Origin of the sequence: Segetibacter sp. (assembly GCF_025963695.1) — a bacterium.
In the GTDB taxonomy this organism is placed as follows: Bacteria; Bacteroidota; Bacteroidia; order Chitinophagales; family Chitinophagaceae; genus Segetibacter.
Window position 1 is genome coordinate 1 of the sequence record NZ_JAOQAH010000090.1, and the last position, 57,671, is coordinate 57,671.

54 protein-coding genes (1 of these 54 running past the window's edge) are annotated in these 57,671 nt (G+C 38.9%); 22 read left to right on the plus strand and 32 right to left on the minus strand.

All coding sequences use genetic code 11. From position 1 onward, the window contains the following. Window positions 1-420 precede the first annotated feature (420 nt). Window positions 421-936 carry a hypothetical protein gene (locus JWR87_RS15800; RefSeq protein WP_297821868.1) on the minus strand — a complete coding sequence of 172 codons (516 nt, stop codon included), beginning with the start codon at window positions 934-936 and terminating at the stop codon, window positions 421-423. Window positions 937-1,525: 589 nt separating this feature from the next. On the opposite strand from JWR87_RS15800, the gene JWR87_RS15805 reads away from it, so the two are divergent. Beyond that, the gene (locus JWR87_RS15805; protein ID WP_297821870.1) at window positions 1,526-1,816 is read left to right on the plus strand and encodes a hypothetical protein; all 291 of its coding nucleotides are present in this window, start codon (window positions 1,526-1,528) and stop codon (window positions 1,814-1,816) included. Between the two features lie 12 nt (window positions 1,817-1,828). Continuing rightward, on the plus strand, window positions 1,829-2,242 hold the full coding sequence (locus JWR87_RS15810) for an EamA family transporter (RefSeq protein ID WP_297821872.1): 414 nt from the start codon (window positions 1,829-1,831) through the stop codon (window positions 2,240-2,242). Window positions 2,243-3,249: 1,007 nt separating this feature from the next. Here the strand turns inward: JWR87_RS15810 and JWR87_RS15815 are convergent. The 4 genes from JWR87_RS15815 to JWR87_RS15830 form a co-directional block, all read right to left on the minus strand. Next, a complete protein-coding gene (locus tag JWR87_RS15815) occupies window positions 3,250-3,861 on the minus strand; it encodes a superoxide dismutase family protein (protein ID WP_297821874.1) in 612 nt (203 codons plus the stop codon). 220 nt (window positions 3,862-4,081) lie between these two features. Then, window positions 4,082-4,930, minus strand: coding sequence for a universal stress protein (locus JWR87_RS15820; RefSeq protein ID WP_297821876.1), 849 nt, complete (start codon window positions 4,928-4,930; stop codon window positions 4,082-4,084). 92 nt (window positions 4,931-5,022) lie between these two features. Beyond that, complete coding sequence (locus JWR87_RS15825) at window positions 5,023-5,859, minus strand: universal stress protein (RefSeq protein ID WP_297821878.1); 837 nt, start codon at window positions 5,857-5,859, stop codon at window positions 5,023-5,025. Between the two features lie 99 nt (window positions 5,860-5,958). Then, a complete protein-coding gene (locus tag JWR87_RS15830; RefSeq protein WP_297821880.1) occupies window positions 5,959-6,852 on the minus strand; it encodes a universal stress protein in 894 nt (297 codons plus the stop codon). Between the two features lie 401 nt (window positions 6,853-7,253). Between JWR87_RS15830 and JWR87_RS15835 the strand changes: the two genes are divergently transcribed. Both JWR87_RS15835 and JWR87_RS15840 read left to right on the plus strand, forming a co-directional pair. Then, window positions 7,254-7,589 (plus strand): hypothetical protein, encoded by a 336-nt coding sequence (locus JWR87_RS15835; protein ID WP_297821882.1) that lies wholly within the window; start codon window positions 7,254-7,256, stop codon window positions 7,587-7,589. A gap of 323 nt (window positions 7,590-7,912) precedes the next feature. Further along, window positions 7,913-9,031, plus strand: coding sequence for a zinc-dependent alcohol dehydrogenase family protein (locus JWR87_RS15840; protein WP_297821884.1), 1,119 nt, complete (start codon window positions 7,913-7,915; stop codon window positions 9,029-9,031). 334 nt (window positions 9,032-9,365) lie between these two features. Here JWR87_RS15840 and JWR87_RS15845 read toward each other — a convergent pair whose 3' ends face one another. Together JWR87_RS15845 and JWR87_RS15850 are read right to left on the minus strand one after the other, a co-directional pair. Beyond that, complete coding sequence (locus tag JWR87_RS15845; protein ID WP_297821886.1) at window positions 9,366-9,668, minus strand: EthD family reductase; 303 nt, start codon at window positions 9,666-9,668, stop codon at window positions 9,366-9,368. A gap of 248 nt (window positions 9,669-9,916) precedes the next feature. Next, window positions 9,917-10,402, minus strand: coding sequence for a hypothetical protein (locus JWR87_RS15850; protein WP_297821888.1), 486 nt, complete (start codon window positions 10,400-10,402; stop codon window positions 9,917-9,919). Window positions 10,403-10,918: 516 nt separating this feature from the next. Here JWR87_RS15850 and JWR87_RS15855 point away from each other — a divergent pair. Genes JWR87_RS15855 through JWR87_RS15865 form a run of 3 tightly spaced genes read left to right on the plus strand, consistent with a single transcriptional unit; the run spans window position 10,919 to window position 13,914 of the window. Next, the gene (locus JWR87_RS15855) at window positions 10,919-11,290 is read left to right on the plus strand and encodes a response regulator (RefSeq protein ID WP_297821891.1); all 372 of its coding nucleotides are present in this window, start codon (window positions 10,919-10,921) and stop codon (window positions 11,288-11,290) included. 42 nt (window positions 11,291-11,332) lie between these two features. Continuing rightward, on the plus strand, window positions 11,333-12,433 hold the full coding sequence (locus JWR87_RS15860) for a HEAT repeat domain-containing protein (protein WP_297821893.1): 1,101 nt from the start codon (window positions 11,333-11,335) through the stop codon (window positions 12,431-12,433). Next, window positions 12,430-13,914, plus strand: a complete 1,485-nt coding sequence (locus JWR87_RS15865; protein ID WP_297821895.1) for a glycosyltransferase — start codon at window positions 12,430-12,432, stop codon at window positions 13,912-13,914. The genes JWR87_RS15860 and JWR87_RS15865 overlap by 4 nt, the downstream gene beginning before the upstream one ends. Before the next feature lie 53 nt (window positions 13,915-13,967). Here the strand turns inward: JWR87_RS15865 and JWR87_RS15870 are convergent, their stop codons facing one another. Next, complete coding sequence (locus JWR87_RS15870) at window positions 13,968-14,390, minus strand: response regulator (protein ID WP_297821897.1); 423 nt, start codon at window positions 14,388-14,390, stop codon at window positions 13,968-13,970. A gap of 208 nt (window positions 14,391-14,598) precedes the next feature. Between JWR87_RS15870 and JWR87_RS15875 the strand changes: the two genes are divergently transcribed. Then, window positions 14,599-14,844 carry a hypothetical protein gene (locus JWR87_RS15875; protein WP_297821899.1) on the plus strand — a complete coding sequence of 82 codons (246 nt, stop codon included), beginning with the start codon at window positions 14,599-14,601 and terminating at the stop codon, window positions 14,842-14,844. 65 nt (window positions 14,845-14,909) lie between these two features. After that, the gene (locus tag JWR87_RS15880; protein ID WP_297821901.1) at window positions 14,910-15,662 is read left to right on the plus strand and encodes an alpha/beta hydrolase-fold protein; all 753 of its coding nucleotides are present in this window, start codon (window positions 14,910-14,912) and stop codon (window positions 15,660-15,662) included. Between the two features lie 71 nt (window positions 15,663-15,733). Here JWR87_RS15880 and JWR87_RS15885 read toward each other — a convergent pair whose 3' ends face one another. Continuing rightward, window positions 15,734-16,756 carry a Gfo/Idh/MocA family oxidoreductase gene (locus JWR87_RS15885; RefSeq protein ID WP_297821903.1) on the minus strand — a complete coding sequence of 341 codons (1,023 nt, stop codon included), beginning with the start codon at window positions 16,754-16,756 and terminating at the stop codon, window positions 15,734-15,736. A gap of 561 nt (window positions 16,757-17,317) precedes the next feature. Then, entirely contained in the window at window positions 17,318-18,751 is a 1,434-nt protein-coding gene (locus JWR87_RS15890; protein ID WP_297821905.1) for a Gfo/Idh/MocA family oxidoreductase, read from the minus strand. Between the two features lie 353 nt (window positions 18,752-19,104). Here JWR87_RS15890 and JWR87_RS15895 point away from each other — a divergent pair, with 353 nt between their 5' ends. Continuing rightward, entirely contained in the window at window positions 19,105-19,533 is a 429-nt protein-coding gene (locus tag JWR87_RS15895; RefSeq protein WP_297821909.1) for a hypothetical protein, read from the plus strand. Window positions 19,534-19,599: 66 nt separating this feature from the next. Here JWR87_RS15895 and JWR87_RS15900 read toward each other — a convergent pair whose 3' ends face one another. Then, entirely contained in the window at window positions 19,600-20,841 is a 1,242-nt protein-coding gene (locus tag JWR87_RS15900) for a multidrug effflux MFS transporter (protein ID WP_297821911.1), read from the minus strand. A gap of 600 nt (window positions 20,842-21,441) precedes the next feature. On the opposite strand from JWR87_RS15900, the gene JWR87_RS15905 reads away from it, so the two are divergent. Beyond that, entirely contained in the window at window positions 21,442-22,479 is a 1,038-nt protein-coding gene (locus JWR87_RS15905; RefSeq protein ID WP_297821913.1) for a histidine kinase, read from the plus strand. After that, the gene (locus JWR87_RS15910; protein ID WP_297821915.1) at window positions 22,479-23,198 is read left to right on the plus strand and encodes a LytTR family DNA-binding domain-containing protein; all 720 of its coding nucleotides are present in this window, start codon (window positions 22,479-22,481) and stop codon (window positions 23,196-23,198) included. The genes JWR87_RS15905 and JWR87_RS15910 overlap by 1 nt, the downstream gene beginning before the upstream one ends. A 77-nt stretch (window positions 23,199-23,275) precedes the next feature. Here JWR87_RS15910 and JWR87_RS15915 read toward each other — a convergent pair whose 3' ends face one another. Beyond that, a complete protein-coding gene (locus JWR87_RS15915; protein ID WP_297821917.1) occupies window positions 23,276-23,866 on the minus strand; it encodes a DUF6580 family putative transport protein in 591 nt (196 codons plus the stop codon). A gap of 70 nt (window positions 23,867-23,936) precedes the next feature. After that, a complete protein-coding gene (gene manA, locus JWR87_RS15920) occupies window positions 23,937-25,130 on the minus strand; it encodes a mannose-6-phosphate isomerase, class I (RefSeq protein ID WP_297821919.1) in 1,194 nt (397 codons plus the stop codon). Between the two features lie 40 nt (window positions 25,131-25,170). Between manA and JWR87_RS15925 the strand changes: the two genes are divergently transcribed. Then, window positions 25,171-25,524, plus strand: a complete 354-nt coding sequence (locus JWR87_RS15925; RefSeq protein ID WP_297821921.1) for a YraN family protein — start codon at window positions 25,171-25,173, stop codon at window positions 25,522-25,524. A gap of 194 nt (window positions 25,525-25,718) precedes the next feature. Continuing rightward, on the plus strand, window positions 25,719-26,144 hold the full coding sequence (locus JWR87_RS15930) for a hypothetical protein (protein WP_297821925.1): 426 nt from the start codon (window positions 25,719-25,721) through the stop codon (window positions 26,142-26,144). Between the two features lie 641 nt (window positions 26,145-26,785). On the opposite strand, the gene JWR87_RS15935 is transcribed toward JWR87_RS15930, so the two are convergent. After that, on the minus strand, window positions 26,786-28,834 hold the full coding sequence (locus JWR87_RS15935) for a hypothetical protein (protein WP_297821927.1): 2,049 nt from the start codon (window positions 28,832-28,834) through the stop codon (window positions 26,786-26,788). A gap of 102 nt (window positions 28,835-28,936) precedes the next feature. On the opposite strand from JWR87_RS15935, the gene JWR87_RS15940 reads away from it, so the two are divergent. Then, window positions 28,937-29,227, plus strand: coding sequence for an ATP-dependent Clp protease adaptor ClpS (locus JWR87_RS15940; protein ID WP_297821929.1), 291 nt, complete (start codon window positions 28,937-28,939; stop codon window positions 29,225-29,227). Window positions 29,228-29,257: 30 nt separating this feature from the next. On the opposite strand, the gene JWR87_RS20295 is transcribed toward JWR87_RS15940, so the two are convergent. From JWR87_RS20295 to JWR87_RS15980, 9 genes are all read right to left on the minus strand, one after another. Beyond that, window positions 29,258-29,434, minus strand: coding sequence for a DUF6728 family protein (locus JWR87_RS20295; protein ID WP_366090819.1), 177 nt, complete (start codon window positions 29,432-29,434; stop codon window positions 29,258-29,260). A 308-nt stretch (window positions 29,435-29,742) separates the two neighbouring features. Then, complete coding sequence (locus tag JWR87_RS15945) at window positions 29,743-31,602, minus strand: M1 family metallopeptidase (protein ID WP_297821932.1); 1,860 nt, start codon at window positions 31,600-31,602, stop codon at window positions 29,743-29,745. Between the two features lie 38 nt (window positions 31,603-31,640). Further along, a complete protein-coding gene (locus tag JWR87_RS15950) occupies window positions 31,641-32,087 on the minus strand; it encodes a PepSY-like domain-containing protein (RefSeq protein WP_297821934.1) in 447 nt (148 codons plus the stop codon). A gap of 26 nt (window positions 32,088-32,113) precedes the next feature. After that, entirely contained in the window at window positions 32,114-32,779 is a 666-nt protein-coding gene (gene rsmI / locus JWR87_RS15955) for a 16S rRNA (cytidine(1402)-2'-O)-methyltransferase (protein ID WP_297821936.1), read from the minus strand. 196 nt (window positions 32,780-32,975) lie between these two features. Then, window positions 32,976-33,224, minus strand: coding sequence for a phosphoribosylformylglycinamidine synthase subunit PurS (gene purS / locus JWR87_RS15960; protein WP_297821939.1), 249 nt, complete (start codon window positions 33,222-33,224; stop codon window positions 32,976-32,978). Between the two features lie 73 nt (window positions 33,225-33,297). After that, a complete protein-coding gene (locus tag JWR87_RS15965; RefSeq protein WP_297821941.1) occupies window positions 33,298-34,128 on the minus strand; it encodes a phosphatidylcholine/phosphatidylserine synthase in 831 nt (276 codons plus the stop codon). 63 nt (window positions 34,129-34,191) lie between these two features. Beyond that, a complete protein-coding gene (locus tag JWR87_RS15970; RefSeq protein WP_297821943.1) occupies window positions 34,192-35,496 on the minus strand; it encodes an aminopeptidase P N-terminal domain-containing protein in 1,305 nt (434 codons plus the stop codon). A 93-nt stretch (window positions 35,497-35,589) separates the two neighbouring features. After that, window positions 35,590-36,219 (minus strand): outer membrane lipoprotein carrier protein LolA, encoded by a 630-nt coding sequence (locus JWR87_RS15975; RefSeq protein ID WP_297821945.1) that lies wholly within the window; start codon window positions 36,217-36,219, stop codon window positions 35,590-35,592. Window positions 36,220-36,492: 273 nt separating this feature from the next. After that, on the minus strand, window positions 36,493-39,162 hold the full coding sequence (locus JWR87_RS15980) for a DNA translocase FtsK (RefSeq protein ID WP_297821947.1): 2,670 nt from the start codon (window positions 39,160-39,162) through the stop codon (window positions 36,493-36,495). A 242-nt stretch (window positions 39,163-39,404) separates the two neighbouring features. On the opposite strand from JWR87_RS15980, the gene JWR87_RS15985 reads away from it, so the two are divergent. Beyond that, window positions 39,405-39,920, plus strand: a complete 516-nt coding sequence (locus JWR87_RS15985) for a DUF4251 domain-containing protein (RefSeq protein WP_297821949.1) — start codon at window positions 39,405-39,407, stop codon at window positions 39,918-39,920. 203 nt (window positions 39,921-40,123) lie between these two features. Here the strand turns inward: JWR87_RS15985 and JWR87_RS15990 are convergent, their stop codons facing one another. From JWR87_RS15990 to JWR87_RS16010, 5 genes are all read right to left on the minus strand, one after another. Further along, window positions 40,124-42,634 carry a DNA gyrase/topoisomerase IV subunit A gene (locus JWR87_RS15990; RefSeq protein ID WP_297821952.1) on the minus strand — a complete coding sequence of 837 codons (2,511 nt, stop codon included), beginning with the start codon at window positions 42,632-42,634 and terminating at the stop codon, window positions 40,124-40,126. A gap of 506 nt (window positions 42,635-43,140) precedes the next feature. After that, window positions 43,141-43,536, minus strand: a complete 396-nt coding sequence (locus tag JWR87_RS15995) for a VOC family protein (protein WP_297821954.1) — start codon at window positions 43,534-43,536, stop codon at window positions 43,141-43,143. Next, window positions 43,536-44,873 carry a serine hydrolase gene (locus JWR87_RS16000; protein ID WP_297821956.1) on the minus strand — a complete coding sequence of 446 codons (1,338 nt, stop codon included), beginning with the start codon at window positions 44,871-44,873 and terminating at the stop codon, window positions 43,536-43,538. The genes JWR87_RS15995 and JWR87_RS16000 overlap by 1 nt, the downstream gene beginning before the upstream one ends. Window positions 44,874-44,900: 27 nt before the next feature. Next, window positions 44,901-45,755: a DUF1835 domain-containing protein gene (locus JWR87_RS16005; RefSeq protein WP_297821958.1), complete on the minus strand. Its 855-nt coding sequence runs from the start codon at window positions 45,753-45,755 to the stop codon at window positions 44,901-44,903. A gap of 351 nt (window positions 45,756-46,106) precedes the next feature. Then, window positions 46,107-48,059, minus strand: coding sequence for a DNA topoisomerase IV subunit B (locus JWR87_RS16010; RefSeq protein ID WP_297821959.1), 1,953 nt, complete (start codon window positions 48,057-48,059; stop codon window positions 46,107-46,109). A gap of 487 nt (window positions 48,060-48,546) precedes the next feature. On the opposite strand from JWR87_RS16010, the gene JWR87_RS16015 reads away from it, so the two are divergent. From JWR87_RS16015 to JWR87_RS16030, 4 genes are all read left to right on the plus strand, one after another. After that, window positions 48,547-49,359 carry a hypothetical protein gene (locus tag JWR87_RS16015; protein WP_297821961.1) on the plus strand — a complete coding sequence of 271 codons (813 nt, stop codon included), beginning with the start codon at window positions 48,547-48,549 and terminating at the stop codon, window positions 49,357-49,359. A gap of 297 nt (window positions 49,360-49,656) precedes the next feature. Continuing rightward, a complete protein-coding gene (locus JWR87_RS16020; RefSeq protein ID WP_297821963.1) occupies window positions 49,657-50,709 on the plus strand; it encodes an oxidoreductase in 1,053 nt (350 codons plus the stop codon). Between the two features lie 255 nt (window positions 50,710-50,964). Continuing rightward, entirely contained in the window at window positions 50,965-52,494 is a 1,530-nt protein-coding gene (locus JWR87_RS16025) for a serine hydrolase (protein ID WP_297821965.1), read from the plus strand. Between the two features lie 51 nt (window positions 52,495-52,545). Beyond that, complete coding sequence (locus JWR87_RS16030; protein WP_297821966.1) at window positions 52,546-52,746, plus strand: hypothetical protein; 201 nt, start codon at window positions 52,546-52,548, stop codon at window positions 52,744-52,746. Here the strand turns inward: JWR87_RS16030 and JWR87_RS16035 are convergent, their stop codons facing one another. The 4 genes from JWR87_RS16035 to JWR87_RS16050 form a co-directional block, all read right to left on the minus strand. Beyond that, window positions 52,747-53,427, minus strand: coding sequence for a YggS family pyridoxal phosphate-dependent enzyme (locus JWR87_RS16035; protein WP_297821968.1), 681 nt, complete (start codon window positions 53,425-53,427; stop codon window positions 52,747-52,749). A gap of 201 nt (window positions 53,428-53,628) precedes the next feature. Next, window positions 53,629-55,314 (minus strand): tetratricopeptide repeat protein, encoded by a 1,686-nt coding sequence (locus tag JWR87_RS16040; protein WP_297821970.1) that lies wholly within the window; start codon window positions 55,312-55,314, stop codon window positions 53,629-53,631. 39 nt (window positions 55,315-55,353) lie between these two features. Next, complete coding sequence (locus tag JWR87_RS16045; RefSeq protein ID WP_297821972.1) at window positions 55,354-56,253, minus strand: substrate-binding domain-containing protein; 900 nt, start codon at window positions 56,251-56,253, stop codon at window positions 55,354-55,356. Between the two features lies 1 nt (window position 56,254). Then, window positions 56,255-56,488 (minus strand): hypothetical protein, encoded by a 234-nt coding sequence (locus JWR87_RS16050; RefSeq protein ID WP_297821974.1) that lies wholly within the window; start codon window positions 56,486-56,488, stop codon window positions 56,255-56,257. Window positions 56,489-56,879: 391 nt separating this feature from the next. Here JWR87_RS16050 and JWR87_RS16055 point away from each other — a divergent pair, with 391 nt between their 5' ends. Further along, the gene (locus JWR87_RS16055) at window positions 56,880-57,332 is read left to right on the plus strand and encodes a (2Fe-2S)-binding protein (RefSeq protein WP_366090838.1); all 453 of its coding nucleotides are present in this window, start codon (window positions 56,880-56,882) and stop codon (window positions 57,330-57,332) included. A gap of 2 nt (window positions 57,333-57,334) precedes the next feature. Further along, window positions 57,335-57,671, plus strand: the start of a protein-coding gene (locus JWR87_RS16060) for a xanthine dehydrogenase family protein molybdopterin-binding subunit (RefSeq protein ID WP_297821978.1). It continues 1,880 nt past the right edge of the window; 337 of the gene's 2,217 nt are visible here — the first part of the coding sequence; its start codon is at window positions 57,335-57,337; its stop codon lies off the right edge, out of view.

The following is a 57,671-nucleotide window of genomic DNA, read 5'->3' on the forward strand; positions in this document are numbered from 1 at the left end:
AATTTTAGCTGTAGTCTTAATTGAAAATTGTATTAAGTTCTTTAAAAATCGATTCATTTTTAAAATTTATTGGTAAAGCAATTCCAACACGTTGTTGGATAAACAAAAAGAGTTAATAGAAAAAAAAATTAGGCAGGATGCAGGTGCTTTATGTGAAGCAGTAAGTATTTCATATGTGAGACATATCAGAAACAAAAAAATCCTGCCAGTCTTAATCTGGCAATCGTGTGGAAGCTGTACTTACATGACAGTTAAAAATATAAGATTGCTGCCTTGCAGAAGCTATTATAATTGTAGTAGCTGTGGTAGAAATTACCCTTTAAAATGTTGTTCCTTTAGTAGTTCTGCCGCCCATAATAATACCATGGTGCAAAATAAACCGGCGAAAAGCGACAATTCAAATTGTATGATCCAGAAACATTATTCCAGTTTCTTATCCTCCTGTTTTGTTCTCTCCATTGCTTCCGGCTCCAGTTCTTCGGCGCTTTTATTTAATTTAATAAACACACCCCATGCTGCAAGCAACACCCCCGCTGCTATTCCTATGCAGGCGGCCTGCGGCAGTTTCGATGGGTCTTCATGCGCAATTTCAAAAACTGCCACTAAACATTCAATAGAAAGTGCCACTATAATTACAACCATAAATCGCGATAAAAATCTTCTTACGCGCGTGGGCGCACTCACTTGCGCCTCACGCTGTACCTCTTCCTCAAGTATGGTTTGACCAAGTTCAAAAGCCACAATAGCAATGGTTAATAAGCCTATACTTTCAAGTATAGAATTGAAACGATCGTTAAGCTCGAGGGTAACTGTAGGATTAATGCCGTGCCACAACTCCCACACGGCAAAGAAAATCAATGAGACTGCACAACAGATAAGTAGAAAAATGATACTGATGTAACCCAGCGCAAAAACTTTCTTGATGGCTTTGAACATATATTTTTTGTTTAGCTAACAGCTTTTTAAAAAAGTGTCGACAAGATATAATCTTACCCTCAAGTAATTATATAAACGCTGGCACTAAATGCGATCTAAGGGTACCCTGTCCACCAACGGGAACTGCAGCTAAATGAACGCTGCTACCATAATTGATAGTTGGCGTGGGTATGCACTTAGCCCTGTCAACAACATTCAACATTGTTGTGTCACTCACTTCTACTTTCCGCTCTTTATGCAGCTTTTATCGGGTTATTCTTCCTGTTACCGTCAGTAGTTCGACTGTCTCCCATAAAAATATTTTTGAAAGACAATTGTGAACAAGCCATTTTTGCTCATACACTTTTCTCAAAGTTTTGTAAAAAATGATGCCGAAACAACTTCCGCAAGTATGGTGTAAATTCTGAACATTTCTCACTTCCGCTAACTCTATACCTTATAAATTTTTCCACTACAAATTCCAATCAAAATTGGTGCGTTTGCTTTTTACGGGCAGGAATATGAATCCCAAAGTTGGTGAACTATACGATGAGCTATTAAATAACATACTGCTTAAAGAAACCCTTTTCAAAAAATGTAACGTGGATGTTTGCTGTACCACAACTTAGCCTACACAAAATTTGCAGTAGAAAGAACCCGCAAAATAACAGCTAACTACCCTTTGGGCGAACTTCATTTCTTTATCGTTTCAGCAGGTGCATGTTTTCACGATCCTGGTCAACTGAATGGTAGTGTAAAGTATCATGAGGATATAAGTGTGATGATGAAAAGAAGACCTTTTACAAAGAGAAATATGGTAATCATGTGGCAACCATTATTACATTTGCGCTGCTCAACTTTACCTGCCCGTTTGGGAAACAAACAGTTTAGTCATCTTTAAAAACAATAACCGATGTGGTGGATTTATGCCTTGTTTTCTGCATTTTTTGCAGCCCTCACAGCCATCTTTGCTAAAGTAGGCATCAAAGGGGTAGACACCGACTTAGCAACAGCCATTAGAACTGTAGTTATATTAATACTTGCATGGGGGATTGCCTTTTTTAGGGGTGGAGCTTACACTATTCAAACTCTATCTAAACAAAATTTTGTTTTTTTAACGCTGTCAGGTATCGCTACCGGTCTCTCATGGATTTTTTATTTCAAAGCCCTACAGATGGGGAAAGTATCCCAGGTAGCCGCGGTAGATAAATTAAGCGTAGCGCTTGCTATTATTTTATCAATAGTTTTCTTAGGGGAACAATTAAGTTTTAAAACTGCTCTGGGCGCATCACTAATAATAATTGGAACTATTGTGTTGATACGATAATTTGTAAACCTGAAAACTTTATTTCATTTAATGCTAAAACAATATTTGCTTAGCTACGTTTTTGTTACATCGTTTCTGGTGAATACGATAGATAATAAACCTTGCAATTACTGTAATTGAAATCCAAATTAAACCGATGTCAGGATGCTTCCCAGTCTTCGCCGAGCCAAGCCAATAAAATGGCTATTGAAAGTATACCAATAAAGGTGGCTGCAATAAATTTAATGGCATCGTGCTTGAAACGGGGGTATAGCTTCCTTCTTATTCCAGCAGAATATCGTCCTTAGCCACCTTCGCCTAACCCAATCTTTTCCTACCCTTTCCAAACCTCCAATAAATTAATGGCAAAAAAACAGGTTTAAAATGGTAAATGTTATCAGTCCTCCTACGATTACAATTGCCATTCTAATCACTTTTGCTGTCTTCTTTTGATTTGCTTATCTCTATTTTTTAATTTCTATGCTTATACAGTTTGTACTGACTTCTTCGCAGCTGATAACTGAACCTTAAAAAGCCAAACGAAACTTTGCTCTGCTTCTCGGTTCTGCAATAATCCCTGCAAAACAATATCTGCGTTTTCTTTATATCCTTATGTGTTCAGCATTTTCTTTTCAACCTCCTATTATTAAGTTTCGGGGCTTATAAACACCATCTAATTCAGGCATGGAGTCACTACTTTGTTCCTGGCGGTTTAAATCCTGATGAGTAAGTGTAACTATTTCAGAACAACAGGTAACGAGCTGTACAAGTGAGTGACACAACGATGTTGAAGGAAGTTACCGGGCTGGATAAAAAAAAACTTTTCAATAATTCTTAATAAAAAAAGGCTGCCTCACGATAATGAGGACAGCCTCTTAAACTTAAACAATTTTTTATTTACCGCTTTGCCTCTATGGAAACAAAGAAAGTGCTGCCATCAGCAGACAAAGCGCCGGGACCAATAACTACGACTACAACGATAAATGCCTGATTTGTTAGCCCAAAAGGTTAAAAACTGTATGTAACATTTATCCTTTCTTTAGTACACCGCAACCAATTCTTGAGCCTGCATTGCCTGTTGGCTGCGTTGTAAAATCATCTACCCCTCCATGTACAATAATTGCCTTGTTTAAAATATTCTTAGTTGTATCAGAACCATTAATTGACCAAAGGTCAGTTTCTAATTCAAGGGTTCCTTTTCCTTCTCCATTAAGTTTTACGTTACCGATATCCCCGCGATGAAAACTTGCAGAACCCCATTTGCCATGATTGACTTTTGTTGGGTTCCAATGTCCGTGAGCGCCCTTACCCATGTCGCCACAGTCGCCATGCTCATGTATATGAACAGCCACGCTTTGGTTTGCCTTTTTGGGTATTGTGAGATCAAGGGTCATTTTAACTTTTCCGTTGCCTTCTGTAAACCGTGCCGTTCCGGAAACAGCAGTATCAGGCTGCGTACCGCTTAATACAGCTTCTGCGTTACCGACACTCTCGCTACCGGATTGATTGCTGGTGGCAGTTGTGTCACTACTCTCCTCGGATGTTTTGGTTTCATTATTTCCGCAGGAAACAATTGCGAAAGCAGACATAGCGATCATTGCAGTAAATGCATTTTTAAAACAAGCTTTTAAACACAGCATAAAATAGTTTTGAGTTTTTTAGTTAAAAGAAAAAGTGGATGCAATAATCTTACCCCTGCATCAAATTCCAATAGCACAATTACGTGCTTTTGACAATTTTATAATTAATATCCCCGTAACGTCACCATCAGCATGCAATAATTTTGATCACTTACTGCCTTCCGCTTTTTTTATCTTACGTTTTACGGTATCAGCAACCGGACCTGTTTTAGATTGTAAACTACACTTCTGCTGGTATTACCAGTAACGGCGCCGTGGTTACGTATGCCATGTTTTGTGTAAAGCTTTCAATAAAAAAACTTTCAATAAAGCCCCTTTTCCTGCGTACCATTACCAGCATATCATAGCGAAATTTTTCATCCAGATTCTCCATTGTTTCGGTTGCAGAAGTGGTATTAAGAAAGTGAAACTGCAGTTTTGGTTCGTTAAATTCCCTTTGCAAAGTTTGCGTATAGCCGTCAAATGTGTTTTGCTCTCTGGCAGTCTGGCCGGAATGAGTTTCAAGGAGGTGTAGAACCGAAACACTGGAACTATAAAGTTTAGCCAATGCTAAAATTAAGGTGAGGGCTTTTTTGTCTGTCTCATGGTAATTGGTCGCAAACAAAATCTGTTCGGGATCTTTCCATTCAAATTTTTCAGGAACAAGCAACACCGGTATCTCAGACTTGCCAATAACATGTGCAGCAACCGATCCTACGACTACTCTATTTAAACCGCTGGCACCCTGCGTACCCATTACAATCAGGTCAATATGGTTGTCTTTAGCAAAACTGAGAATATTATTTATCACCGGGCTATGCCCTACTGAAGTTATCACCGACACACCCGCCTGGCCAGACATTACTTTCTTTTTAAGTCGTTGCAATCTTTTCAAAATGTTGGTCTCCGTGGGCGAGTTATACCGTCTTATCTCTTTCTCGCTATCCGAATAAACAAAATTGCTTTTAACAGGGGCGTAAATATGATACAGATGAACGGTGCCTTTATTTTTAGAAGCTATGTCTAAAGCCATGCGGAATGCTCTTTCAGCAGTGGGTGAAAAGTCGGTTGGTACTAAAATTCGCTTCATAAATCTTATATTTTGTTACCCTGAATTAATCTATTATAATTTTAATCCAACTAAAATCGGCTGCCTGAATAATGTACATGTCAGGGTATGTATTAATGTGCAATGAATAAGGGCATATCTAGTTCCCGGATTAAAATATCGGCCATGCTTGTTTTAAAATAACGGGATAGCTCGCTTCGCTGGCAGGCACCCAATACGACCAGTTCATTTTCTTTATGGTTTCGTAAATGACCCTTTATCTGTTCCTCCGCATTACCTTTAGACACTGTATAAGTCGCTTTTGGAAAATGCCTTTTAATAAACTCCCTCATTAATTTATTATCCGGCAGGTGAAGGTTCGCTTTCGCTTCCTCTTTTACCGTATAAACTTCCACAGGCAAACCTTGAAGGTTGCCAAAGAGATAGCTGAATATTTTAATTGCATAGGCAGAAGATGGCGCACCATCGTATAGCAATACTATTTTGTCAACCAGTTTAAAAGTGTTGGGCACTACCAGTACCGGGCATTGCACATCGCTTAAAAGTTCTTTTATAAAACGGGTAGGAGGCTTTTCTTTGTGTTTTGTAAACGTTTCATATTTATCGATTAAAATGAGGTCTGCAAACATGCTTTCATGTTTCAACTCGTGCAGTGCTATACTCTTGTTTCGATGAATAGAGAAACTAATACCACTCTTTACGCAGGCTTTTTGAAAAATCAGTACTGCCTCGTCTCTTTTCTTTTTATCTTTTTCATCCAGGTCTTTCATACCTGCATCGTAATTTTTATTAGTAGTCACCACCTCATCGGCATAGTAACTGCGATAAATAAACTCATCGAGGAACACCCCAACCAGGTGTGCTTTTGAAGTTTTCGTTATCTGAATAGCATAATCGATGGTACTTTCAGAAAGTTTGTATCCATCAAAAACAGCCAGAAAATTTAACATATAAGAAATTTTAAAATGGTGAGCGATAGAAACAGGCGTAACCAGGTGGCTTTTTTAAAACCTGCACCTCCCAGAAAGAATACATGAAAGGCTTTATGCCTATTTAGCAGTTATAGCCATTACCGGAATTTTAGAATGAAGAGCCATTTCTTTCGTCATTTTTTTCTTCAGCATTCTATCTAAAAAATTTTTGGGGTAAGTTATCATGGCCATAATATCAACACCGTTTTTATCATTATACTTTTCGATTGTGCTCTCAAAATCATCACCCTCCAGTAATTCACCTTTGAATGAAACACCAGGATAGGTTTTCTTTAAAAATCCTATATAGTGACTTAATTCTCCAAGATTGTACACGTAGTCGTATGCTTCGGCTATATCTGTATCTACAAACACAACAACATGTATTGTCGAAGAAAAAAGCTTAGCCACGTCTACAATTGGGTCCAGCAATGCTTTGTTCTCTTCAAAATGGCTGGTGGCAAGCAAAATGGCGGCCGGTGCAAACTTTCCACCTTCAGGGTCAGTTTCCGGAAGTGGTTTCGAGGTAACATCCCATTCGCTTAAAGGTGAAACTACAATGAGGGGTACAACTGTTTTACCTAATAAACCCGATGTTGTACTACCAAATATCCTTTCTGTTAGTTCTGTATTACCCCGGGTCCCTATTACAATAAAGTCGGCATTGTTCTCTTCTGAAGCCTGTAGAATATTATCAGTTACGTTGCCGTTATAGATTTTTACATTAACGGTAACCTTTTCAGTGTCTTCTATACTCTTTTTCAACAATGCAAGATGTTCATTCGCCTTATCCAGTACTTCTTTGTTGTGTTCTTTTTTAATGCTCAAGTGGTCTTTAAAAGTAGTACCAACCAAATCACAGGCATGTACTAAAACGATTTCTGCCTTTGCCTGTTTTGCAAACTGTACAGCAAAATCAAGGGCTTTATTCGCATTAGAAGAAAAGTCGGTAGGTACTAATATCTTTTTCATAAACAGGCTTTAATAAAGTGTAAGCTAGTTTCAATAATTAATTCACTTTATGTGCCTAGTCATAGGGGCAGGTGATTGCAGACAGGTTTTTAAATAATTGGATAGGAAATAAAACTTGTATACAGGCAAGTGCTTTATATGCAAGGGCGATACAGTACAGCTACTAATGCAGGCTGCCGTTTTTTATAAAACCGGCGTCTTGTGTCGATAGGTATTTGTGATAAGGCCCTTGCCAAACTATTATTAGGCACCCGTGCCTTCACAGGCGTTCTTAGCCCTTTTTAATAACCATTTCACTTTCATGATAAAAATCAGGTTTTGTAGAAACGAACATCAGGAAATGCGGAAGTAATCGAACCTACTTTTGAAGTATGTCAGGCATTATAATAGTTACAGCTCGTATGAATAAGATTGCAAGTGTCGATATCAAGATGAAGTATCGCCAACCAGGGAATGTAGTAGCTTACATTTTTATAAGTTTCGAAGTTTATAAAAAAAGAAGTAAGTTTTTCGTTATTCCAAATACCAATGATGCAAATAAAATACTTGTAAATCTTCCAAACGAGTTTTCTTTTAGATTAGAAAATGACTCTATTTACATTTCAGCGCCCCGTTTGGAAGAGGTGGTCGAAGAAATAGTTGACAAGCTTAATAATTTAGGTTTCATAGCAGTTTCGGAGGATAATTGTTCGGTAAAAAAGAGGGTTTATTTAGCAGAAGCATTAGAATTTTTTTAAACGAATACCCAAAGAATAAAAGGTACTACTATCTTTCTGCCACCCTATATAATCATTACAATCCCTTATTCAAAAGTAGCTTGCTTAGGTTCGCTACAAAGCACTTCACCTGTTTTCCCCGAATACAAAACCAATAAAGCAACATATACTATTCCTTATAACTATTTTCTTTGATGCCTGTCAAAACCAATGCGATAATACCAAAGAAACAATTAGGGAGACTACCATTACTCTATCGCTAGCTGCTACCATCCGTACAACTGCTCTTAAATTTTTTTAAAGACATTTTTATCCACACTTAATAGTTATTAAAAATAAATCTCATGAATACAACATCCGATTTCCCTTCTCAACCTACAGCAGTCGATGCAGAGGAAATATTAAAATCAGCGCTCACAAGTCAGACAATGAAGGCACTCGTGTATGGTGGTGCGGGTATTTTAGAATTGAAAAATATACCGGTCCCGAAAATTTTAAAACCAACAGATGTAGTTGTTAAAATTTTAAAAACTACTATTTGCGGTACCGACTTAGGCATTTTACACGGTAAGACACCTTCTGTATTACCTGGTACTACTCTTGGTCATGAAGGAGTTGGTGTAGTAGATGAAGTAGGTACTGCAATCAGGAACTTCAAAAAAGGTGACCATGTAATTATTTCATGTATAACTGCTGACGGCACTTGTGAATATTGTAAAAAACAAATGTACTCACACTGCGAAGATGGTGGTTGGATACTGGGACATACTATTAACGGTACACAGGCAGAATATGTACGGATCCCTCATGCAGACAACAGTCTTTACGCAATTCCAACGGGCACAGATGAAGAAGCATTAGTGATGTTAAGTGATATATTACCAACAGGTCATGAAATAGGTGTAATTAATGGTGCCGTTAAGCCGGGAGATACCATTGCTATAGTGGGTGCAGGACCGGTAGGTATGGCCGCGTTGCTTACCGCACAATTTTATTCTCCAGCTATTATTTATATGATTGATGTTGACCAGAACAGGCTGGATTTAGCAAAGAAGCTAGGCGCAACTCACATCATTAATTCGGCTAAAGAAGATGCAGTAAAAAGAATATTGTCAGAAACAAAAGATGGAGTAGATGTATCAATTGAAGCAGTAGGCGTTCCGGATACTTTTAATATTTGTCAAAACATAGTTCGTCCCGGGGGGCATCTTGCAAACATTGGTGTACATGGCAAAAAAGTAGACCTTCAAATACAAGAACTCTGGATTAAGAACATCACAATAACTACCGGACTAGTAAATACTAACACAACACCAATGTTACTAAAAACAGTAACATCCGGAAAATTAGAACCGGCAAAATTAATAACTCATCATTTTAAATTAGATGCAATACTTGAGGCTTACAAAGTATTTGGTAATGCTTCTAAAGAAAATGCAATGAAAGTGATAATTGAGGTTTAGTTTAATACGGCCAAAAAACAACCTGTAATGGAAGAGCTAAAAAATCACAAATAAAGACATCCTTACAGCTTCATTCTAATCGATGAGGGCTTTCTACAAAAGCTCTTTATTTGGTTTCTGAATTAGTGAGACACACTTTGCCCAAACTTTTGTATCGTTTCTTTTCTTATAACGACTAAGGCAACATTGACTAACGAAAAGATTCGCTGAAAAAGAAATATTTTCAAAACCAGAGAGGTTGTCTCTTATTTTTAAGACAGCCTCTTTTTTGTTTTCTTATTTTGATCTTCGGTCTCTAACCGAAATCCATTAAGTTTTCACAGTTACACATAAGCTACTCCACATTTCCCAAAATTATCTTTACCACGGCTGATGTAAGGTTATGAAGATCATTTATGGTTGCCTGGCCTTCCGGAGAACCCATTGTCTCTTCCATAACCGATTTGCTGGTAAAAAATATTTCCGACATCCTGTAATATTCCGGGCTACCACCGTATGCCGAGCTATCAAACTTCGTTATTTCTATTCTGCTCACGCCCGCCATGCTCTGGGCTAATGGCAGATGATGCTCCTTAAAATATTTTTCAAAATAAACAGGATCGGCTGGATGTTCATATAACACAGTCACTTTGTACATAATCAAGTATTTCAAAACTGAAATTAAAGATAGAAGAAATTCGAATACCGTTTTTCAGCCAAATTTTGATTACGAAGCCTTTTTGAAGAGAAATAACGTTACGAATAAAAGAGCTCTTTCTGCTAAAAACTTGTGTGTAATAGTTACTTCAATAACAAAAGGGGAAAATATATTTTACATATTTTCCCCTTTTGAAGTCTTTTGTATAAACGCTATCCTTAACTCAATTTAAGTGCAAGGTCAGTAGCTTAAAAAGCATAACCAAAACCAACACCGCCGTAGTAGGGCCAAAAGAAACCTTTACCGAATACAGGTGTAAGCGACGCTTTAAAAAAATATCCCCCGTCCACCGGTTGCTTTCTATAACCAAGACTGAGGAAGCCAAATGAACTTTCAAAAGGGCCATCCCCATCACCCTTGTTATTACTTACAATGGTCGTTCCTGCACCAACCTCAAAATAGTCCCTATTATTTTTACTGGTTATATAATTCAAACCCAGCGGAATTAGCAGCAGTTTCGAATTTTTTAAAGCCCATCCTCCAAAACCTGCCCTAAAACCAAACCCTGCATTCGTTTTAGAAAAACGCATATCATAATTGATTGAAAGAAGGCCAGGGCCACCCGCCTCTGCAAATACAACCTTTGTCGCCTCTGAAGTACTAACTGTATTCTGCGCATTTACATTTAATCCCAAAAGCGTAAGTGCAAATAGTAATGTCTGAATTTTTCTCATAATAGAAATTCTGGATAAAAAAATTTACGCAAATATATTCGAAAACTATACCACACTTTATTTGGAAGGCAATCGCTGTTAGTTGTTGAAAAAAGATAACTAGTCACACATTACAAATGTGCCGGCCGGAGGTGCATTGTAGCATTTGCATGGTTAGTTCGGCTCAGCAAAATTACTAAAAGTGCAAGTGAGTGACACAACAGAAGCCACATTAGTATTACCAATGCAGGCAACAAAAAATGAAATGTTTATACAAGCATTGGTATACAAATAAGACATTGTTGCGACGCTCCATTCAACTTTTGAAATATATGGGCACAGAAAAAAAGCCGATACAAAGCGCGCTGTAAAACAAACCGCCTATTATCTCTTACCCGTGCAGTTGTATCTCAACTATAATTGCCGCTATTGATTAAAAAAAAATACTGCCAAACCCTCTCAAAATGTACTAACCCCGCCACTATTTCGTTATCTAACCATGTTGCCCTTCCGGCAGAACTGATAAAATGACCTGATATGAAAATTTTAATAGCCGAAGATGATTCTCTTATTCTTAAAACAATAGAATTATGCCTTAAAAGAGATGGATTTGAAATTATTTGTTGCATGGACGGTCTTGATGCAATGGAGAAAATAGAGCAACTTAATCCAGACCTCATTATAGTCGATATTATGCTACCGTATTTCTCAGGTCTCGAAATAGTCGGCAAAGTGAAGCAAAATAAAAACCCTGTACCTATAATTGTCATCTCTGCTATGGGACAGCAAACCGTTGTAGATGAAGCCATGAAACTTGGAGCCGATGAATACATTTCGAAGCCTTTTAACATAGCTGCCCTAACTGCCCACATAAAACGCCTTACCAGTATGGAAGAAGTTGTTGCATAAAGCAAATAGCAATGGTGGTTATTATATAGAACTGGCACAAAAATGATTTTACTAAAAACAGGATTTAACGATGGATTTGCCAGGCATGTAAAACCTGTTTACATGTACGGTGCTTCTGTCGTTTTTATCTTAGTTACCATTGCCCTCGTTATTGCAACTTTTTACACTCTTTATATAAAAAAGAAAAAAAACAGCTTCAAAAAAAGTATTGGTCACACCCTCGAAGAATGGATAACAGAGGTAATAATAAATGAAAGTTCCGTAGGGGTTGCTGTTCCTGAAAATTTAGAAAAGCTCTTCAAAAAACCACAGGCAAGGCAGTTGGTAATTGATGAACTGGTAAGGAATAAAAGTAGCTTTTTAGGAAGTGTTTCAGAGAACATTATAAACTTATATTATCAGCTTGGATTGAATGTAGATTCAAGAATTAAGCTTGACGATTCCAGAACGCACATTCAGTGCCAGGGCATACACGAGCTGTGTGTAATGGAGCAAAAGGATCAGTTGCAAAAAGTTTATCGCTTCACCAACAGCATAAATAAAGACGTTCGTATAGAAGCTCAGACTGCCGTAATTCAATGGTATGGTTTCAAGGGCTTGCGTTTTTTGGATGTAGTCTCTTTTCCAATTACCGAATTCCAGCAATTAAAACTACTTGAACTACTAAGACAACTACCCTTTACAAACTTCTCTAATTTTAATAAATGGCTTACCTCTACAAATGATACGGTCGTAAGCTTTGCCTTGAAACTTGCCGAACACTACAACCAGGTGCAGGTGCATAAAGAAGCTGAGCAATGCCTGCAGCATAAAAATGAGGCCGTACGGGTGCAAGCCGTAAAAACGCTTGCAAAAATCGGAGATTCGAAAACGGCACACCTGCTTACACTTGCATACGAAAAGGAGAAATTTACCAACAAACTGAATATTTTAAAGGAACTACCCAAAATAGCAGGAGACAACCAAAGAGACTTCTTAATCGTTCAACTACATGAAGGGCACGAATATCTGAAGCTGGCAGCAGCAAAAGTGTTGGCAAAGTGCACCTCTGAAGGAATGGAAATTTTGGAAGCTAAGAGTTATGATACACCCGTTCCTTATAAAGACATTTTTCTGCATCTAAAATCTGAAGCAGAAAGATGAGGTGGGATAGTATGATATATGACCTCATTACCTATGTTATCTTTATTTATTCAGGTACTCAATTACTGTTTTATGTACTTATAGGTTTATACTCCATCGGCGCAACTAACAAATACGCTAACAAGAACAGCCTTACCGATTATAAACTTCTTGCAGTCTCTCCTTACGCTCCTTCCATTAGCATACTTGCTCCCGCTTATAATGAAGAAGCAAATATTATAGAAAACGTTCGTTCGTTATTATCTATTTATTACAACAACCTCGAACTAATTGTCATCAACGATGGCAGTAAAGACGATAGTCTCCATCAGCTAATTGCTGCTTATGACCTTGTAAAAATTGACTATTTCGTTAGCTACCAGATTGCAACAAAACCGGTGAGAGGCGTTTATAAAAGCAAGAACCCTATTTATAAAAAGTTGGTGGTGGTAGATAAAGCAAATGGTGGCAAGGCAGATGCTTTAAACGTTGGCATAAACATGGCTTCAAACGATTACATCGTTTGCATAGATGTGGATTGTGTGCTGGAACAGGACGCATTGCTTAAGCTGATGAAACCCTTTTTAGAGACAACCGGTGAAAAAGTGATAGCGACCGGCGGTGTGGTACGCATCGCAAATTCGTGCGAAATACAACGCGGGCGATTGTTGAAAGTCCATTTGCCAAAGCAGTACCTGCCCCGAATGCAGGCGCTGGAATACATACGAGCATTTCTTTTAGGCCGGATGGCCTGGAGCAGGATAAATGGGTTACTGCTTATTTCGGGTGCTTTTGGTGCGTTCGATAAAGAGATCGCTATAAAAGTGGGAGGCTACGATCATAAAACTGTAGGCGAAGACATGGAACTGGTGGTTCGTATGCGCAGGCACATGGAAGAACTGAAACTCCCTTATAAAGTTGCCTTTATCCCCGACCCGCTTTGTTGGACAGAAGCTCCCGCCAGCTATAAAATTCTGGGCCGGCAACGCAACAGGTGGACTAGAGGAACAATAGAGACACTTGGAATACATAAGAAAATGTTCTTTAACCCACGCTATGGCTTACTGGGTATGCTTAGTTATCCGTACTGGTTCTTTTTCGAAATGTGCGCACCCGGCGTAGAATTTATCGGCCTGGTGGCATTTGTTATAATGGCCTTTTTTAAATTAATATATTGGCCCACCTTTTTTGCTTTCCTCCTCTTTATTATCACATTCGGTTATCTCTACTCGGCCTTTGCAATATATATGGAGGTAAGAACTTATAACCAGTATCGAAGGAAAACAGACATTATAAAACTGCTTCTAACTGTCTTAACAGAGCCGTTTATTTTTCATCCATTTGTGGTATTGAGCGGGGTGAGGGGTTATATTGACAAGATGCAAAACAAATCGAGTTGGGGCGAAATGACGAGACAAGGCCTTAATAAAAATGCCCGGCCTGCTATTGCTGCTGCCCCCGTTACAGTAAAAAACGTTCTCTTGCAGGCACAAGAAAACTAACGAATTCACTACCTGTTTGAGCAACCCTTTTAAGGTGTTTACTTTGGCAGAGCTTAAAAATTATTTGGAGCTACACATTGTTTCCAATAGTCCATAATAACGCTAATTGTTTTTTCAAGCTCACGCATTGAATTTTGCTTTAGAAAAAATCCTTGTACAGAAAGGCTGTAAGCATCTATTACTGCTTTTTGAGTTGAAGCGGTAGAAAAAAACAAGTAAGGGATGCATTTCACCTGTAGTGCGGCATCTGTTTTAATTTTATTTCTCAATGCAAATCCATCCAATTTCGGCATGTTTATATCTGATAGTATCAGGAATGGAGCTATATCGGTTCTGTTTAAATAATTCAATGCCTCTTCCCCATCGCTGAAAAAAACTATTTCGTTTGGATAGTTTAGTTTCAGGAATACTTCTTCAAGTATTTCCTGGTCATCTGCATCGTCTTCAATAATTATTACAGGCCCGTTACTATTCATAAAAATGCTCTTTTTTAAACCAAGATAAACCAATTGATGAGAAAGGAGGCATATATCAGATTTTCTAACCAGCTCCTCCAAACGCTTTTGACGTGCGAAGTAGCAAGTAGAGAAAGACGTCAAATACGATCAACAATGCCACAAATTTTAAAATCGTTTTGTGTTATTCTGGCACAACTTTTCCTTTATTTTAAAAAAACACAAAGTAATGAATAACAATTCAAATGCGGTGTCTCCGCGGAGGCAACCGGAAGATGGAAATGACAAGGAACTTAATCTCACAAACAGCGATGCCACTCTTGCTAACCGGGATTTAAATCCGGCTGACTCACCTTCCATGAGCGATAATGCAACTACCGCGGCAAGCGACAACTTAACGCAATCTGTAATAAATGGTAGCGAAGTGAATCCTGAATATGGAGATGCAGCAGATCCAACATTTGAAACTCTGTAAAGCAGTCTTATACAACCAACCTTATGAAGTATCGATTCAACGATTGATTAGGTTTTCATATAGCATTGGAAGTAACAAGACTAATTATAGACGAGCAGTCGGGGCAAGCACAAGAAGGAGGAATTATGATAACAGCAACAGAGACTCTAAAAGGTCACTTAACGTCAAGACCTACGTTTTTAGTTCCCGTAAATGAATTTATAACAGGCGTTCAGCCGCTAAGGTTAGATAGAATAAGAGACGGTCTTTTTTATATACCAAAAGCTTACACCCATGAGACTCCCGCAGCATTTGCATTGATGTTACATGGTGCAGGCGGTGAGGCCGATCACGGACTACACTTACTGAAGGAATACGCCGACGAAAAAAATGTCATTTTATTATCACCCGCTTCGCGAGCTACTACCTGGGATATTATTGCAAAAGATGCTTTCAACGGCGATGTCCTTTTTATCGACCAGGCACTTGCACTTGTTTTTAAAAATTTTAATATTGATAGCCGTCACCTTGCTATAGGAGGCTTTTCTGATGGAGCTTCCTACGCGTTAAGTATGGGTCTTAGCAACGGCGACCTCTTTACACATATTATTGCCTTTTCCCCGGGCTTTTATCATACCGTTGAGAATAAAGGAAAACCCCGTATTTATATTTCACATGGTGTAAGAGATCATATACTTCCCATAGCTCCCTGTAGCCGCCGTATAGTCCCCCGTTTGAAGCGATTGAACTACGAGATTGACTATAACGAATTCCAGGGTGAGCATGAAATTCCCGGACACATTGCTACCGGCGCCGTAAATTGGTTTCTTAAACCTTAATCGCTTGCTGCGATTCCTGCGTTATCAATAATCTGCTATTTGCGGTAAATTAAAAGGAAAAGAAACAAAGCTTAAACCCGTACAGCTTTTCCTGTTGCAGCAGATTGGTCAGCAGCGAAAATAATTTTATGCGTCTTCATCGCATCAGCAATACTTGTCAAAGGCATTTCAACACCGGCATTAATTGAGTCGAAAAAAGTTTGAAACTGGGTTTGATAAGGATGATCAGATACATCACCGGAGTCCAACATTTTCATAGCCAGTGTACTCCATTCGTGCCTGTTGGTTCCAAGCTTCATCGAATGAAATTTGTTATCCAGCAAACTACCCTCGCTCCCACAAAGGTGTGTATGAAAATAATATGGCTGTAAGCAGTCAACAACTGCGGCACATTTTCCTATACGGCCGCTGCCGAACTTTAAAATAGTTACACTACTTGTGGCGTATTCATAAGGCTCAAAAAAGCTGCTTCTACTTTTTGTTTCGTAGCTGGTAACTTCCTCAACATCGTTACCCATACAAAGCAATAGTGCATCAAGGGCATGGCAGCCCGCAGTTAACAGCGCACTTCCGCCGGCATCTTTTTTAATGTTCCAGCGAAAAGGTGAATACCACGGACCAATACCGTGATAATAATCGATCTCTCCATAATGCAAGTCACCCAGCAAGCCCTGGTCTATAACCGATTTGGTTGTAATAAACTGACTCGAAAAGCGGCATTCAAAACAAATACATGTTTTTACCCCAGCTTCCTTCACCGCTTGCTCTATCGCCTTGCAATCTTCAGCAGAAAGCGCTAGCGGTTTTTCTATAATCAGGTGCTTGCCTGCTTTGGCTGCAGCAATTGCATGATCTTTATGTTGATATGGATAACTGCAAATAGAAACCACGTTTATGGATGGATCGTTCAACAGCTGCTCAAGCTCTGTATAAGCTTTTATCTCCGATCCCCATTTTGTACTTAATGCTGCACTATTTAGCGGCCGCGACGAAAACACTGCTGTTACCTGTGCATCTGTACTTGCATTTATCGCTCCTATATGCGCTCCTGCAACCCAGCCATAACCAATAATACCGACGTTGTATTTTTTCATTAGATATCATTAACCTTTTTAAATTTTTTTTTGTCCAGCCCGAAGCGCTTTAGTCAACATTGTTGCGTCGCACTCTTGTACTATTGTTTCTTCTTTCAACCGCTAATTTAGTAACCATGCATGCTATACTGTTTTTCTTAATTCTACAATTTAAGCAAAGACTGCCGCTAAACCACCAAAGTACTTGCTGAAAAAATTGAAAAAAAACCTGTTTTTAGAAAAGAAAAAAGCTTTCGATGTACGCCTCACTCACTGGTATCTTGTGATTGTTCTACATCACCTGCTGTCTTTCTATCTCATCTACTGTATTTACAGCAACTACACAACTACGATGTATCGTTAGAATATCTTAATATTCTATTTTAAAAAAGTACAATAAAAATTTACCGTACAAGGGTGTGACACAACCGGATTTAAAAAAAGAGATACTGTGGATACCATAAAATGTCTTCACTGCCCTAACCGCTATAACCGAAAATAAGCTAATGAATTATAGTCACCTTGAATCAAGAAAGGCTGCCTAACCTGGCAGCCTTTCTTATTATATTTAAGCGGCAACAATTAAGCTTTCAAAGCATATCCGTCGCGATATTCTCTTTTTACAAATTGATTTGCTTCATCAAAATTTGTCACTTTCATGTTTACAGCATCCCATAATAATTTCTTCCTTCCGATAAACTTTTTACCTGTTGAGTCTTTTAGGTTCCAGCTTTGTAAGGCAAGGTTTGCAAAAAGAACCGTCTCGGTAAGCGGACCTGCATAATCGAAATTAGAGCTTGTTTTACCTTTTCCGAACCCAGCTATTGCGGCATTAACCCATTGTGCATAGTGCCCTTCAATACCCCCGGTAACCCTTTCGACTGTTTGTTTTACATTCGCCACATCTTTGGTCTTTGAGGTAGGTAATAACGTCGCGTTTTCGCCATAACAACCGCACATCATTTTTCCTTTTGTTCCTTCTATAATAGCACCTCCATCAGCATTACCCATTGGTTCGTCGGCACCTAACTCTTCAGGTCTTTCCGGCCTGATGTTTCCATCCATCCAGGTAAGCTTTACATCAGGTTTACCTTTTTTCATCGGAAACTTCATCTTTATAGAAGATGCAGGCGGGGCACTTTCAGGGTGATAAGCCGGCGTCCACATTTTCTCATAAATATCAGCTACGCTACATTCTACTTCTGACGGATAACCAAGACCAACTACCTTAAACGCAGGGTCAATGATATGACAACCCATGTCGCCCAATGCGCCGGTTCCGAAATCCCAGTATCCACGCCAGTTAAACGGTACGTATGCTGTATGATATTCATGAAACTTCGTTGGGCCTAACCACAATTCCCAGTCAAGCTCCTTTGGTATTTCATCTTTCGTTGTCGGATAGCCATTACCCTGTGGCCATACAGGACGGTTTGTCCAGCAACGAATGGTATGTGCATCTCCAATAAGTCCAGCATTGTACCAGTCCTGCATCTGCCGTACGCCATCTCCTGACGATCCCTGGTTTCCCATTTGTGTTACCACTTTGTAACGACGCGCTGCCTCGGTCAATACCCTTGCTTCATAAATATCGTGCGTCATTGGCTTTTGCACGTACACGTGCTTACCCATTTGCATAGCCATTAAAGCAGGTACCGCATGTCCATGATCAGGGATAGAAACAGAAACAGCATCTATGTTTTTTCTTTCCTTATCCAACATTTCCCTGTAGTCTTTGTAATAGGTTGCCTTAGGAAAAGCAGTTCTTGTTTTAGCAGACTGGCGGTCGTCAACATCGCAAAGTGAAACGATGTTTGCATTGCCCGATTTAAAGAAGGCAGCAATGTCGCTTTGCCCTTTACCACCAGCCCCTATTGCCGCAATATTTAGTTTATCGCTTGGAGCAACAAATCCCCTTCCCAGAACGTGGCGTGGTACAATAAAAAAACCAGCAGCGGCAACTGAGCCAGTTTTTATAAAATTTCTTCTTGAATTGCCTTGTAAGTTTTTTTCCATATAACAATGTTTATAAAGACGCCCGTGAAAATTTTTGTGTAATTAAGTTCATTTTAATGACTTTTTAAATCTTTTAGATAGTGAGTTATATAAAATCGGCTAAAATTAAATTTTAATTATAAAAAATACATTGCCGCGGCGCCAAAACTTATTTTAACATCGGACTGTAACAAGCAAAAAATTTATAAAGCAGAACGATTAATCTTATCAAATACACGATTTCTAATTAGCAGGCTATCTATGTAGTTATACAATTAGTCATGAAATAATTGAAGGGTGGCACACTTTTACTAATTGAAAAATAAAGCATATTTCTTTTAACCGGTAACCGTCGGCAATTTAAAATAACTACTATGAGACCTTTACGATTTTTACTTCCTGCAATTTTTGGCTTAATAGTTTTATCTATTTTCTGGGGATGTACCAGTCAAAGTTATAATTCAAAGCCGGGTACAGATGCCTCTTCGTATCCTAGAATTATTGAGCGTGCGCAAAAGAATAAACGGTATTTCATCATGCAGTCCGGCATCAACATATACCATGTTAATTCAGTTGATTTAGACAAGGCCAAAAAACAGTTGACAGTAACACTTGACAAAGTAGATTCTCTCCGACTTGTCTATTTTAAAAACCCTGCTTTAAGAACTTCCGGGCAAAGCACAGCAAACGCGGCTACAAATCACGAAATACATATGTACATGAAAGACTCTACAAGTTACACCCTCGATGAACCTCATACCCTACCTGTTAATAACGTAGCCCGGGTAGAGTTAGTAAACTAGGCATCTAACTGTTGCTATAGATCGGCGCAAATGCATAGCTGGACGCCAGGTAGACGAAATGAAACTTTAGTACTTCTCTATTAGTTCTAAGCATTGTTCCTGTACATCTTCGTTTCTTGCTTTGTATTCTATTGTTCGTCGGCCTATAAGTAAAATGGCTAACCCAAGTAAGCTACACCCCGCCATTATAGCTGCCATTGGCACGGCTGTATCATTAAAAAATAGTCCTACCAGGGCCGAGGCAACAGCGCCACATCCCATCTGCAATGCTCCCATTAGGGCAGAAGCACTTCCGGCACCTTTCGAAAAAGGCGACATGGCCAGTGCGGCAGAATTGGGGAAAGTAAAACCCTGGCAGCTGAGAAATAAGAACATCAGGAAAGTACTGCTGTAAACGTTTACAATATCCCATGCCGTTCCTGCTACCAGGGTGATACCAATAGCAGACTGGGTAAACAGTACAACTCTGATTATCTGAGCACTATTATACTTTTTTAAAATAAGGTTATTGATCTGGCTGCTTGCGATTAGTCCGGCTGCTATTAGCGAAAAAATAAGGCCGTATTGCTTTTCATTTACACCATACAATTGCATAAAAACAAAAGGTGATCCGGCAAGGTAGGCGAACAAACCGGCCGATGCTGTTGCACCGGCAAATGCATAAGTGAAAAATTGAGGTTGTTTTAGTACGTGGGCAAAGCCCGTAAGAATAGGCCTTGGCCGAAGGGAAAATGAAGGATCGGCCTTTTTACTTTCAGGCAGCCAGAAAATTACAGCCAGCAAAATGAATGCAGTTACCACGGCAAGTACAATAAATACAACCGGCCAGCCGAACCCTGCAATAACATAGCTTCCAACTGTTGGCGCTAGTATCGGCGATACGCCCAGTATTAGTATCAGCATCGAGAATATTTTTGCGTTTTCTTCCACAGGAAACACATCTCTAACAATAGCGTTTGGCGCTACCATTCCTACGCACCCGCCAAGTGCCTGAAGAAAGCGAAACGCAATTAATGCTTCTACCGACTTTGATAAAGAACATGCTATTGATGCAACGATGTATAAAACAAGTCCTATAATTAATGGTTTTTTTCTGCCAAACCTATCCAACAGCGGCCCACACAATAACTGCCCTACACAAATGCCAATAAAAAAGCTTGATAACGAATAAGCAACGTAATCGACTGACGTATGCAGATTTGCAGCAATTGCCGGAAAACCAGGAAGGTACATATCAATGGAAAAAGGCCCAATGGCACAAAGCAACCCAAGTATTAGTATAAGTAACGACCGATTTCTTTTATCCATAGGTGCAAAGAAAAGTTATTGCAAAGAAGTAATAAAATGGTTTTGTTGTTTCATTATTTTAACTTCAAACCCAGCTTAAGAGGCAGTCGTATGAACCTATCAACTAATTACTTCTTTTAAAGAAGGCAATTCATAACGATGCCTTCAATACTGTTTCCTTTTAATCGCCATCATTCTTAAATTCCAGTTCTTTTTCCAATTAGCCGCATTGTTTTTCCGGTTTGCAGCATTCACCGAAAAACAGGGGTAACATTAAATTATTTTTATTTTCCCGAAGAGATATAGTAATACAGTGCACCTAATATTAACCTGCCAGAATAATCGGGTGGCAAGTAAAGGAATAGAAAATGATGAGACCGGCAATAGTAATCTATTAAGCTTTTCTTGCGTCGCACCCTTGTACTGTTATTCCATTATGCTACAATGGTGAATAAAGCCTTTAAAGTTTATTAAAACATATAACTTGAAAGTGGAACGTAGATGATTTACAGTTTCATTTTGGGGTTTCATCTTGTCCAGACTAGCTATACGCCAAAGAGTGCGACGCAACAGAAGATACATTAGGATATGAAGCGGGGTACATTACACAACCGGATATAAATGAAAACGATCAAAATAAATAAAAAGTGGCTTACTCCTGTATTGCATGTTGCAGCATGGATAATTGTGTTTTCATTGCCTTACCTGCTACGATCTCCTTATGATCCCCAGCGATCTAAAAATCCTGACCAGGAAGGTTTTTTCTATCTTTCGTTAATCACTGACTTTTTTTGGATAGGCCTGTTTTACCTAAATGCCTTTCTATTAGTACAGCGCTTTATTTATAAGAATAAATACCTTGAATACGTCATTGTGCTAATTGCAGTTTTTTGTCTGATAATGTTATGTCATGGCTACGTGTTTTCTCACCTGATTAAATTCAGGCCATTCAATTTTAAAACATCTGCCAGCTTCAACTTAACTACTTTTTTACTAACTGTTGCTGCCAGCATAACCTATAAGCTCATGTCAGACAAATCCAAAGCCGACAGGCTCTTCCAGGAAAAACAGGAAGAGAACTTGAAGACGGAGTTGTCTTTTTTGCGTTCGCAAATAAGCCCACACTTTGTCTTTAATGTTTTAAATAACATGGTGGCGCTGGCAAGATTGAAGAGTGATCAGCTGGAGCCAACGATTATGAAGCTGTCGAATTTAATGCAATATATGCTGTACGAAACCGATGAAGAGAAGGTGTTACTTGCAACGGAAATAGAATACTTGCGCAGTTATATCGATCTTCAGAAACAGCGCTTTGGGTCAAAAGTGAAACTAAACGTATCGCTTGAAGCAAAAGAAGACTGGTTATCAATCGAACCAATGATGCTGATACCCTTTGTTGAAAATGCTTTTAAACATGGCGTTGGAATGATTGAAAACCCGGAAATAAATATCAGCCTTTGCACAAAACAAAAGCAGCTCTCCTTTGAGGTTAGTAATAAATATAACAACCAGACAGAAGAGATAAAAGATAAGACTTCAGGTATCGGCTTGCCAAACGTAACCCGTCGTTTAAATTTACTTTACGGCAACCAGCATGAGCTATTAATAACGCGACAGGATGGATGGTTCTCTGTTTCACTAAAACTAAACTTACACTAATGCTTAACTGTATAGCTGTAGACGACGAACCCTTAGCGCTTGCTTTGCTTGAAGACAACATTACCAAAGTGCCCAACTTACACCTTATGGCTACATGTAGGGATGCTTTTGAGGCTACAAAGGTTTTACAGGAAAATAATATTGACCTGGTATTTATTGATATACAAATGCCCGGTTTAACCGGTTTGCAGTTTATTAAAACGCTGGCAAAAAAACCAATGGTAATTTTAATAACGGCATATAAGCAGTATGCGTTAGATAGCTATGATCTTGATGTGGTCGACTACCTTGTAAAGCCAGTAGCAATTGATCGATTTATGAAAGCCTGCAATAAAGCAGCAGAACTGCACCAGTTAAAAGCACAGAATAAAGAAAGCAGTACGGCAAACACTTCAGATCATTTTTTCCTGAGTGTCGATTATAGTCTTCTAAAAGTCTTCTTCAACGACATTTTATATATAGAGAGCCTTCGTGACTATGTAAAAGTGCATCTTAAAAGTACGAACAAGCCCATTGTAGCACGGATGACGCTAAGATTTCTGGAAGAACAATTGCCGCAATCGAAATTTATTAGAATACACAAATCTTACCTGCTCAGCATTGACAGCATATCCGCAATTAGAAAGAACAGTGTATTTATTAAAGACATTGAATTGCCTGTAGGGGAAACTTACCGGGATGTTATTACTAAGCTTACCGGCAAAAATTTACATGATTAAACAGCTACCAATTTGAACAGGGAGCAAAAAAAATTCCGCCTAACAACGGAACTTTTTCTATATCCATTTCAAAAAATTCAGGCTATAGCTTTTTGCATTGTTGTCTTTCTTTCCATTATTGTATAAGCACCAAATAAAAGAGCTGAATAAAAGGCATTCCCCATAACTGAATTAAGAATGAAATTACCAAAGAATTCATTTTTATAAAATGGGATAGCTGCAGCATAACAGGCACCTAAACCAGCCAGGGACGTAGGATAAAAATTGCTGGCTGCCCACACTCCAAGGTTTGAAAGAACAAAGAATATTGCACCGCTCCAAACTGCAGCTAAGGCTATAGTTGCTACAGACCTTTTCTGCATAAAAGTTGCTAATGCCGTGATGACAATGAAAGCTGCATACACAAAATACTGCGTTGTACCATAAAAACCTTTGGTCTCGGTAAACAGTTGAAGACAAATATCTGATAATAACAAAGCCCCTATTGGAAGCAGAAATCCGAGCCTTTTGTCTTTGACAACTGACCCTCCAAAAATTGCCATTGCACCAACAGCAGTAAAGTTTGGGGCATGTGGGAAGAGCCTGGTGAAAGCGGCTGCAATAATTAATAAACCGGCCGAAAGAATTAATGTAGTGTTTTGTTTGTTCATTTGAATTTTCTTATCCATTGCAAAAATTACCTAAAAGTTTAATCTTTTTACTAAAGCAGTACAATTAACAGAAGTTTGAAAAAAATCATTAAGCGCGATTAAGAGGTACAAACGCTTTATACAAGAGGGCGTTTTCGATGCCGCGTATAGTATATTGATGGTTGGCAAGCACTACAAACGACTCCCCTCTTTTGCAGGTGATATTATCGCAGCGCGCCTCACCTTGCATAACAAGAAAAATCTCTGCCGACTTGCTTTTAGAAACATATTCGCGGCCGTTTTCAAGCTTTATAGCACTTATGCCAAAATCTTCTACCGGCAAGGGATAAGCAATATCTCCTGTTGTTGATACTTCCCCCCTTAAAATGTTTGGCTCAATACCTTCAAATACAATGTGCTTTAAAAGTTCAGGAACGTCCACATGCTTAGGTGTTAATCCGCCTCGCAGTACATTGTCACTGTTAGCCATGAGTTCTACATTCTGTCCTTCAAGATAGGCATGCGGCACCCCTGCTCCCTGAAAAACAGCTTCGCCTTCTTTTACCTGTACAATGTTGAAAAAATAGATGGAGAATATTCCTTTATCAATATTGGCGGTGGGTAAAACACCATTATATAACTTAGAAACCCAATAGCCCGGTTCGTTTTTGGTATGTGGAGTAGTAATCTCTCGCTCAACCACAGACATCAGCAAATTATCACATTCTTCCTGGGGCATTTCCATCACCATCTTGTAAAGGCCATAATACCCTGCATCGGCAAACACTTTGCCTAAAAAATTAAATTCCGGAACGGTATCTAAAACCTCCTGCAAGGCCTGTTCTTTCTTAAAACCGTGCAACAACCAAAAATCGCCCAATGCTACCATCACCTCAGGCTTGTGGTTTTTGTCCTTATAGTTTCGGTGAGGCGCATCAATGGGTATTCCTTCAAATTCCTCCCTCTCGAAACCTTTTACTGCTTCTTCTTTCGTAGGATGCACTTGTATAGAAAGCATTTCCCGTACATCAAGTACTTTCAATAAATAAGGAAATTCGCCAAAGGTGTCATACACCTTTTCTCCCAGATGTTTGACCGGCTCCTGCTGTATAAGTCCGTACCACGACTGGAAACCATCTTCTGTTTCAAGCTTTCCAGAAGCACTGGGATGAGCACCTAACCAATACTCTGCACAGGGTACATGTTCTAAATTCTCAAATCTTAATAGCTCCGGTATGAATTCATATCCACCCCAGGCATAATGCTGAACTTTCCCTTGAAGCTTGAATATTTTATGTTTCACTTAATTGTCTTAATTTACTAAAGCCGAAAATAATAACAATATGGCAGAGCACAATGAAACCGGTTTTACAGGTGAGAAATTAGCGCTTGACTGGCTTACAAAACGTGGCTATAAAATGAAGGAGCTAAACTGGAGATGCCGACATTTGGAGGTGGATATTATTGCTGAAAAAGGTGACACACTTCACTTCATAGAAGTTAAAACACGACGAAGCACGAAGTTTGGTAACCCTGAAGAAAGCATTAACAAACAAAAAATGAAGAACCTTAAAGATGCCGCCGAACAATACCAACAAAAAAACCCGGGGTGGAAGTGGATACAGTTTGATGTGCTTGCTATTCTATTTAAACCGGACACAATCGACTATTGGTTTAACCAGGATGTCTATTTGTAAAAAATGCTACGTGTGCAACTCCGAGGGCTAGCTCATACAATTGAAGTTCTTAAAAAACGAGATAAACAGGGTTTGAAACAGTACTGTAGACTTTTTAATGGTTACCATCCACCGTTCATTTTATCCATCAAAAAAATGTACGAAAAAATTATCATATTAAAAATATCGCTATTTTCAACCTTCAAATATCGCATATGAAAAAGATTTTCCCTTTTATAGCTGCCGGTATGTTTTATACTTTCTGCAGCCATGCACAAACGAAAGTATCGCTTGAAGACGCTGCTAACAACATCGGTAAAATTGTTACCATCTGCGATAAAGTATCAGGGGCGAAATTCCCTGAGCATTCAAAAACACAACCTACTTTGCTAAATTTTGGTGGTGTGGCGCCGCACCATAAATTAACGGTTGTGATAAACGCCGAAGACCGTAAAAATTTTACTACGAAACCTGAGGACATATATACGGGAAAGCAAGTTTGTGTTACAGGTAAACTGATAGATTTTAAAGGTAAACCTGAAATTATTGTTACAAAGCCTGATGAAATCTTAACACTTGATGGCGGTAGTGGCGATGCTGAAATAAGGACAAAGGATTTTCTTTGGTTCGAGCAGGAATAGCTCCCATTAAGTCAAATAATAACTTTTATAAATTTATGCCGGACTATCTACCACTGGTTAGTCTGGCTTTTTTATTTTCATAAGCTTTATAACTGTCGCGTGTTGAAAATAAGTATTGGCGACCAAATTGAAATGTTGTGACTATTTATTGATAACGGGGACAAGTTTAGGGTAGTTTTTTACAATCGTGAGAGGAATTAAAGAGGAATGGTAATATTCCTGTATAAAGTCTGCGGCCACCAATTAGAGTAATACCAAATTTGGAAAGGAGAGTTACGTTAACAGAAAAAGCACCGGCAAGGTGCTTTTAAAGAAAATGAAAAGGTGCGTTTTTAAATTTTTCTGGCTTCCTTCCTTATTGCATAATAATTAGAGATACTTACATAAAGAATCATAATAACAGAAGAAAACGTAAGAATTAAACTGATAATTTGGATAACTTTCATAAAACTTTAATATTCGTTAGAAGAATTGGGGTATTATAAAAATACTGATTATCAATCTACTTAAAAAAAGTTTTTTTAAGCTAATGTTAGTAATTATAAACATTATGTGTAATTCTTTTCGCGCTGCGATTTTTGGTTTAGCGAATTGCGCAGATTCCCCGAATAAAAGCTTAAGCCGCTCTCAGAGCATTGCATTTATTTTGATCTAAACTTCCTTTTTACTTCATCTACTTCGCGGGGATACCTGGGGGGGAAGACGAAATCGGTAGGAAACTTTATAAAAAACTTGCCCATTATCGATAACATTTCAGGATAATCTTTAAGACGCACACCCCGGCTTTTTATTGCCACGAGAAAAGCGAGAGAAAAGCTAACAAGGAAGTTAATGAGACCTATAAGCAAGACACCGCCAAAAACTGTAAGCAGAAATGCTGTTGACTCCGCACTTCCATTAGTGTAATATGCTATTGCTGAATTACCGGCAGCTATGGTTATGTGCCTGATATCGAAAGGAATTCCGAAAATGTGTCCAAGAAAACCAGCCATACCAAGAAAAAAGCCCAAAGCAATGTTACCAACCAGGGATCCTAAATTATCGGTGACATAATTTGTAACCTTTTGAAGTTTTTTATGCGTCAAAGTATTTTTAAATACCGGATGGTTTTTTAGACGTTCATTTACTTTTCCATAATTAATCCCATTCTCTACGTACCCTGCTATCAAACCGCTTAAGAATAAAAAGAATCCTGTAAAACATGCATATAATAGCGAAAGGCTGAGGTATGGATGTTGTTCCTCAAGTAAATGATGTGCTGCCTTACTATCCAACAACGGATGACCGGTTATAGAATGATAAAAAGCCGCAAGCGAATAAGAGAGTGGAAAAACTATTACCAGGTTACCAAAAAATGAAGCAATCTGGCTCCTGGATGTCCTGGCGATGGTAATGGCAAGAGCGTACATGTCCGGCTTTCGGTATTCCTTAAAATAATCAAGAGAACCCGCTATGGCAGAAGCAGTGAAGGCAGGTTGTTTTGTAGCGAGTGTTGTGTTGGTTTCATGCATCACCTGGAAACCAAGAGCATAATTAACGCTGTAAGCAAACCCTTGCCAAAAGGGAGGAAGTCCAACTTTACCAATGAGATTTTTTATGATTGCAGTAAATGAAATAAAAAACCCTCCTCCCATAGCGGATTTAAGCATCAACCAATAATCTGACCGGGTTGCAGTAATGTATTTTTCACCTCTTGTACCTCCATGTTCTGTTATTTTGAAAGCAAGAAAAGCCAGGTTTGCACTTAAAAACGCCCGAATACTATTTTTCTTTTTTTCGTAAGAAATAATTTTAATAAAATAATCTAAAAATCTCTCTGTGTTAAAATTCTTATCGTTATCTAAAACATCTGTTATTAACAGCAACCGTTCAAGGTGCTGCTCAATTCTAAACAAGGTATAAGTTTGGGAAAGGCTTGTTCCATTCAGCCTTCTTTGTTCGCTTATCTCTTCAACAACTAATTTACACCTCTTAATAGCATCTACAATTTCAGAAACTGCACCAGTAACCTCGTGATCTTCCTGAAAGTTATTAGACACCTGTAAATAACGCTGCACCGCACTATCCAGTAATAAAAACGGATATTCATTAAAGTTTACCTGGTAAACGCTATTCAATACTTCTTTCTCCAAACCCAGGGTAACTGTGCGATGACTTAAGATCTGAAGAGCAATATTTAGCTGTTGCAGTATGACCTTGTCTTTTACGCTAATTTGAACGCCTAGCAGCTTAAAAAAGTTGATCCACAAGTCATGGGCAATTTTTTGCACCCAAATATGATCGTGATGCTTATAAAAAACGTGGTTGATAACATATAAGAGATCATTGGGCTTTAAAAGAGGCGGCAACAATTTATGCTTCAGCTTTGTTATAAACTCCTGCAAAAAACCCCTTGAGCCAACCATACCGCTCTCGGTGAGAGCTGGTATAAAATTGCTGTTTAAAAATTGGGATAGCAATGCTTTCCTTAAGGAAAATAACGCCGTTTTATCGGTTTGCAATTTATAAAACAATGCCTTGAATTTCAAATCTGCCTGCTGGTGGTTGTTATAAGGAACAGGGCGTATTTGCTTTACTAATTCTATTATATAATCAAGACCGTGGTGAATACTATTTATAGTGAAAACAGGAGCCTGAAATGGAACATTTTCAACTTGTGTACTTTTAGACCTTCTTGTAAATAATCCCATAATTGTGATTTAAGAGTAGGTTTTATTATAATAGGATAATTTTTAAAACCATGCCGAATTTGATAATTGTATTAAGAATAACTTCGCAAAAAAATAGAAGATATGGTGCCAGGAACAGAAACGCTGGAAGAAACCGGGGTAGATGTATTAACAGACTTTGAAAAGCTTTTTCAAATTATCGTTTGGAATGATGAGGTAAATACATTTGAATGGGTCATTGAAACATTAGTTGAAGTGTGCGGCCATACTGAAGAACAAGCAGAACAATGTGCAATGCTAATACATACGAAAGGAAAGTACGCAGTAAAGAATGGAAGTTATGATGATCTAAAACCCCTTTGTGATGCTATTACAGATAGGGGAATTGGTGCAACATTGGAAGTAATGGCCTAATCATATTTTTTAATTAATGCCGGTCGCCTGTTACCGAAACATTGGAAGGATCACTAACCTGATAATCATAATAATGATTGCAATTAAGAATATAAGTATAGACAGTCGGTTCATTCCATGCATATACTTCATCCACTGAGTGCGCGGTTCGTTAGGGTCCCTTTTCTTTATATATAAGTACTCCGCTATTTGCCGCCAAATTCCCATTTCTTATTTTTTTACAAAGTTACTGATTGGATTTTATAACAGAATTGAACTGCAATTGTTGAAAATTAGTTTGTTGTTGATGAACAGTTTAAACTAATAAAAGCTGAATAGAAAAAACCGAGTCGAACGGAGCGTCGCCACAGGTGTTTAATAAAAGAAATACCGCTCGTCTAATAATGGACTAGCATTTCATTTTGCAACGTTAAATAGAAACTTTGCTTGTTACACTTGCATTTTTTGTTAAGTGATAAAACTTCCCTGCCTATTTTTGACCATCATTAAGGTCAATAGCAAAGTATTTTAAGAAACTACCACGCTATTTTTAAAATATTGTTTCGCTTATTTATATCGGCCAGTCGCTCCGAAGGGTCTATTTCCACCTGGGTCAGATCAAGCAGCTTACGGCCTGTTTCAAAAACATAAGTGGGATGTGTCCACCTCCACTCTTCATGAACTGTTCTAGGTATAGCAGCATTTTCAACAGGTTTTTCGCCCAGCATTAAATTAAGGGGAGTATAGTGAAGTTCTTTGCTACCATCTTTGAACGTAAGTTGTACATCTACGGGCATCGGCATCTCTCCCACCCTTCTAATACGAATTTTGGTTTTACCACCGTCCTCCCACAGGCTGTCAATGGCATAGTCGATAGTCTTGGTGGTATTTACCCAATACTCCCTGTACCACTGCAATTGCATGCCACTGGCCTTTTCAGCAACCCTTATAAAATCATTTGGATTAGGATGCTTAAAACGCCACTGCCTGTAATAATCCTGCAGTATCTGATCCCGCACTTTGTCTCCCGTTATATAACCGAGCTGAGCCATAAAGACAGCACCCTTAGAATATGCATTTTGGCCATAAGCATAATTTGTACTGTAATGATCCGAATGAGTAGTCATAGGTTCTGCGAAGCCGCTTTTCACTAATTTGTAATAGCTGTCGTAACTCGCATCCTGCTCGAAAGTTTTCTTTTGTCTTAGTTGAGCCATTACCCTTTCTTCCGCATAAGTGGTGAAGCCCTCGTCCATCCAGGGGTGCGCGCTTTCATTACTCCCCATCATGCCCTGGTACCAGCTATGCATCCATTCGTGCACCGCGGTTCCAATGCCGGCATTCTTAATTAAAGTAGCCATAGGGTACTCCATTCCGCCGTCGCCGCCCTGGATAAATGAATAGTTCTTGTATGGATATGGACCGAAAGTTTTAGCCATTACAGGATATGCAAGTTCAACTGTGTCTGCGAGTTTCTGAAAAGGAGCTTTGAAGCTGTCTACATTTTTATAGACTATATACAACAAAGGACCATTTTTAACCTGTCGTTTAATCATTGCATAATTAGGGTCCGCAGCCCAAACAAAGTCGTGTACATTTTGAGCTACAAAGTTCCATGTTAGCGTGTTGCCTGAAGGTTTTACAACTTTCGCGGGGTCATCTTCATATCCAAAACCTATCTGGTTGGGATTTTGTAAAGTTCCCGAAGCGGCGATGAGGTAACTTTTATCAATGTTTATTTTTACATTATAATCACCCCAAACCCCGTAAAACTCCCTGGCAATATATTGGTTCGCATTCCAGCCCTGGTAATCGTACTCAACCATCTTGGGGTACCACTGTGCCATGCTAAACTTTACACCCTGCAAATTGTCTCTTCCACTTCGCCGGATTTGTATTGGCACCTGTGCTTCGAAACTTACCTCTAACGAAATTTTTGTCCGAGGTAAAATAGCACGATCAAGAATTACTTCTAAGATGGTTTCATGCTCTTTTAATTTTTGCTCCCTACCGTTTACTTTTACATAAGCTACCCTTTGGTAGCCTATTTCATCTGGCTTTGCATTTAAAATTCTGTCTTTTACCCGCGGATCCCAGTCGCGCACCTCTTTGCCATTCTTATCTACACCAATAATTGTATTACCCAATTCCCTGCTCCTGGCATCCATGCTACTGTTGGGTTGAAATGCATTCCAGTAGGTATGAAAAAAAACTTTGCTTAAAGTATCAGGTGAATTGTTGGTGTATTCAATTTTTTCAACTCCGTTAAATTTGTTAGTAGCAACGTTCATCTTTACATCGATGTTGTAATTAATCCGTTGTTGCCACCTATCTGGCTGAGTAAATCCGACATTGCAAATAGAAACCAATAAAACTGCTGTTATTAATCTTTTCATTTATCCCTTGCTTAAACCTGTCGTTTGCTTTATAAATTTTATAATACTATTCCGCTGTCACTAACTAACTGCCCTGTTTTAGAGAAAACCAGGTTCTTTTTGGTATACTCATTCTTTTTTACCGCAATTTTATATAGCACACCTTTTTCCTTTTCTTCAACTTGCGTTACACCTGTAACCGTTAAATCTGCATATTTACTTTTTTTGAAGCCGTCTTTTACTTCGGCCGGCAAACTATTATAGGTAAAGTCGGATTCTGTTTTAATCCACTCGCCCTTTGAAGTAAAAGACGCCTTCATGTCTTTTTCGCCGGATTTAAAATTAGCCTCAAAAGCGGTAAGCCTGTCCTTCCATTCAACACCTGATGCAGTCGCATACTTTGCTTTAAAAGCATCAGTTACTACCGCTGGTATCTTTCTGAATTGTGCATTTGCGGTTATTACTGTAAGAAAGAAAACAAAAGAAAAGATCCATTTTTGTAACATAAGTAATAATTGTATTTGATATTAAATTAAGACACCCCTTGAACTACGATCACTATCTCACCCTTCACGTTTTTTTCGCTGAAGTGCTGACAAACTTCATGCAAACTTCCGCGTTTATTTTCTTCAAACATTTTTGTTAACTCCCTGCTAACACTACACTGCCTTTCTGCCCCGAAATATTCTATAAACTCTGTCAACGTTTTTACCAACCGCATTGGGCTTTCATAAAACACCATTGTACGATCTTCTGCAGCCAGCTTTTTAAGTATTGTTTGCCGGCCTTTTTTTAATGGCAGAAAGCCTTCGAAAGTAAATCGTGTAATTGGCAAGCCGCTATTAACTAAAGCCGGAACAAATGCTGTAGCGCCGGGCAATGTTTCTACTTTGATATTATGCTTTGCACACTCCCTTACTAACAAAAAGGCGGGATCAGATATTCCGGGAGTACCTGCATCGGTTATTAATGCAAAGGTTTTTCCTGCCAATAACTGGTCTGCTATATGAGAAGCAATCTTATGTTCGTTGTGCTGGTGATAAGGAGAGATTGGTTTAGAAATATTATAGTGCTGTAAGAGTTTAGAAGATGTGCGCGTGTCTTCTGCAAGGATAACATCAACACTTTTTAGTACCTCTAAAGAACGAAGCGTTATATCTTTCAGATTGCCTAAGGGCGTTGGAACGATGTAAAGCATTTGGGTAACGTGCTAATATAGAAGTTTAGTAACTGAATAAAAAGATACGGGTAAGCTGAAAAAAGAATCAAAAAGTAAAAGTGAGTGACACAACAATTTTGAGAAATGATTTTATGCTGGTACCACAATTAATTACATCATGAGCACCGGCATAACTCATCTACAAGTTTGACTTTACTGAGTTCTTTCGAATTATTCAATTAATCATTTCAATCTCGTAAAACTCCATTACAGGATTGGCAAGTAGTTTTTTACTGGCTTCTTCGGCAACCTGTTTTGCAGCGTCTTCACTTTCAGCATCAATTTGTAAGGTAATATGTTTGCCAATTCTCACTTCTTCTACTCCCTTCAAACCAAGATTTAGCAAACCTCCCAGTACCGCTTTTCCCTGTGGATCGAGTAAGTCTTTAAGCGGCATCACTTTTATTTGGACATTATATATCATGAAAACTATTTTTGAATGTGCAAAGGTAAGGTGAATGAAGAAATGGCGAAAGTGAATAGTGAAATGTAAAAATTTACGAGGCGATGTCAGTACTTAAATGCCCGCCTGTTGTTGTCTTATCTCCTTTTGCATACTCGGGCATTGCAAGCGACAGGGCAACATAAGCAACAAAAACAACGGGTACAGCAAGCCAATGAAAAATAATTCCGGCAATGACAGCAACTGCTAACAAAATGAACTTAGGAAGATCATTTTTGAAACTCAACCCTTTAAACTTAAGAGCCATCATAGGAAGCGTACAGACCATTAAATAAGCTGTCACAGCAATGAGGGCGTACCAGAACCATGGACTAAGTAAGAGACGAACGGCCAGGGCACTGTCGGAATACCAATAAATTAAAGGGAAGGAAGCGATTAATAACCCGGCGGCAGGAATAGGAACCCCTTTAAATCCGTAGGATTGCTCCTTGTCGAGATTGAACCTTCCAAGACGGAATGCACCAGCACACGGAACAATAAAGGCAGGCAACAACCAAAAAGCCGAAACATCCATTCCATCTTGCTGCTGTGCGTAAGCCAGTCGGAGAAACTGGTATATAATCATTCCAGGAGCTACACCGAAGCTAACAACGTCGGCCAGGCTATCCAGCTGCTTTCCCATCTCGGAACTAAAGTTTAGCATTCTTGCCACCAGTCCGTCGAGAAAATCTATAATAGCTGCGATACCTATAAAGGCAGATGCCCAATAAATTTTTTCGGGTGCGTTTACCAAGGCGTAAGGATGTAGTAGTTGCGAGTCCTGATCGACGACCAGGTATAAAAAATTATTCTGCAAAATAAATACAATAGCCAGGCAGCCGAAGAACAGATTGAGCAGTGTAAATATGTTTGGTATTTGTTTCATGAAACCTCTCTCGCTTTTGGCCTAAATTTTATTGATGATTCTGATTATTGAAGGGGCAAGTTTTTACTTTGCTGTTGGCTTTACCTGCATCAGGTATTCTATCTCCTCCACCGTAATTGGAATATTTTTCATTAAATCTATATTTCCATTTTCTGTTATCCAAAGATTGTTTTCTATCCGAATGCCCATTTGTTCTTCTTCTATGTAGATGCCCGGTTCTACGGTGAACACCATACCTGCTTGTATTGGTTCAACTCTCGTACCTAAATCGTGTACGTCCACTCCCAGATGATGCGAAATACCGTGATACAAATATTTTCGATAAGCCCTGTTTTCTTTGTCTTCATTCTTTACGTCTTCCTGGTTCAACAAACCAATTTTGATAAATTGTTGTGTTGCTTCATCGCCCACTTTTTCTGTGTAGTCAACAATGGAAATACCTGGTTTCAATAATCCCCTGGCGTAATCGTGCAGATGCAAGCAAGCGTTATATACTTCTTTCTGCCTTGCGGTAAATTTACCATTAACAGGTACCGTACGGGTTAGGTCGGCATTATAACCACCATAATTAGCACCAAAATCCATCAGCACCAGTTCACCGTCTTTGCACTCCTGGTTATTAAAAACGTAATGTAAAGTTCTGGCTCTGTCTCCGCTGGCGATAATGCTGTTATAGGCAACTCCTCTGCAACGCTTTCTTAAAAACTCATGTACAATAGCCGCTTCAATTTCGTACTCCATTACGCCGGGGCGAATAAAGTCCAGCAATCTTCTAAAAGCACTTTCGGTAACACTGATTGCTTCTTTCATTACCTCTATCTCTTCGGCAGTTTTAACCGCACGAATACCTTTTAAAATTTTTGCCGACCGTTCGTATTTGTGTAGCGGATATCGCCGCATAAATTCGCTGGCATAACGATAGTCTCTTGTCTCCAAGAAATTGCCCTTGCGATCGTTTTCATTTGTATTTAAATACACGTATTCTGCAAGGTGTACCCATGTTTGCAACAGTGCATCTATTGCATTTAACCATACAATTTTTTTTATACCCGAAATATCTGTTGCTTCATTTGCCCTCAATCGTTTTCCGTCCCATTTTTCTTTCATTTCATCAGGACGTAATAAGACAAGCACTTCTCTATACTGTTCGTCAGGACTATCGGGGAAAAGTATCAGCATTGTCTCTTCCTGCTCTATTCCCGTCATCCAGTACAAATCGCTGTTTTGAACGTATGTATAAATGGCATCGCCGTTCAAAGGCACTTCATCATTACTATTAAAAATAGCAATGCTTCCGGGTTTCATTTCCTTTACAAATCTTTCTCTGTTGTTAATGAAAATTTTTGGATTTAAAGGAAGATGCTTCATGTTACTTACTTGAGATACTGCAAGATACAAGTTTGATGCATTAAAAAAACCGTCCTTTACAGCGACGGTTTAGTTTGTAATTTTTGATGAACTTTATTCAATTACCTCTATGTTTTTCTTGTATTTCTTTTTATCGAATACAAAAGTATTATCAGGAATATTTACTGCCGTATTAATATTGGTCAGGTTAAAGTCGATCGTATTATTGTTTTTGTCCTGAACGCGGGCCTTAGTAATCATCAGCTTTGACTTATCTACAAAAACGTTTAACTGTTTATAATTTTTACGCTTATCAACCGGAATTAATTGAATTTGGTTGTAATTGCCAGCCGAAGAAACAAGTTTGTAAGTAAAATCATTATCGTAGAAATTAGTAAGTAAGGCTTGCGGAGTAAGTGCATTGTCGGCCTCATCAACAGGCGTTACCGTAACTTCATTATTCCCATTATAGTTCCATGTTTTGTTACCATCGCTGAAAATCTCGGTAGCACCTTGTTTGATGTAGTACTTGTTTCCCTTAATGTAAATTTTACCTGCGGCATTGTTATTTACCCTGCCAGTACCGCCTTTTGAAACCAGATTAAAGTTTGCGTTAATACCTTTAAGAGTTTTCAATTTGGCACTTACGGCGTCTAGAACCTTCTTGGCCTTCGGGTCATTTTGAGCAGTCGCAGAACCTGCAATAAGACTTAAGGCAATTATTATATAATATATCTTCTTCATAGATTTTTATTTTAAAATGCAATATTATTAGTTTGAGACATAGGAGGTATTTAATTGTTTAAACCTCTTTTGTTAAAACGTGCTGAACGGGAGCATGCAAGAATAAGATGATTGAAGCTGGAAAATTGTTGAAATAAAAAAGTACGATGCAATATGGTTTGCTGATGAAGTGATTGCGACGCAACAATGAGGCATTGAAAAACAAAAGCCGGTAATTAAAAACTACCGGCTTTATTTTAGAAAATGGAATGAATGATTACTTAAACCAATAGGCTAACTTAAAAACCCTTCCAGGATTTCCTCCAGTTCCATTTCATTTTTTACCTGCACTTCACGGGCCTTGCTTCCCTGGTTTGGACCAACAATGCCAGCCGCTTCCAACTGGTCCATTAAGCGCCCGGCGCGATTGTAACCCAGTTTCATCCGGCGTTGAATAAGAGATGTACTTCCAATCTGGCTACTTACTATAAGACGGGCAGCATCTTCAAATAATGGATCGCGGCTGCCGCTGTCGAAGTCTTTACTCTCAAGCTCTTTTTCATCAACATACTCGGGCAATAAAAAGGCCTGCGGATAGCCCCGTTGATCACCGATATAGTCTGTAATACTGTCAACTTCAGGGGTATCAACAAAAGCACATTGCAAACGGGTTATCTCCCCGTTAAAGCTGATTAGCATATCACCTTTACCAATTAACTGCTCGGCACCACCGGCATCTAAAATTGTCCGACTATCAATTTTGCTGGAAACTTTGAAGGCAATTCGGGCAGGGAAGTTTGCCTTAATAGTACCTGTTATAATATTTACCGACGGACGTTGTGTAGCAATGATGAGGTGAATACCAACAGCACGAGCCAACTGAGCAAGCCGGGCAATAGGCATCTCAACTTCTTTACCGGCTGTCATTATTAAATCAGCAAATTCGTCCACGACAAGGACAATAAATGGTAAGAACTGATGCCCTTTTTCCGGATTTAATCGACGGGCGACAAACTTATCATTGTACTCTTTTATGTTACGGCAACCGGCTTCCTTTAACAGGTCGTAGCGATTATCCATTTCGATACAAAGCGCGTTTAAAGTATGTACTACTTTTTTGGTATCGGTGATAATGCTGTCTTCTTCGCCCGGCAACCTTGCCAAAAAGTGTTTTTCGATCGATTTGTAAATGCTCAACTCAACCTTCTTGGGATCCACCAAAACAAACTTCAACTGGGACGGATGTTTTTTATACAACAGCGAAACCAATATAGCGTTCAAACCAACAGACTTACCCTGTCCTGTAGCACCTGCCATTAATAAGTGAGGCATGGTAGCAAGGTCTACGATGAAGTTTTCATTATCGATTTTCTTACCAATTGCAATTGGCAATGAATAGTTGTTATGCTGAAACTTTTCGGACGATAGTAAAGTTTTCATGCTTACAACCCGCTTTGTCACATTCGGCACTTCAATACCGATGGTACCTTTGCCGGGAATAGGGGCGATGATGCGGATACCCAAAGCTGCAAGGCTCAAAGCAATATCATCTTCCAGGTTTTTGATACGACTGATACGAACACCTGGCGCAGGAACGATTTCATACAGCGTAACCGTGGGGCCAACCGTAGCAGCAATACGCTGAATAGCGATATCGTAGTTCTTTAAGGTGGCGATGATTTGGTTTTTGTTGTTTTCGAGCTCAATCGGATCATGCACAATCTTCTCACTGCCATGGGTCTCCAATAACTCAAGGGGCGGGTACTTATAGTCCCGCAAGTCAAGCATGGGATCGTAAGGAGACAACTTAAGGTCTCTCTTCACAGGCTGAACTTCTTCGACTATGTCATCTTCAAAAACAGGAACAGATTTTATCTCCATTTCCATGTCAAACTCATCAGGTTCTAAAGTTTTGAACGGGTGCTTTTTAACAACCTCATCCACCGGTATTTCTATTATAGGTTCAACTTCTTCATCTGGTTGAACTTCTTTTATTTCTAACTTAAACAAGTCGTTCACTTCAGCAAATTTCGCCTCCGGTTCTTTTTCCGATTCCTCCTCTTCCAACTCGTCCTCTTCCTTTTCAACCAGCCTCAGGTCATGGAGCGGATATTCAGACATAATATCTTCTTCCGGCATTAACACGACAACTCCCTTGCCTTCCTTTTTAAGTTTATTACTTGTGACAGCTACCTCTTTTTCAATGTATAGCCTTGCTTCATTATTATTGTCATCACCCTTATATTGTTTTAATATAAAAGACTCATCATTTGCAACCTCCGGTGTCCCAGGCTCAGACACAGCACTTACGCCTGCACCACCAGCAAACATGGGCAACTTTTTCTCAGGCCATTTAAACGTTGGATTAAAGCGCCAGACAAAATAACTAAAGCCGGCAACAAGCAGCAACAGACCTGTACCTACTACTCCAATCCATTTAATGAGCCAATCGGTGATCAACTCTCCATACGCACCGCCATAGCTGAACTGACTGCTTCTAAAAAGAAAGGCAAGAGTAACACTTATGATTATTAAACCCGTAAAAACGTACCTCACATTCCGCTTAAGTGAAAACACTTTGCGGCCAAATAGAAGATTAATTCCGAGAACAAAAAAGAAGCTGCAAAAAAGAAACGATGCAACGCCAAAACCTTTATAAATAAAAGAATGGGCTACGTAAGCCCCCAGCACTCCAAGCAAATTATTTACATGTACATCCTCTGCACTAAAAATTTTAACTCCGCCAAATTTAAAAATAAGGGACTGGTCATCCTGCCACGTGAAGGCATAAGATGCTAAGGCCACAAATAAAAATAGCGCAACCAAAAGACTAATTGTACCTGCAATTTTGTACGTACGTTCATCTTTCACAATTTCTTTTACCGTCACATCTTCCTGCTTGTCGGGCGACAATATAGCAGGGTTAGGAGGTGGCGGACTCTTCTTCTTTATACGATTAGCCATGTGTTTACTATACTTAGTAAATATAAACGAAATTAGAGGTTTTGGTAGTGTTCAAAGCCGTTGCAGCACCTGTAACAACACTCTCGCCTCGCATTGTGAATAAAAAACAAAAAGGGCAAATGTTACTCACACCATGCCCTCATTGAAACACCAATTACTTTAACTTATTGCTCTCTTAAAACGCCGCTTTGTATCACCAACTGGTATGTGCTTTGAAAGATTAAGCAAAACAATAATAAAAGATGAAGTACAATAAATATCTAAATAAATTTTTTCTACTATTCGTCGCTTCCCTTTTGTGTGTTCATCTGACACATGCCCAGAAATCTAAACAAGACAGAAAGGAAGAGAAGATGGCAATAATAGAAAGCCTGGTACAATCAAAGAATTTTGTGTTTGTTGCGCAGAACGCTTTGCCATCCACTGGACGTAATATTAACCTTACTACCACCTATGCAGTACGGCTGTCGAGCGATACAGTTGTTTCTGACCTGCCTTATTTTGGTCGCGCTTTTGTTGCTCCAATGAACCCCTCTGAAGGAGGCATTCACTTTACATCAACTAAATTTACCTATACCACTAAGGAAAAGAAAAAAGGCGGATGGGAAATAACCATATTGCCAACGGATACCAGAGACGTCAGGCAAATGTTTTTGACAGTATCACAGCAAGGATACGCAACTCTACAAGTATTAAGTAATAACAGGCAGAGCATTAGTTTTAACGGGTACATAACTTCCAGAAGCAAGGCCAGATAGCTTAATGCGATCGGTGCTTGCTTTACATACATTTTAGTTGACCGGCATTTGTTCTTTATAGTTCTTTTGTTGCGACGCTCCGTTCTGCCGCAAAATTTCAATGGGACTTTCATGGGGCTATCCAGTTCAACCGGGATAATAAAGTCAAAACGAAGCGTCGCAACAAAAGCCTCATCTATCAACTGCTGCCGATAACAAAAGCATTAAAATAACTTCGTTTGCATATCTCCTTCCCCGGCCTTAGTATCCCATTCCATTTCTACATCTTTTGAAAAATTAACAAGTTTATTGCCAATGGCCTTCCAACCCATTACCTCTAAAAATCCGGCAATTTGTATTTTCTGAGTCGAAGCTTGCGGACCTACCCCATTGTGCAGCAACAATACTGGTTCTTCATCTGAGGTAACAGCTTCAAGCCGATTTCCTTTACCTTCTTTAATAAACAAAAATTTCGATCGCAACGAGGTGGTTTCAATTTTAAACCTCTTGATGTTGTATTGACCTTTTTCAGCATCCAGGTAAACCGCAGTTATTGCCTTTTCGGGATTGAATTTCTCAATCAGTAAAATTTTCTCTGGCTCGAACCTTTGAGTAAGTTCTGTATCCGTAATCTCGTAATTTCCATCATCATATATTACTAATAACTTCTCTTCCTCAAATGTTCCCAGGTATTCACCCTTCTCTTCATTATTCAAACGGCCAAACTTACTGTCAAACCAAAGCTTTCTCCCTGTCAAAGTACTTCTTCCAGCTTCCTTAAACTTAACCGTTTTTATGGGATGTTTGGTAACCTGGTTGCCCATGCTGCTGCGGCCTTTAATATCAAGTTCCTCGAAAGAAAAATCGAACTCTTTTTTCTTTGCAGCACTATTTGGACTTAAAATAATTTTTACTGTTTCGGCCTCACCATTATGGTTAGCAGTAAAATAATGGACCCTGCTTTTTTCAGCGCCTTTTGTTAAGTCATATTCTTTATCGCGGGTAATACCGGTTACATTGAAACGCTTGGCGAAACTTACCCCGCTTCCTGCATCAAAATAAATAACGTTGTAGGTAGTACGCTCGTCATTTTTTTGAAATACTGCCGCATGAATAATGTCTTTACCAATAAACACCTTGTCCGAAACCCTTACCACCTTCATTTTACCAGCTTTGGTAAAAACAATGATGTCGTCTAACTCGCTACACTCTGCTATCAACTCATCTTTCTTTAGTCCCAGGCCTACAAATCCTTCAGCCCTGTTCATGTACACTTTTGTGTTTGCGATAGCTACAGAACGTGCCGTAATCACATCAAACTGTTTAATCTCCGTTTTTCGTTCCCTGCCTTTTCCATATTTCTTTAATAACCCTTCGTAGTAAGAGACGGCATAATCAGTAAGATGCTCCAGGTTGTATTGCACCTGCTCAATCTCACCCTCTATACCTTTTATCTGTGCGTTCAGTTCATCTATATCTAACCTGTAAATGCGGCGTACCGGTTTTTCTGTCAATTTCAGTACATCTTCACGTGTTACATTTCTTCGCAGTTTTATAGCATAAGGAACAAATGCTTTTTCAATTGCAGTTAATACTTTCTCCCACGTCTCATGCTTTTTTTCTAATTCCTTATAAATTTTTTCTTCGAAGAATATTTTTTCAAGTGAAGTATAATGCCATTTCTCCTGCAACTCACCCAGCTTTATCTGAAGCTCTTTTTGAAGCAAGATTTTTGTATTGTCGGCCGAAATTTTCAGCAGATCCTGAACATTTAAAAACTGTGGCTTCTGCTTAACTATTACACATGCGTTAGGGGAAATACTCACTTCACAATCGGTAAAAGCATACAATGCATCAATCGTAATATCGGGTGAAATACCGGCAGCAAGGTCAATAATAATTTCTACAGCTGCTGCAGTAGCATCTGTCACTTTTCTAATCTTGATTTTACCTGCTTCATTAGCTTTTACAATACTATCGCACAAAGTAGAAACAGTAACTCCATAAGGGACATCACGAATAATCAGTGTTTTTTTATCCAGTTCGTCAATTTTGGCCCTAACCCTTACTTTTCCTCCACGCTTACCTTCATTATAGTTAAACACATCTATCATCCCTCCTGTTTGAAAATCAGGATAGATGGTAAAGGTTTTTCCCCTTAAATATTTTATTGATGCATCAATCAGCTCGCAAAAATTATGAGGCAAAATTTTAGTAGATAGGCCCACTGCAATACCATCTGCGCCTTGTGCCAGCAACATAGGAAACTTCATTGGTAACGTTACCGGCTCATTTTTTCTTCCATCGTAGCTTAGCTGCCATTCGGTGGTTTTATTGTTGAAAGCCACATCTAAAGCAAATTTGCTGAGCCTTGCTTCTATATATCGCGGCGCTGCCGCCGAGTCTCCGGTTCTAACATCACCCCAGTTACCCTGTGTTTCTATCAACAATTCCTTTTGCCCCATGTTTACAAGTGCATCACCTATAGATGCATCACCATGAGGATGATACTGCATGCTCTGTCCAATAATGTTAGCTACTTTATTAAATCGCCCATCATCCATTTCCTTCATTGCATGTAGAATGCGTCGTTGTACCGGCTTAAAACCATCTTCAATAGCCGGCACAGCTCTCTCAAGAATTACATAAGATGCGTAGTCGAGGAACCAGTTTTTATACTGTCCCGTTACACCACTTTCGTTGTTAGTTAATTCGTTTGCTGTTTCTGTAGTCATTTATATTTATAGTCGAATTATTTATTCTGAAGCCAACAGTTGTATTTTATTCAGCCCTGGTTGTGTCACTCACTTGTACTTTCTATGTTTATGGAACAGTTCCGGTAAATAACTACTCAAATCTTTCAATTCTCCCATGTAGTTGAACTACCCATCTAAACCCGACGATATAGATTCAGGAAGGTTAATATAACGAGGAACTTCAGTAGTTATAACATCCCAAACAATATCATGGCTAATTCCAAAAATAGTGATGGATCAAACGATTTCTAAAATCGGTCAACGTTCTCCATTCAATCGGCTTACATGATAGCTTAAAATCTTCGCTACTGTAATCAGACGCTTCACCACATACTTAAAAATTTCCAACCCAACTATCACTACCAAAAAGTGCCAAACTCTTTATGCCATAGCTTGTGTGAATGCGGTTTTATCTCCTTCAAAAGATTTACAACTTCTTGTTTTTTCTTTTTAAAAATACAGTCTGTCGGTTTAGTTGCCGCTAACTAAAGTTGTTCTACTTCATACAATTCCAACGGCTGGCTATTAGGATCGTAGAAAAAGGTAAACTTTTTACCGGTTATTTCATCAATTCTCACATCCTGCACTTCTACATTTTTGCTTCGCAAAAATACTATCCATTGCGCTACATCGTCTACCGCAAAAGCCAGGTGTCTCAATCCCTTTGATTCAGGAAAGCTGTTTCTTTCTTTGTAGTCAGGAAACGAAAAAAGTTCTATGCAATAAATGCTATTAATGGCAAGGTCAAGTTTGTAGCTGTCGCGTTCCTCGCGATACGTTTCATTGAGAACATTGAAACCAAGAATTTCAGTGTAAAACTTTTTGCTTTCTTCGTAACGGTCGGTTAGAATAGCTATATGATGGATGCCCGTAATCTGCATTATTTCACTTTTTTTCCCGGAATATCTTGTCCATTCTGATGCAGTATTAAACTTTCTACTTCTCCTTTTCCATTTTTCACAAACTCAACCCGTGCGTCTACCACTTTATAAAAAAATTCATTTTCCGTTTTAGCAAATAAATCAAACTGTGATTGTCCTGTTGCCTGGGCTTTCAATCTACCGCCTACCTGTACAATAGTTATCTTAAAAGTCGGTGCTAGTTCGTATTCTCCAACAAACTTGTTTAAAGTAAGGGTATCTACCATCACCTCTTTTGGTTCCTCCGCAAGTTTATAGGGCTGATTGTATAAAACAGCTAAAAGGTCGCGCTCGGTGGTGGATAAGTGGTATGGCTTATTAGAAAGTATTACTACGCTTACTTTGTCTTCGGGCACGTAAGCGAGATCAGAAACAAATCCATAAATACCGCCGCCATGGCTAATCAGTCTTTTTCCGTAAAGGCTGTCCGCCATGAACCCAAAACCATATTTCTGTTTATAAGGCTTATAAGCTTTTTCCAAGTTCACAAGGGGAAGTAGTTTACCTGAGTTTAATGCTATATTCCAATTATACAAATCGCGCACGGTTGAGTAAATAGCGCCGGCAGAAAAAGCTACTGTGGAATCTACAATAGGCGCCGGAGTTTTTACTTGTTCACTTAACGCCAGATAGCCGACGGATTTAACAGGTGAGGCCAGATGTGTGAAGTCAAAACCAGAGTGTGACATTCCAGCAGGTTCAAATAAATATTTTCTAACAACACTTTCGTATGGTTGACCAGTTACTTTTTCTATCAGGTATCCCAAAATGAGATAGCCGGAATTGCTATAATTAAATTTCGACCCTGGTTCAAAACTTAGCGGTTTGTCTTTAATCATACTCCAAAAAGAAGTCTGCCCTAAACTTTCCGTTGCATGATTTTGCATAAAATCGACGTTCTGGGTATAATTATAAATGCCGGAAACATGGTTCAATAAGTTTTCGATTGTTATTCTATTCGCATACTGGTATTGAGGAAAGAACTTGCTTAATGTATCCTTTAAAGAAAGTTTTCCCTCCAACTCGAGCTGCTGAATAATGGTAGCAGTAAATTGTTTTGTAACGGAGCCAATCTGAAAGACAGAATTTTCATCATGAGTAATTCCAGCCTGGGCGTTTCTGAGACCATATCCTTTTTCAAGTAATATATTACCATCTTTTGCTACTAAAACAGCTCCGTTAAACCCAGCATATTTTGTTAGTGCCTGCATGTATGAGTCAAGCTTTTCTTGTATAGCCTGACCGAAAGCATTGTTCAAAAAGAAGACTGTGATAACAATTAAGAATACCTTTTTCATAATCCCTATGTTTAGTTTCAATCCCTGTTATAAAATTGCTACCTCTTTTGATTCCGGTACCTGACTAACATCCACTCCAGGCATCCTCACTTCAAACTCTTTCATATTTTGCATATTCCCCTGCATTTCAATTTTGCCATCCTCTACTAGTTGCTTCAGCCGCCACAACAAATAAACATCTCCTGTGGTCTCTTTTACTTTGGTGTAGTATTGTTGAAAGAGCTTGGACACCTTTGTCCAATTTTTCGTAATAAAAGTCATTAGCACATTGTCGTAGTAGTCATATTCTTTTTGAACCAGCTTCTTTCCACCTTCCAATAGCCTGACACCTTTATTTTCCCTGCCTAGTTTTGCCCATTCGTCCGGGTCAATTTCAAACTCACTTAAGGTAATTGGTCTCGCTAGTTTTTTAGCTTTTACAAACTCCTTTGGCTGAATTTGAAACAGACTGGTTGGATAAAAAATATTCCCTTTCTCATTAATGAAAGGAAGGTTGTTAAGATATAAAATAAATACCCTTCCCTGGTAATCTTTTAACTGGCTCATTAACCAATAATAGCCACAAACGTCGTGTTTGTTTTGTGCAGCCCAAATCCAAACAACCTCTTGGGGGTTTTCTTTTAGTTTAGATTTCAGTTCGGCTACTTCTTTCTCATCATCCACATGACCATCCTCAACCTCGGCGTGGTAATGTCCGTCTTTCAAAATTTCCCTCCACCACTGACGGCGGTTTTCAGCTCCTTCCTTACTAAAAATATCGGTTATCGGCCCTACCGCAAATTCGTCTTGTATAGATATGATTTCTCCAAATAGGGAGGCATCTAATTCAAAGCTTTTTCTTAATGCTTCAATATTTGCCTCCTCAAAAACAATGTGTATCATACGACAACGGTATAGGTGTTATTTAAAACTTTCAATAAAAATTATTCAAAATTTAGCCGGGCTTTTTTGTTCAGCATCGAATAAAAAGTAAAAGTGTGCGACGCAAGTAAAGTAAATTATTAGTACAAATGCACGCTCATAATTATTCTCTCAATAATCTAATTCTTTCTATGGCGCGTCGTAAGATTAAATCAGGGTCATGAGAGGCAAGCTTCCTGATGTTATGAAATTTACAGGTTGCCAAAATGATAGCATTTGTTTGCAAGGAGATTCTATTTCGATATAAAAAAAGGAACTTGTTGCTTCCTTAAACTCAATTTATCCAAATCTCTCAATTATCTTCTCTACTTTCTACGCTGCTACTTCCTCTGATATATGCTCTGCTACCGCTTCAACTTTCGCCTCTTCAATATCCTGCTCTATATCTTCGGTCAAGTCTAATTCAATCTTAAGGTTGCCAATTATAAATTCCTGCCGCTGCATTGTGTTCTTGCCCATATAATACTCCAGCAATTGTTGAATGTGGGTTTCAGGTAATAACATAACAGGTTGCAGCTTTATATCGTCCCCTATAAATCGTGCAAACTCTTCGGGGCTTATCTCACCTAAACCTTTAAATCTTGTTATCTCAGGCTTTTCACCCAATTTTTTTATTGCCTGCTGCTTTTCTGTTTCGTTGTAGCAGTAAATCGTTTGCTTCTTGTTTCGAACCCGAAACAGGGGTGTTTCTAAAATATGGAGGTGTCCATTTTTTACAAGGTCAGGAAAGAACTGCAAAAAGAATGTAAGCATCAACAGGCGTATGTGCATGCCGTCGACGTCTGCATCAGTAGCCAGTACGATATTGTTATACCTCAATCCTTCAAGCCCGTCTTCAATGTTTAGCGCATGTTGCAACAAGTTGAATTCTTCATTTTCATACACCACTTTTTTCGTAAGACCGTAACAGTTCAGGGGCTTGCCGCGTAAACTAAAGACAGCCTGGGTATCTACCCTCCTGCTTTTTGTAATAGAGCCACTTGCGCTATCTCCCTCAGTAATAAATACGGTTGTTTGATTGCGCTTTTCTATGATCTCATCTTTATTTCTGCCCTCAGCTTCATCGTTGTAATGAAACTTGCAATCGCGCAATTTCTTATTGTGCAGGTTAGCCTTCTTAGCGCGCTCATTGGCCAGTTTCTTTATGCCTGCCAGTTCTTTACGTTCCCTTTCATTTTGCTCTATGCGCTTCCTTAAAGCATCGGCAGTCTGATTATTCTTATGCAGGTAGTTATCCAACTCTTTACCAAGAAAATCGATCATGAAATTCCTCATTGTTGGTCCGCCCTCATACACCGTTAGCGATCCGAGCTTGGTCTTAGTCTGGCTCTCAAAAACCGGCTCCTGCACACGAATGGAAATAGCGGCGCAAATGCTTCCCCGTATGTCCGCAGCTTCATAATCTTTCTTATAAAAATCACGAATAACCTTTACAAACGCCTCTCTAAATGCCTGCTGATGCGTTCCGCCCTGCGTGGTATATTGCCCGTTAACAAACGAATACAAGTCTTCTCCATAATCATTGTTATGTGTTATTGCTATTTCAACATCTTCGCCCTTTAAATGCATAATCGGGTAACGGATTTCATCTGCGTTGGTACGGCGCTGCAGCAAATCGAGTAAACCATTTTTACTCACATACTTTTTACCGTTATAGTTAATTACAAGCCCTGCATTCAGGTAGCAATAGTTCCATAACTGGTTTTCGATATAATCATTTATGTAGTGATAGTTTTTAAAAATCGTCTCGTCGGGAGTAAATGTTACCAGCGTTCCGTTAGGCTCCGTTGTTTCTTTTTCCTTTGATTCTTTTAGCAAAACTCCATTCTGAAATTCAGCAGTTTTCTGTCGTCCTTCACGAAAAGCCGTTACTTTAAAATAAGCACTCAATGCATTTACGGCCTTTGTACCAACCCCGTTTAAGCCCACACTTTTCTGAAAAGCCTTACTATCGTATTTAGCGCCCGTATTAATTTTACTAACTACATCTACCACCTTACCTAAAGGAATTCCACGACCAAAGTCTCGTACGGTCACTGATTTTTCAGCAATTGCCAACTCCACATTTTTACCGTAGCCCATTGTATGTTCATCAATACAATTATCTATTACCTCCTTTATCATTACATAAATGCCGTCGTCGGGGCTACTACCGTCGCCCAATTTACCAATGTACATTCCGGGGCGCAGGCGAATATGTTCGCGCCAATCCAGGCTCCGTATGCTGTCTTCATTATAATCTCCCTGTTGTGTTTTGTCTGCCATTTTCTTTTGAAGTCAATATTTTAAAAATCCAACTATTTATACTCCCGCGAATTAAAAAAGTGCGTTTTGGTAGCCGCCATTATTTCTTTAATCAACATCGTTGTGTCACTCACTTGTACTTTTTGTTTTTATCCCGGCTCCCACTGGCACGGTTATATCCTAACCGCTCTTGTTACTACTTCCAAAACAGCTCCTCAATTTTATATTTCGCACCTGAACAACGTGCAAATATAAATTTTAACGAAGGGCGTAAAATTTTTGTTTCCTAACAATTGACAATTTCTTCTGCAAAAATATAGAGAGTTATATTGCAAAGAGCAAAGGGAGTCATCTACCGTTTATTACTATCGCATGTGGTTTATCTTTTCTGTTAGCCAAAATTTCATCGGTTTTAAATTTAATATCATATTAATTTAAATAAACAGATATTTACGTAAGTGCTAATTGTTCCGTTAAAAACACAACCTAAACTACACCTAACAAGATTATGAAAACGAATACGATATTCGATTACACTGTCTTTAAATCCCACGTTTTATCCCTCATTCCTCCACAACCTATACAATATGCAGTCTCAAAAGAGCAACAGCTAAAAGAAATTGCTTCTTTAAAAGAAACAATAGGTAGTCGACGATTCTTTTTTGTAACAAATCTTGAAAACTATGAAATAGAGCAACCGCATGGAATTGAAAGATGGCTTAGCTATAGCGAAAGAGATTTCTCAATGAGAAAATATCTTGATATTCTTCACCCCGGCAGAAAGAAAGCAGTTTTAATGATTGCATTACACCTATACAATAACCTTTGTATTGGCAAGTATGCTCTCAATTTTATGGTGCAGCGCTACAGCAGTTTAATAGCCTTAAAGCATTATAAAGGACATTACGTTTTAGCAAATAAAATTTCCTCTATTTTTCAGCACGATTTAAATAACCGGCTTACTGCCTGCCTACATGAATTTACTATTATTAATGACGAATATAATGGTGAGCCTCTTGGACCAAAATTTTTCACTTCAACTGGCGAGGACGATGAGAGAGGTGCAGAAATCTTACAGACGGCGGTAGAGCACTTTTTAAAAATGAAAGTCTTTTCGCCTAAAGAGTTACAGGTAGCACGAAAAATTGCTTACGAACCGGGCATTAAGCAAAAGCGATTAGCAGACTTACTTGAAATACCAGTAGACGATCTTCACCAGTACTATAATCGTTTTTTGAAAAAAGCCAGGGAATTTTTCCATCACGAATTCGCAAATACTGTTGATGCTGCCTTGTATCTAAAAAAAGAAGGATTACTATAGCTTTTTTACGCTTGTCACCCGCGGGTGACAAGTTGTTCTTTTGATAATGCCGAATTTCATCATCAAATCAGGAAGAGCAGTATTTGAAACGATAAAAATGAAATTTATTAAATAAGCTATTAAACTTTGGGGGGTATTTTATGGGGTCTGTCAGTAAAATGACGGGCCTCTTTTTATTTTATCGAATTCGCCCCTGTAAATCTAAATATTCAAAACTATCATCGTGGTAAAATATCTTGTCTTAATAAAGGATTGTAAGAAAACATCGACCAAACTAACTTTACATAAATTGCTTCTATGCGAATCGGCACTATTCTTTGCTTTTTATCCATTTTTCTTAATACTACACTAAATGCTCAGAAAAAGTTAGAAGTACGGTTATTATCCAGCGGCACTAATACAAGTTTACGTGGTATGAGTATTCCGTCGGAACAGGTGATTTGGGTTAGTGGCAGTAACGGCACAATTGGAAAGTCTGTTGACGGTGGAACTAGCTGGAAATGGATTATTGTGCCCGGATTTGAAAAAAAGGACTTTAGAGACATCGAAGCTTTTGACAGCAGTACTGCCATCGCAATGGCAGTAGATAACCCGGCTTATATGGTGAAAACAATTGATGGAGGCGTTACCTGGAAAAAGGTATTTGAACGGGCTATGGAAGGCATGTTTCTGGATGCCATGGACTTTAGAAATGAAAAGGAAGGAATCTGCATAGGTGATCCGGTGGATGTTAATGGGATGAACCGGAGACTTTTTTATATCATAAGAACTTTTGACGGAGGCGAAACCTGGAAAGAAGCACCCATGTACCACATGCCTGCTGCGCAAATTGGAGAAGCTATCTTCTCTGCAAGTGGCACTAATATATCCTTTTTAACCAACCCTGATTTTGAGTATGCTTTTGTTACCGGCGGTACAGCATCGAACTTATATATGGTAGGGCGGCAGGGCAAAAAAAGTAAAGTTGTAGCTACGCCGCTGCTGCAAGGAAAGGAAACTACAGGTACATTTTCAATGGCTACCGATAAACAAAAAACCATCTATTGTATTGGCGGAGACTACAAAGTACCGGGTGGCTACTTTGACAACTACTCTTACACGACCGATGCAGGAAACAAATGGGTATCTCCTTCGATTAGCCCTCCTTTTGGTTATAGGAGCTGCATTCGCATTATAAAAGATAAAACACTTGTTGCGTGTGGACCAACAGGAGTGGACTTTGCAGCAAACGGGCAAAAAGAATGGAGGAAAGCCAGCCTTGAAAGTTTTAATGTTTGTATGGTTAGCAAAGGAAAACAAGTTTTTCTTGCAGGTGAAAAAGGTAAGATTGGAAGGTTAAGCTATCAATAACCATTTCTTTATTTTGCCTTGGCGCAGGGGTAGTGAAGCCGTACTAGTAATCCTTAAAAAACGTTCTCCGTTCCTTTTTCTTTAGTTTGGACAAAGTAGTGTGTGTAGCTGTTGCTAATAAAGCGCCAAACGTACAAGAGTGCGACGCAAGAGAAGCAGACTAGTGTCTCACTGCTGGCTACCAAAACCTTTTACATTATCGCAACAACATATTTCGGTACGGTTTTTTGTATTTTCAGGGCTTAAATTAACCTGATGGGAAAACGTTTTATTGTTACTTGCTTGATATTGTTTTGTATAGTAAGTGCAGATGCACAAAAACAAACTCCTTCATTTATTTCTGATAGCCTGGACGCTTATATTACCGAGGGACTGAAAGACTGGAACATTCCCGGATTATCTATTGCTATTGTGAAAAATGGCAAAACTGTGGTGATGAAAGGGTTTGGCGTTCGTGATGTAGAAACCAAAGAGCCGGTGGATGAAAACACGCTGTTTATGATTGCAAGCAACAGCAAATTATTTACGGGAACGGCGATTTCGCAATTGGCATATAATAAGAAGCTTTCGATAGATGATAAGGTAAGCAAATACATAAAAGGGTACAGTTTGTATGATAAGAATGCATCGGATATGGTCACTATTCGTGATCTTCTTAGTCACCGGATTGGTACGAAAACTTTCCAGGGAGATTTTGTTTTTTGGAACAGTAACCTGGCCAGGCAGCAAATTATAAATAAGATGAAGCTGCTGAAACCGAACGGCATTTTCAGACAAAATTATGGTTACTGCAATAGCTGTTTTGTTACAGCAGGAGAAGTAATACCGGTGGTTAGCGGAAAACCGTGGGAAGTTTACATTTATGACAGTTTAATAATGCCTTTGGGTATGACAAATACTCATACTCTTGGTAACGGAATAGGCCAGCGTCCTAACTCGTCCCGACCATATACTACCAGCTTCACCGGGAAATTAACGAGGCTACCTTACGACAACGTTGATAACCTTGGACCAGCCGGAAGCATTGTAAGCAACGTAAAAGATTTAAGCCGGTGGCTTCTGATGCAACTGGATAGTGGCAGGTATGAGGGAAGAAGGATTTTGCAGTGGCATGTTTTAAGAAGTACCCGTGAAATAAATACAGTAACACGAAGTTTACCTTCGGCTGTTTATCCTATCCATTTCCAGGGCTATGGACTCGGTGTTTTTATGGCTGATTATAACGGCAAGCAAATTTACTTTCATACCGGCGGTGCCGATGGTTTTGTAACTAATACTTGTTTTGTACCTGAAGAAAACCTGGGTATTACCATTCTTACAAACAACGATAATCAAAATTTCTTTGAAGCCCTGAGGTACCAAATTTTGGATGCTTACTTAGGAGTAGCTTATGTAAACAGAAGCAAAGCTGCATTAAGCTCTTTTACAGAAGAACTGAATGATGCAGTAAAAACGACAGAGGCATTAAAGGCGAGAGTAAAGGGAAAAAGGCCTCCCTTGCAATTAAGTGCTTATGAAGGGACCTTTGAAAATGAAATATATGGACCAGTGACTATAGAAAAAGACAAACAAGAAAAAGGACTTGTTATCAATTTCAAGGGTCACAATAACCTGCGTGCGACAATGGAGTACATGGATAATGATGAATGGATGCTGACATATAACAACCTGGCATTTGGAATTTTTGGCGTCAAATTTAAGACAGCGGATAAAAAAATAGCATCGATAGAATTAAGAGTAAACGAGTTTATCGATTACGACAGTTACAACTTTATCAAGAAGTAGCTGCTGTTATAGTAGCAGAAATACATCTATTTTTGTATTCAAACAACTAATATGAAAACGTTTCTTTCTGCAGCTTTTATATCGTGCGCCACTGTTGTTTTTTCTCAAGCAGTTCCAGCTCAACAACCGGTAGAGGAGCAATATCGAACAAACCATTTGTGGTGGGTTGTTGGAGTTTTGCTAGCAATAGGTGCTGGAGTTGCGGTGTATTTTCTTATTAAGAAAGATCCGCGGCGAGATGTAGTTAGGTAACTATTTGGAGGGGCGGGCTCCAAACAACAGACTTCCTATTCTTACCATGTTGCTGCCCTCTTGTATGGCCATTTCATAATCTCCACTCATACCCATAGAGAGCGTTGACAGTTGACAGTTGACTGATGAAAGAAGCTTGTATTTATCAAAAAGCATTTTCAAATATTGCATTTCCCCCCTCACCTTTTGCAGATCGTCGCTAAAGCTTGCCATACCCATTAACCCTTCTACAAAAATGTTTGCGAACCTGGGTGGAGAATCTTTGAGAGCGTGCATAATTTCTTTCAACTCATCTTCATTTAAGCCAAACTTTGTTTCTTCCTGAGCAATATGAATTTGTAACAGACACCGTATGGTCCTACCCACCTTCTTGGCTTGTTTATCAATCTCACTTAGCAGTTTAATGCTGTCAACTCCTTGAATTAAGTGTACAAAAGGTGCTATGTATTTCACTTTATTGCTCTGTAAGTGACCAATAAAGTGCCATCGAATTTCTTCTGGTAAAAGCAGTTGTTTCTCAACCAATTCCTGCACGTAGTTTTCACCAAAATCCCGCTGACCCAAATCATACAGCTTCTTTATATCGGCAACCGATTGGATTTTGCTAACTGCTACCAGTTGAACATTTTTAGTTGCAAGTTCAGATACTATCTCCTTATACTTTGGCTCGTTGGCGGGCATTAAACTATTTATTTAAGAGGTAAAATTAAATTAAGTATCACACAATAAGTTTATTATAGAATAGCGAGAAATAAGGAAGGCTAACGACATCTTGAAATTCGAAGCATATTAGATATGCACTTTGTCATCCCGTAAATTTTGGTAAAAAAAAAGCTCCCCATTTATTGTAGGGAGCTTTCTAAAAATTATTGTTATAACCAATTATGCCCTTTTCTTCACGGGAGTAGTCGATTTTTTAGGCGCTGGCGCCGGCTGTTTTTGAGGTCCTGCCATTGCCCTTTTTATTTGCGCTGCCGTAGCCGTTGCATACTGGTTTGTTGGGTCTACAGCTAGTATACCTTCCAAATCCTTTAATGCAGCAGGATAGTCTTTTTGAACATTTGCATGCACATAAACGAGGTAACCATAGTTGGAGATAATAGTATTTTTATACTTCTCCTTATCGGTTTTTTCCATGTATTGGATATACTGCATTACTGCTGGAACGGCACTACCTTTAGTAGTATCTACGTCTGCTGCTATAGCGGCTTTTGCACGTCCGGAGTAGCCCTGAGGTTGATCAGGGAATTTCTGAATATATAAAGAACCAACACTGTCAGCAGCGGCATAATTACCTGCTTTTAGGGCTGCATCGGAAAAGAAATATAAATCTCTTGCACTCAATTCAGGTTTCGCTGCAGCAAGCTTCCGATACCAGTTTAACTGTTCAACATAATTTCCTGCTTTTCCAAGTGATTCTGCAATGGTATTAATGTAAGCTATTCTGTTTGCAGGAACTGTGTCAGCATTCATAGCTTTTTCGAGATATGCAGTTGCAGCAGCAGATTGGTCGGGGAACTTTAATAACAACTTACCGGCAAATTCGTATATAGATGGCTTTACTTTATCAGCAGGCATTGTATTAAGATAAGACTCAATATTTGCTCTCGCTTGTAAACTGTCTCCCAACCTTTCATAATTAAAAGCATTAATTACCTTTAATCCAGGATAATTTTTACAAGCACCCGCTTCCATAGCTTTAGCTTTATCTAAAGACTCCTGGTATTTACCCGCACGAAAAAGATAATCGGCATAAGCAGCATCTGTACTGCAATCTTTATCTGAGTTAGCAATGTATTTTTCAAGATATTCTTTCGCCTTGTTTACATCCCGGTTTGCATAATAGTCATACAGCTCAAGATATACGGGAGCAAAAGCTGGATCTGCAGTTGCAGCAGTATTATAATAATCTAAAAATTTTTCACTATTTCCCTGGCTTTGAAAAATCTTTCCCAACCTGTAGCTAGCCCTTGCATTTTTAGGGTCAACTCTCAAAGCATTACCAAAAGCCTCGTAAGCATTACCACCCTGGTCAGGTCCAAGTTTTAGATAATTTATTCCAAGGTTTGTATAAATATCGGCGTTGTTAGGATCTAAGGCAGCAGCTCTTTTAAGTACATCAATAGCATACGCAGGATCACCCGCGTTAGCAGGACCGTCTGCATTAGCACGTCCAATAGCATTTAAAATAGTTGGATTTTCTTTTTTCTTTGCAATGCTTGCTGTAATAGCTGCATCGAACCTTTGACGTGCCGCATCTTTTTTACCTTCCAGCACCTCTACATGTCCCATTCCAACCCATACTAACGGGTCATTTACCCCGCTATTAAGCGCATTCTGATAAACCTGTTTAGCACTGCCGATACTATCCATGTTTAGATATGTTTGGCCCAGCCAGTATATTGCTTCTGCGTTTTTAGGATTAGTGGCTATTAATTTATCTAAAGTTTGTTTAGCCGAGGTTGTACGTCCATAGTATAAACTCTTTCTTGCGTCATCAACAGTTTGTGCCAGTAATAATTTACCTGATAACAAAACTGCTAATAACAAGGTCGTAAGTTTCTTCATGTTTCTTTGTTTTTTGGTGTTGTTTATTATTTACTTTTTTTAGATTATTCTTCTCCGCGCAAAATTTATTCTGGTGGGCACCAGCAGAGCTCGTCTAAAAATTAATTGCCCCCTTTCTGTACTGAGAAAATCGACGAATCTTGAGCCGAGACCGGGGTAATTTTCCTTGAGCACATAGTACAATCCTCGTACCAAAGGGTATTGGTTAAATGTTATAGTTTGTTGCGATGGCCGTGCGAAAGTACCCTCCTCACAGTTTTTACACTCAATTAAAGCCATTTTTAGTTTACCGATTGCTTCTTCCTGCTGCTTACTCTGGGGATTAGTTATCCAGCTAATACCTACGAAACCAATAGCTGACGGGGTAGTTGAGATATAATCAATCAGATCCTCGCTATTTTTCGCCCCTGTAATATTTTTTCCAAAAGCAGCACCAGCCAAAAGAGAGTCTTTTAAATATCTTACCGTGCTGGTTGCAGTGTTCCCATCGATAGCAACTTTTAACTTAGTATTTCCTTTTCCACCCAACAAGTCTTTCAACTCATTCATCGTAAAAGAACTATCGGCACTTTGTGCGTTTACCACTACAGCAACAGCATCTTTTGCCAACTGTCCAAATTCTGGTTTAAACCCAACCTTAGCTTTATAGAACTTGGTCTCCTCCCTGTTCAGCTCCCTAGAAATAATGACAATTTTAGTACTATCCTTTTCAAGGTCTCTTAAACATTCCGCCTCCGGCTTGTATTCTATTACAACTTTAGTATCAGGATATGCCGATCTAAAAACTTTTACCTCTTCTTCAATAACTGGTTGAAAGCTTTCATCAACACTTATTCTTAAGGTAGAATTATTTTTATTTTGCTCTCGACTATCATTTTCAGGTTGACTGTTGCATGCTGCAAGCAATAACGCTACGAATAAAAACCTCCAATGCTTCATATTAATAATAGTCTTTCTTAACGCCACGATAAATTCTCCAGGCACCATACAAGGCACAAATCCCTCCGAACATGTACCTGAAAGTGAGATCAAAATTCTCCATTTCAAAGCCAAATTTTTCAGCAAAGAACAAGAAAGTAGCGGCTGCAAGATATAGAATACCCATTGTATAATCAAGCACTGAACGCATTACTGAATAGCTCTTAACTCTCTTCTCTCTTAATTGATTTTCCATGTCACCTTGTTTTAAATGCCTCGCAATATTAATATTTTTAACTTGAAATTTTTCCGATACATCATTCACGCCACCAGCCATATCAGAAGCTCATGCAGAGTTACCAGACCGGTGTTGTTTTAACATAATTCCTTTTTTCATTATAAAATACCTGTAATTTTCGCCCACTCATTTCTTCCCGGTTTTGTTCAATTACCGCGCCATTTTATGCTAATAACTATCCAACAAACGGGTGTTAACCGGTAGTAAAGATGACAGATGCAATTCTGTTGTAAATCCATAATTATTTCAAAAAAGTCTCGTGCTATTCGTACAAATAATATTTGTCACTTCAACTAAATTCTATTTTCATTACTTTTATATATAATTCATAATTAATAAAATCATGGCCATATTTAAGCTTCATATCAACGGCACGGAGCACCAGGTAGACGTTGCAGAAGACACTCCTTTGTTATGGGTACTAAGAGACCACCTGGGACTGGTAGGTACTAAGTATGGATGCGGAATAGCACAATGTGGTGCCTGCACGGTACATTTTAATGGTGTAGCTACCAGGTCTTGTGTGTTACCTGTATCATCTGTAGGGTCCACAAAGGTTACCACAATAGAAGGGTTGTCACCATCAGGAGATCATCCATTACAGTCAGCATGGAACGAAGTGGATGTTCCCCAGTGTGGCTATTGCCAGGCGGGACAAATTATGACTGCCGCTGCACTCTTAAAACAGACACCGCACCCAACAACGGAAGAAATAGAAGGAGCTATGAATGGCAATATATGCCGTTGTGGAGCTTACCACCGCATTCGTGAAGCAGTTAAATTAGCAAGTACAAAAATTTAATTATGTCAACTATAAATAAAAATAGCCGGCGGGAATTTTTAAAATTAACAGGACTTACCGGTGGCGGCTTAATGCTCGGATTTAGCTGGTTTAGTGCACAAGCTGAAACTCCCGTAATGGTGAATGAAGCAGGCCTGGCAGCAGGCAACGTGGGATTCAACAGCTATCTTTCCATAGCGACGGACGGCACTATTACCATCCTTTCCCCCAATCCTGAATTGGGACAGAATATTATGACTTCCTTTCCAATGATTGTAGCGGAAGAGCTGGATGCAGATTGGACTAAGGTAAAAGTATTGCAAGCTCCGTTAGACACCAAGAATTTTGATCGACAGGTGA

Coding starts and splice junctions, on each gene's coding strand:
- JWR87_RS15800 (WP_297821868.1), bottom strand. CDS start 936: ATGTTCAAAGCCATCAAGAAAGTTTTTGCGCTGGGTTACATCAGTATC.
- JWR87_RS15810 (WP_297821872.1), top strand. CDS start 1,829: ATGTGGTGGATTTATGCCTTGTTTTCTGCATTTTTTGCAGCCCTCACA.
- JWR87_RS15815 (WP_297821874.1), bottom strand. CDS start 3,861: ATGCTGTGTTTAAAAGCTTGTTTTAAAAATGCATTTACTGCAATGATC.
- JWR87_RS15820 (WP_297821876.1), bottom strand. CDS start 4,930: ATGAAGCGAATTTTAGTACCAACCGACTTTTCACCCACTGCTGAAAGA.
- JWR87_RS15825 (WP_297821878.1), bottom strand. CDS start 5,859: ATGTTAAATTTTCTGGCTGTTTTTGATGGATACAAACTTTCTGAAAGT.
- JWR87_RS15830 (WP_297821880.1), bottom strand. CDS start 6,852: ATGAAAAAGATATTAGTACCTACCGACTTTTCTTCTAATGCGAATAAA.
- JWR87_RS15835 (WP_297821882.1), top strand. CDS start 7,254: ATGAATAAGATTGCAAGTGTCGATATCAAGATGAAGTATCGCCAACCA.
- JWR87_RS15840 (WP_297821884.1), top strand. CDS start 7,913: ATGAATACAACATCCGATTTCCCTTCTCAACCTACAGCAGTCGATGCA.
- JWR87_RS15845 (WP_297821886.1), bottom strand. CDS start 9,668: ATGTACAAAGTGACTGTGTTATATGAACATCCAGCCGATCCTGTTTAT.
- JWR87_RS15850 (WP_297821888.1), bottom strand. CDS start 10,402: ATGAGAAAAATTCAGACATTACTATTTGCACTTACGCTTTTGGGATTA.
- JWR87_RS15855 (WP_297821891.1), top strand. CDS start 10,919: ATGAAAATTTTAATAGCCGAAGATGATTCTCTTATTCTTAAAACAATA.
- JWR87_RS15860 (WP_297821893.1), top strand. CDS start 11,333: ATGATTTTACTAAAAACAGGATTTAACGATGGATTTGCCAGGCATGTA.
- JWR87_RS15865 (WP_297821895.1), top strand. CDS start 12,430: ATGAGGTGGGATAGTATGATATATGACCTCATTACCTATGTTATCTTT.
- JWR87_RS15870 (WP_297821897.1), bottom strand. CDS start 14,390: ATGAATAGTAACGGGCCTGTAATAATTATTGAAGACGATGCAGATGAC.
- JWR87_RS15875 (WP_297821899.1), top strand. CDS start 14,599: ATGAATAACAATTCAAATGCGGTGTCTCCGCGGAGGCAACCGGAAGAT.
- JWR87_RS15885 (WP_297821903.1), bottom strand. CDS start 16,756: ATGAAAAAATACAACGTCGGTATTATTGGTTATGGCTGGGTTGCAGGA.
- JWR87_RS15890 (WP_297821905.1), bottom strand. CDS start 18,751: ATGGAAAAAAACTTACAAGGCAATTCAAGAAGAAATTTTATAAAAACT.
- JWR87_RS15895 (WP_297821909.1), top strand. CDS start 19,105: ATGAGACCTTTACGATTTTTACTTCCTGCAATTTTTGGCTTAATAGTT.
- JWR87_RS15900 (WP_297821911.1), bottom strand. CDS start 20,841: ATGGATAAAAGAAATCGGTCGTTACTTATACTAATACTTGGGTTGCTT.
- JWR87_RS15905 (WP_297821913.1), top strand. CDS start 21,442: ATGAAAACGATCAAAATAAATAAAAAGTGGCTTACTCCTGTATTGCAT.
- JWR87_RS15910 (WP_297821915.1), top strand. CDS start 22,479: ATGCTTAACTGTATAGCTGTAGACGACGAACCCTTAGCGCTTGCTTTG.
- JWR87_RS15915 (WP_297821917.1), bottom strand. CDS start 23,866: ATGGATAAGAAAATTCAAATGAACAAACAAAACACTACATTAATTCTT.
- JWR87_RS15925 (WP_297821921.1), top strand. CDS start 25,171: ATGGCAGAGCACAATGAAACCGGTTTTACAGGTGAGAAATTAGCGCTT.
- JWR87_RS15930 (WP_297821925.1), top strand. CDS start 25,719: ATGAAAAAGATTTTCCCTTTTATAGCTGCCGGTATGTTTTATACTTTC.
- JWR87_RS15935 (WP_297821927.1), bottom strand. CDS start 28,834: ATGGGATTATTTACAAGAAGGTCTAAAAGTACACAAGTTGAAAATGTT.
- JWR87_RS15940 (WP_297821929.1), top strand. CDS start 28,937: ATGGTGCCAGGAACAGAAACGCTGGAAGAAACCGGGGTAGATGTATTA.
- JWR87_RS20295 (WP_366090819.1), bottom strand. CDS start 29,434: ATGGGAATTTGGCGGCAAATAGCGGAGTACTTATATATAAAGAAAAGG.
- JWR87_RS15945 (WP_297821932.1), bottom strand. CDS start 31,602: ATGAAAAGATTAATAACAGCAGTTTTATTGGTTTCTATTTGCAATGTC.
- JWR87_RS15950 (WP_297821934.1), bottom strand. CDS start 32,087: ATGTTACAAAAATGGATCTTTTCTTTTGTTTTCTTTCTTACAGTAATA.
- rsmI (WP_297821936.1), bottom strand. CDS start 32,779: ATGCTTTACATCGTTCCAACGCCCTTAGGCAATCTGAAAGATATAACG.
- purS (WP_297821939.1), bottom strand. CDS start 33,224: ATGATATATAATGTCCAAATAAAAGTGATGCCGCTTAAAGACTTACTC.
- JWR87_RS15965 (WP_297821941.1), bottom strand. CDS start 34,128: ATGAAACAAATACCAAACATATTTACACTGCTCAATCTGTTCTTCGGC.
- JWR87_RS15970 (WP_297821943.1), bottom strand. CDS start 35,496: ATGAAGCATCTTCCTTTAAATCCAAAAATTTTCATTAACAACAGAGAA.
- JWR87_RS15975 (WP_297821945.1), bottom strand. CDS start 36,219: ATGAAGAAGATATATTATATAATAATTGCCTTAAGTCTTATTGCAGGT.
- JWR87_RS15980 (WP_297821947.1), bottom strand. CDS start 39,162: ATGGCTAATCGTATAAAGAAGAAGAGTCCGCCACCTCCTAACCCTGCT.
- JWR87_RS15985 (WP_297821949.1), top strand. CDS start 39,405: ATGAAGTACAATAAATATCTAAATAAATTTTTTCTACTATTCGTCGCT.
- JWR87_RS15990 (WP_297821952.1), bottom strand. CDS start 42,634: ATGACTACAGAAACAGCAAACGAATTAACTAACAACGAAAGTGGTGTA.
- JWR87_RS15995 (WP_297821954.1), bottom strand. CDS start 43,536: ATGCAGATTACGGGCATCCATCATATAGCTATTCTAACCGACCGTTAC.
- JWR87_RS16000 (WP_297821956.1), bottom strand. CDS start 44,873: ATGAAAAAGGTATTCTTAATTGTTATCACAGTCTTCTTTTTGAACAAT.
- JWR87_RS16005 (WP_297821958.1), bottom strand. CDS start 45,755: ATGATACACATTGTTTTTGAGGAGGCAAATATTGAAGCATTAAGAAAA.
- JWR87_RS16010 (WP_297821959.1), bottom strand. CDS start 48,059: ATGGCAGACAAAACACAACAGGGAGATTATAATGAAGACAGCATACGG.
- JWR87_RS16015 (WP_297821961.1), top strand. CDS start 48,547: ATGAAAACGAATACGATATTCGATTACACTGTCTTTAAATCCCACGTT.
- JWR87_RS16020 (WP_297821963.1), top strand. CDS start 49,657: ATGCGAATCGGCACTATTCTTTGCTTTTTATCCATTTTTCTTAATACT.
- JWR87_RS16025 (WP_297821965.1), top strand. CDS start 50,965: ATGGGAAAACGTTTTATTGTTACTTGCTTGATATTGTTTTGTATAGTA.
- JWR87_RS16030 (WP_297821966.1), top strand. CDS start 52,546: ATGAAAACGTTTCTTTCTGCAGCTTTTATATCGTGCGCCACTGTTGTT.
- JWR87_RS16035 (WP_297821968.1), bottom strand. CDS start 53,427: ATGCCCGCCAACGAGCCAAAGTATAAGGAGATAGTATCTGAACTTGCA.
- JWR87_RS16040 (WP_297821970.1), bottom strand. CDS start 55,314: ATGAAGAAACTTACGACCTTGTTATTAGCAGTTTTGTTATCAGGTAAA.
- JWR87_RS16045 (WP_297821972.1), bottom strand. CDS start 56,253: ATGAAGCATTGGAGGTTTTTATTCGTAGCGTTATTGCTTGCAGCATGC.
- JWR87_RS16050 (WP_297821974.1), bottom strand. CDS start 56,488: ATGGAAAATCAATTAAGAGAGAAGAGAGTTAAGAGCTATTCAGTAATG.